At 60.2% G+C, this 57,519-nt stretch carries 53 protein-coding genes and 1 tRNA gene (1 of these 54 only partly in view); 29 read left to right on the plus strand and 25 right to left on the minus strand.

The annotated features are described in order from the left end of the window. A partial coding sequence (locus tag F6S08_RS29105) for a hypothetical protein (protein ID WP_315872672.1) occupies nt 1-395 on the plus strand: 395 nt, incomplete at its 5' end. Nucleotides 396-517: 122 nt separating this feature from the next. Here the strand turns inward: F6S08_RS29105 and tyrS are convergent. Continuing rightward, on the minus strand, nt 518-1,717 hold the full coding sequence (gene tyrS, locus F6S08_RS29110) for a tyrosine--tRNA ligase (protein ID WP_027605883.1): 1,200 nt from the start codon (nt 1,715-1,717) through the stop codon (nt 518-520). A 209-nt stretch (nt 1,718-1,926) separates the two neighbouring features. Between tyrS and F6S08_RS29115 the strand changes: the two genes are divergently transcribed. Continuing rightward, nucleotides 1,927-3,345, plus strand: a complete 1,419-nt coding sequence (locus F6S08_RS29115; protein WP_065925365.1) for a peptidoglycan DD-metalloendopeptidase family protein — start codon at nt 1,927-1,929, stop codon at nt 3,343-3,345. Between the two features lie 3 nt (nt 3,346-3,348). Continuing rightward, complete coding sequence (locus F6S08_RS29120; RefSeq protein ID WP_137212410.1) at nt 3,349-4,440, plus strand: anhydro-N-acetylmuramic acid kinase; 1,092 nt, start codon at nt 3,349-3,351, stop codon at nt 4,438-4,440. Nucleotides 4,441-4,519: 79 nt separating this feature from the next. Here the strand turns inward: F6S08_RS29120 and erpA are convergent, their stop codons facing one another. Both erpA and argC read right to left on the minus strand, forming a co-directional pair. Next, complete coding sequence (erpA, locus tag F6S08_RS29125; RefSeq protein WP_003176443.1) at nt 4,520-4,870, minus strand: iron-sulfur cluster insertion protein ErpA; 351 nt, start codon at nt 4,868-4,870, stop codon at nt 4,520-4,522. Between the two features lie 165 nt (nt 4,871-5,035). Next, nucleotides 5,036-6,070 carry an N-acetyl-gamma-glutamyl-phosphate reductase gene (argC, locus tag F6S08_RS29130; protein WP_027605886.1) on the minus strand — a complete coding sequence of 345 codons (1,035 nt, stop codon included), beginning with the start codon at nt 6,068-6,070 and terminating at the stop codon, nt 5,036-5,038. A gap of 135 nt (nt 6,071-6,205) precedes the next feature. On the opposite strand from argC, the gene hemJ reads away from it, so the two are divergent. The 6 genes from hemJ (at nt 6,206) to coq7 (ending at nt 10,654) form a co-directional block, all read left to right on the plus strand. Beyond that, a complete protein-coding gene (gene hemJ, locus F6S08_RS29135; RefSeq protein ID WP_027605887.1) occupies nt 6,206-6,634 on the plus strand; it encodes a protoporphyrinogen oxidase HemJ in 429 nt (142 codons plus the stop codon). A 24-nt stretch (nt 6,635-6,658) separates the two neighbouring features. After that, nucleotides 6,659-7,621 carry a nitronate monooxygenase family protein gene (locus F6S08_RS29140; protein WP_315872673.1) on the plus strand — a complete coding sequence of 321 codons (963 nt, stop codon included), beginning with the start codon at nt 6,659-6,661 and terminating at the stop codon, nt 7,619-7,621. Nucleotides 7,622-7,690: 69 nt separating this feature from the next. Then, nucleotides 7,691-8,653, plus strand: coding sequence for a DUF805 domain-containing protein (locus F6S08_RS29145; RefSeq protein ID WP_065925369.1), 963 nt, complete (start codon nt 7,691-7,693; stop codon nt 8,651-8,653). 62 nt (nt 8,654-8,715) lie between these two features. Then, nucleotides 8,716-9,504: an SDR family oxidoreductase gene (locus F6S08_RS29150; protein ID WP_315872674.1), complete on the plus strand. Its 789-nt coding sequence runs from the start codon at nt 8,716-8,718 to the stop codon at nt 9,502-9,504. Between the two features lie 46 nt (nt 9,505-9,550). Continuing rightward, nucleotides 9,551-9,889 (plus strand): histidine triad nucleotide-binding protein, encoded by a 339-nt coding sequence (locus F6S08_RS29155; RefSeq protein WP_003194682.1) that lies wholly within the window; start codon nt 9,551-9,553, stop codon nt 9,887-9,889. A gap of 117 nt (nt 9,890-10,006) precedes the next feature. Continuing rightward, nucleotides 10,007-10,654 carry a 2-polyprenyl-3-methyl-6-methoxy-1,4-benzoquinone monooxygenase gene (gene coq7, locus F6S08_RS29160; RefSeq protein ID WP_065925371.1) on the plus strand — a complete coding sequence of 216 codons (648 nt, stop codon included), beginning with the start codon at nt 10,007-10,009 and terminating at the stop codon, nt 10,652-10,654. 62 nt (nt 10,655-10,716) lie between these two features. Here the strand turns inward: coq7 and F6S08_RS29165 are convergent, their stop codons facing one another. After that, nucleotides 10,717-11,139, minus strand: a complete 423-nt coding sequence (locus F6S08_RS29165) for an OsmC family protein (RefSeq protein WP_005792019.1) — start codon at nt 11,137-11,139, stop codon at nt 10,717-10,719. Nucleotides 11,140-11,384: 245 nt separating this feature from the next. Here F6S08_RS29165 and crp point away from each other — a divergent pair, with 245 nt between their 5' ends. Further along, nucleotides 11,385-12,029 carry a cAMP-activated global transcriptional regulator CRP gene (crp, locus tag F6S08_RS29170; protein WP_065925372.1) on the plus strand — a complete coding sequence of 215 codons (645 nt, stop codon included), beginning with the start codon at nt 11,385-11,387 and terminating at the stop codon, nt 12,027-12,029. On the opposite strand, the gene F6S08_RS29175 is transcribed toward crp, so the two are convergent. From F6S08_RS29175 to F6S08_RS29240, 14 genes are all read right to left on the minus strand, one after another. Next, nucleotides 12,026-12,721 carry a biotin/lipoate A/B protein ligase family protein gene (locus F6S08_RS29175; RefSeq protein WP_065925373.1) on the minus strand — a complete coding sequence of 232 codons (696 nt, stop codon included), beginning with the start codon at nt 12,719-12,721 and terminating at the stop codon, nt 12,026-12,028. The two genes, crp and F6S08_RS29175, sit on opposite strands and share 4 nt — an antisense overlap. A 141-nt stretch (nt 12,722-12,862) precedes the next feature. Beyond that, the gene (gene trpC, locus F6S08_RS29180) at nt 12,863-13,699 is read right to left on the minus strand and encodes an indole-3-glycerol phosphate synthase TrpC (RefSeq protein ID WP_065925374.1); all 837 of its coding nucleotides are present in this window, start codon (nt 13,697-13,699) and stop codon (nt 12,863-12,865) included. Then, nucleotides 13,696-14,745: an anthranilate phosphoribosyltransferase gene (trpD, locus tag F6S08_RS29185; protein ID WP_065925375.1), complete on the minus strand. Its 1,050-nt coding sequence runs from the start codon at nt 14,743-14,745 to the stop codon at nt 13,696-13,698. The genes trpC and trpD overlap by 4 nt, the downstream gene beginning before the upstream one ends. A gap of 9 nt (nt 14,746-14,754) precedes the next feature. After that, on the minus strand, nt 14,755-15,348 hold the full coding sequence (locus F6S08_RS29190; RefSeq protein ID WP_065925376.1) for an aminodeoxychorismate/anthranilate synthase component II: 594 nt from the start codon (nt 15,346-15,348) through the stop codon (nt 14,755-14,757). Nucleotides 15,349-15,358: 10 nt separating this feature from the next. Then, entirely contained in the window at nt 15,359-16,840 is a 1,482-nt protein-coding gene (trpE, locus tag F6S08_RS29195; protein ID WP_027605896.1) for an anthranilate synthase component I, read from the minus strand. A gap of 70 nt (nt 16,841-16,910) precedes the next feature. Further along, complete coding sequence (locus tag F6S08_RS29200; RefSeq protein ID WP_315872675.1) at nt 16,911-17,729, minus strand: phosphoglycolate phosphatase; 819 nt, start codon at nt 17,727-17,729, stop codon at nt 16,911-16,913. After that, complete coding sequence (gene rpe, locus F6S08_RS29205) at nt 17,726-18,400, minus strand: ribulose-phosphate 3-epimerase (RefSeq protein WP_065925378.1); 675 nt, start codon at nt 18,398-18,400, stop codon at nt 17,726-17,728. Before rpe ends, F6S08_RS29200 begins: the two co-directional genes overlap by 4 nt. Nucleotides 18,401-18,484: 84 nt before the next feature. Continuing rightward, complete coding sequence (locus F6S08_RS29210) at nt 18,485-19,633, minus strand: iron-containing alcohol dehydrogenase (protein ID WP_065925379.1); 1,149 nt, start codon at nt 19,631-19,633, stop codon at nt 18,485-18,487. Nucleotides 19,634-19,750: 117 nt separating this feature from the next. After that, nucleotides 19,751-20,575: an ABC transporter permease gene (locus tag F6S08_RS29215; protein ID WP_017739612.1), complete on the minus strand. Its 825-nt coding sequence runs from the start codon at nt 20,573-20,575 to the stop codon at nt 19,751-19,753. 12 nt (nt 20,576-20,587) lie between these two features. After that, nucleotides 20,588-21,820, minus strand: coding sequence for an ABC transporter permease (locus F6S08_RS29220; RefSeq protein ID WP_065925380.1), 1,233 nt, complete (start codon nt 21,818-21,820; stop codon nt 20,588-20,590). A 139-nt stretch (nt 21,821-21,959) separates the two neighbouring features. Then, nucleotides 21,960-23,000, minus strand: coding sequence for an ABC transporter substrate-binding protein (locus tag F6S08_RS29225; protein WP_065925381.1), 1,041 nt, complete (start codon nt 22,998-23,000; stop codon nt 21,960-21,962). A 43-nt stretch (nt 23,001-23,043) separates the two neighbouring features. Then, the gene (locus tag F6S08_RS29230; RefSeq protein WP_065871779.1) at nt 23,044-24,156 is read right to left on the minus strand and encodes an ABC transporter ATP-binding protein; all 1,113 of its coding nucleotides are present in this window, start codon (nt 24,154-24,156) and stop codon (nt 23,044-23,046) included. A 225-nt stretch (nt 24,157-24,381) separates the two neighbouring features. Continuing rightward, nucleotides 24,382-25,011, minus strand: a complete 630-nt coding sequence (locus F6S08_RS29235; RefSeq protein WP_027605903.1) for a response regulator transcription factor — start codon at nt 25,009-25,011, stop codon at nt 24,382-24,384. An 18-nt stretch (nt 25,012-25,029) separates the two neighbouring features. Next, on the minus strand, nt 25,030-27,024 hold the full coding sequence (locus tag F6S08_RS29240) for a histidine kinase (protein WP_315872676.1): 1,995 nt from the start codon (nt 27,022-27,024) through the stop codon (nt 25,030-25,032). A 77-nt stretch (nt 27,025-27,101) separates the two neighbouring features. On the opposite strand from F6S08_RS29240, the gene F6S08_RS29245 reads away from it, so the two are divergent. Then, nucleotides 27,102-28,076, plus strand: coding sequence for an alpha/beta hydrolase family protein (locus F6S08_RS29245; RefSeq protein ID WP_315872677.1), 975 nt, complete (start codon nt 27,102-27,104; stop codon nt 28,074-28,076). A 44-nt stretch (nt 28,077-28,120) separates the two neighbouring features. Here the strand turns inward: F6S08_RS29245 and F6S08_RS29250 are convergent, their stop codons facing one another. From F6S08_RS29250 to F6S08_RS29260, 3 genes are read right to left on the minus strand one after another with little or no spacing between them, the layout of a single operon-like run. Beyond that, nucleotides 28,121-28,888 (minus strand): TerB family tellurite resistance protein, encoded by a 768-nt coding sequence (locus F6S08_RS29250; protein ID WP_065925384.1) that lies wholly within the window; start codon nt 28,886-28,888, stop codon nt 28,121-28,123. A 1-nt stretch (nt 28,889) separates the two neighbouring features. Then, the gene (gene murU, locus F6S08_RS29255) at nt 28,890-29,564 is read right to left on the minus strand and encodes an N-acetylmuramate alpha-1-phosphate uridylyltransferase MurU (protein WP_315872678.1); all 675 of its coding nucleotides are present in this window, start codon (nt 29,562-29,564) and stop codon (nt 28,890-28,892) included. Continuing rightward, complete coding sequence (locus tag F6S08_RS29260; protein ID WP_074847766.1) at nt 29,561-30,586, minus strand: aminoglycoside phosphotransferase family protein; 1,026 nt, start codon at nt 30,584-30,586, stop codon at nt 29,561-29,563. The genes murU and F6S08_RS29260 overlap by 4 nt, the downstream gene beginning before the upstream one ends. A 130-nt stretch (nt 30,587-30,716) precedes the next feature. Here F6S08_RS29260 and F6S08_RS29265 point away from each other — a divergent pair, with 130 nt between their 5' ends. The 11 genes from F6S08_RS29265 to F6S08_RS29315 all read left to right on the plus strand — a co-directional run bounded on the left by F6S08_RS29265 (nt 30,717) and on the right by F6S08_RS29315 (nt 44,785). Next, complete coding sequence (locus F6S08_RS29265) at nt 30,717-33,530, plus strand: LPS-assembly protein LptD (RefSeq protein ID WP_065925387.1); 2,814 nt, start codon at nt 30,717-30,719, stop codon at nt 33,528-33,530. Further along, nucleotides 33,505-34,845 (plus strand): peptidylprolyl isomerase, encoded by a 1,341-nt coding sequence (locus tag F6S08_RS29270; protein ID WP_315872679.1) that lies wholly within the window; start codon nt 33,505-33,507, stop codon nt 34,843-34,845. Before F6S08_RS29265 ends, F6S08_RS29270 begins: the two co-directional genes overlap by 26 nt. Nucleotides 34,846-34,862: 17 nt before the next feature. Continuing rightward, nucleotides 34,863-35,852: a 4-hydroxythreonine-4-phosphate dehydrogenase PdxA gene (gene pdxA / locus F6S08_RS29275; RefSeq protein ID WP_065947457.1), complete on the plus strand. Its 990-nt coding sequence runs from the start codon at nt 34,863-34,865 to the stop codon at nt 35,850-35,852. Continuing rightward, complete coding sequence (gene rsmA, locus F6S08_RS29280; protein WP_065925389.1) at nt 35,849-36,661, plus strand: 16S rRNA (adenine(1518)-N(6)/adenine(1519)-N(6))-dimethyltransferase RsmA; 813 nt, start codon at nt 35,849-35,851, stop codon at nt 36,659-36,661. Before pdxA ends, rsmA begins: the two co-directional genes overlap by 4 nt. Nucleotides 36,662-36,764: 103 nt before the next feature. Further along, nucleotides 36,765-37,145: a Co2+/Mg2+ efflux protein ApaG gene (gene apaG, locus F6S08_RS29285; protein ID WP_027605913.1), complete on the plus strand. Its 381-nt coding sequence runs from the start codon at nt 36,765-36,767 to the stop codon at nt 37,143-37,145. Then, nucleotides 37,145-37,996 carry a symmetrical bis(5'-nucleosyl)-tetraphosphatase gene (locus F6S08_RS29290; RefSeq protein WP_137212405.1) on the plus strand — a complete coding sequence of 284 codons (852 nt, stop codon included), beginning with the start codon at nt 37,145-37,147 and terminating at the stop codon, nt 37,994-37,996. Before apaG ends, F6S08_RS29290 begins: the two co-directional genes overlap by 1 nt. 9 nt (nt 37,997-38,005) lie before the next feature. Beyond that, a complete protein-coding gene (gene glpE, locus F6S08_RS29295; protein WP_065925391.1) occupies nt 38,006-38,335 on the plus strand; it encodes a thiosulfate sulfurtransferase GlpE in 330 nt (109 codons plus the stop codon). A 284-nt stretch (nt 38,336-38,619) separates the two neighbouring features. Then, the gene (locus F6S08_RS29300) at nt 38,620-40,542 is read left to right on the plus strand and encodes a PrkA family serine protein kinase (RefSeq protein ID WP_003194732.1); all 1,923 of its coding nucleotides are present in this window, start codon (nt 38,620-38,622) and stop codon (nt 40,540-40,542) included. A gap of 113 nt (nt 40,543-40,655) precedes the next feature. Continuing rightward, nucleotides 40,656-41,927 (plus strand): YeaH/YhbH family protein, encoded by a 1,272-nt coding sequence (locus F6S08_RS29305; protein ID WP_065925392.1) that lies wholly within the window; start codon nt 40,656-40,658, stop codon nt 41,925-41,927. Then, nucleotides 41,924-43,489, plus strand: coding sequence for a SpoVR family protein (locus F6S08_RS29310; RefSeq protein ID WP_065925393.1), 1,566 nt, complete (start codon nt 41,924-41,926; stop codon nt 43,487-43,489). Before F6S08_RS29305 ends, F6S08_RS29310 begins: the two co-directional genes overlap by 4 nt. A 63-nt stretch (nt 43,490-43,552) precedes the next feature. Beyond that, nucleotides 43,553-44,785 (plus strand): multifunctional CCA addition/repair protein, encoded by a 1,233-nt coding sequence (locus F6S08_RS29315; RefSeq protein ID WP_315872680.1) that lies wholly within the window; start codon nt 43,553-43,555, stop codon nt 44,783-44,785. Here F6S08_RS29315 and folK read toward each other — a convergent pair. Both folK and folB read right to left on the minus strand, forming a co-directional pair. Continuing rightward, entirely contained in the window at nt 44,768-45,298 is a 531-nt protein-coding gene (gene folK / locus F6S08_RS29320; RefSeq protein WP_137212403.1) for a 2-amino-4-hydroxy-6-hydroxymethyldihydropteridine diphosphokinase, read from the minus strand. The two genes, F6S08_RS29315 and folK, sit on opposite strands and share 18 nt — an antisense overlap. Further along, on the minus strand, nt 45,289-45,642 hold the full coding sequence (gene folB / locus F6S08_RS29325) for a dihydroneopterin aldolase (RefSeq protein WP_046069798.1): 354 nt from the start codon (nt 45,640-45,642) through the stop codon (nt 45,289-45,291). Before folB ends, folK begins: the two co-directional genes overlap by 10 nt. 72 nt (nt 45,643-45,714) lie before the next feature. Between folB and plsY the strand changes: the two genes are divergently transcribed. Beyond that, nucleotides 45,715-46,284, plus strand: coding sequence for a glycerol-3-phosphate 1-O-acyltransferase PlsY (plsY, locus tag F6S08_RS29330; protein ID WP_065925396.1), 570 nt, complete (start codon nt 45,715-45,717; stop codon nt 46,282-46,284). Between the two features lie 33 nt (nt 46,285-46,317). Here the strand turns inward: plsY and tsaD are convergent, their stop codons facing one another. After that, nucleotides 46,318-47,343, minus strand: a complete 1,026-nt coding sequence (gene tsaD / locus F6S08_RS29335; RefSeq protein ID WP_027605922.1) for a tRNA (adenosine(37)-N6)-threonylcarbamoyltransferase complex transferase subunit TsaD — start codon at nt 47,341-47,343, stop codon at nt 46,318-46,320. Between the two features lie 203 nt (nt 47,344-47,546). Here tsaD and rpsU point away from each other — a divergent pair, with 203 nt between their 5' ends. The 5 genes from rpsU to F6S08_RS29360 all read left to right on the plus strand — a co-directional run bounded on the left by rpsU (nt 47,547) and on the right by F6S08_RS29360 (nt 56,053). After that, entirely contained in the window at nt 47,547-47,762 is a 216-nt protein-coding gene (gene rpsU / locus F6S08_RS29340) for a 30S ribosomal protein S21 (protein ID WP_002551877.1), read from the plus strand. Between the two features lie 445 nt (nt 47,763-48,207). Beyond that, entirely contained in the window at nt 48,208-50,178 is a 1,971-nt protein-coding gene (gene dnaG / locus F6S08_RS29345; RefSeq protein ID WP_027605924.1) for a DNA primase, read from the plus strand. 67 nt (nt 50,179-50,245) lie between these two features. Further along, the gene (gene rpoD / locus F6S08_RS29350) at nt 50,246-52,096 is read left to right on the plus strand and encodes an RNA polymerase sigma factor RpoD (protein ID WP_065925398.1); all 1,851 of its coding nucleotides are present in this window, start codon (nt 50,246-50,248) and stop codon (nt 52,094-52,096) included. 121 nt (nt 52,097-52,217) lie between these two features. Then, a complete protein-coding gene (locus F6S08_RS29355) occupies nt 52,218-55,961 on the plus strand; it encodes a bifunctional diguanylate cyclase/phosphodiesterase (RefSeq protein WP_065925399.1) in 3,744 nt (1,247 codons plus the stop codon). Nucleotides 55,962-55,976: 15 nt separating this feature from the next. Continuing rightward, nucleotides 55,977-56,053 (plus strand) — tRNA-Ile (locus tag F6S08_RS29360). Nucleotides 56,054-56,126: 73 nt separating this feature from the next. On the opposite strand, the gene F6S08_RS29365 is transcribed toward F6S08_RS29360, so the two are convergent. Beyond that, a complete protein-coding gene (locus tag F6S08_RS29365; protein ID WP_315872681.1) occupies nt 56,127-56,552 on the minus strand; it encodes a VOC family protein in 426 nt (141 codons plus the stop codon). Nucleotides 56,553-56,663: 111 nt separating this feature from the next. Here F6S08_RS29365 and F6S08_RS29370 point away from each other — a divergent pair, with 111 nt between their 5' ends. Next, nucleotides 56,664-57,519, plus strand: partial view of a LysR family transcriptional regulator gene (locus F6S08_RS29370; protein WP_315872682.1) — the 5' portion only. 14 nt of this gene lie beyond the right edge of the window; the window shows 856 of its 870 coding nt (coding positions 1-856); the start codon lies at nt 56,664-56,666; its stop codon lies beyond the right edge, outside the window.

Below are 57,519 nucleotides of genomic sequence, written 5' to 3' on the forward strand. Positions count from 1 at the left end.
GCTCAGCAATCGTTGGTTATTCTTTGATTTCTCGCGGAGTAACTTGTGATGCTGATAATCTTGTTGACTATCAGTCTGACTCCACAAGCACCCACACGAATTGCTTGATTCAGTTGTTAAAGAGCGGTTGGTTAAGAGCTTTCGTCTCAACCGAGGCGCGCATTCTACAGCAGCCTCATTTGCTGTCAAGTGATTATTTTCAGAAGCTTTCGAAGATTTCTTCAACAACTTCAACCACTTGCGCCTCCGATCTCTCGTTAGCGGGAGGCGAATTCTACAGCGTTACACGCTGCTGTCAACACCTCTTTTTCTCCGCTTTCGACCGAGAAGATCGAATCGTTAATAGCGTCAAACAACACGACCCTACCAACTTCTTCTGGGCTTCGATGAACTGAAGCAATCCGCTGCCTTATTCTGCATAACTCTTTGTTTACCAAGGAGTTTTGCGTTTGGACTGCGCCGGAAGTGGGGCGAATTATAGACAGATACAATTCGCCGTCAACACTTAATTTCAGGTTTATTCGGATTTGAGCGTAATACGCGCAAATGCCTTCTTCCCCGCCTGACAAACGTGGGTAGCACCCAGTTCATATATAAAGGTGCGATCCACCACCTCACCATCTATACGCACACCGCCAGACCCCAGAAGGTCACGCGCGACCGCCGAGTTCTTCACCAAACCCGCCTTATTAAGGACTGCAGCAATCGGCATGGCCTCAGTAGCCGTCAATTCAATCTCAGGTAGATCATCCGGCAGCTCGCCGTCTCTCATGCGGTTACCCGCCGCACGGTGAGCACTGGCCGCAGCCTCTTCACCATGGAAACGCGCAACGATCTCTTCCGCCAGCTTGATCTTCACGTCACGCGGATTAGCGCCCGCCTCTACATCCGCACGCAGCGCATCGATCTCATCCATCGAGCGGAAGCTCAACAGTTCGAAGTAGCGCCACATCAAGGCATCCGGGATAGAGACCAGCTTGCCGTACATCACACCCGGAGCCTCCTGGATGCCTACATAGTTGCCCAGGGACTTGGACATTTTCTTGACGCCATCCAACCCTTCCAACAACGGCATGGTCAGGATGCACTGAGCCTCCTGACCATAAGCACGCTGCAACTCACGCCCCATCAGCAGGTTGAATTTCTGATCGGTACCACCCAATTCAACATCCGCGCGCAGCGCTACCGAGTCATAACCCTGAACCAGCGGATACAGGAACTCATGAATCGCGATCGGTTGATTGGTTGAATAGCGCTTGTCGAAGTCATCGCGCTCAAGCATGCGCGCCACGGTGTACTGGGAAGTGAGGCGAATGAAGTCCGCCGGCCCCATCTGATCCATCCAGGTGGAGTTAAACGCCACCTCGGTCTTGGCCGGATCAAGAATCTTGAACACCTGAGTCTTATAGGTCTCGGCATTATCGAGAACCTGCTCACGGGTCAGCGGCGGGCGTGTTGCACTCTTACCGCTCGGATCGCCGATCATCCCGGTGAAATCACCTATAAGGAAGATCACCTGATGCCCCAGCTCCTGGAACTGACGCAGCTTATTAATAAGCACGGTATGACCCAGGTGCAGGTCCGGCGCCGTCGGATCGAAGCCAGCCTTAATACGCAGGGGTTGGCCACGCTTGAGCTTTTCGATCAGCTCGGCCTCGACCAACAGTTCTTCCGCACCACGTTTTATCAGCGCTAGCTGTTCTTCAACCGACTTCATAACAGACCCGCAAGGCTCAGATTCAAAAGGGAACCAACCATACAAGATCAGGGACTAATTACAAGTTTTGCCCTGCGCACGGACACCGTTCAGCAAGCCCAGCGTTCGCGAGCTTGCGCCACAGATGATTTGGTTATATTTTATACAGTTATTTCATCTTCATCATGTCATTCATCTTTTCCATTTCATCTTCAAAGTCAAAATTACCTATGACCACTGAACCGTCTAAAGCGCCGCCGCTTTACCCGAAGACCCACCTGCTTGCAGCAAGTGGTATCGCCGCTCTTCTCAGCCTGGCACTCCTGGTATTCCCTTCCAGTGACGTAGAAGCCAAACGAACATCCCTGAGCCTTGACTTGGAGAGTCCGGTTGAACAACTGACACAAGATCAAGACGCTTCCGACGCCCAACAAGCCACAAATGCTCCCACTGAATCGCCGTTTGCCCAGATCGAAAACACGCCGGAAGATACCCAGCAAGCCGTTCAAGAACAGAAAAAAACCGTAGTAGACGCTGCTAAGAACCCTCAACACCGCGAAGTGATCGTGGCGAAAGGCGATACGCTTTCGACCCTGTTCGAGAAGGTAGGCCTTCCCGCAGCCACCGTTAACGATGTACTGGCCAGCGATAAGCAAGCCAAGCAATTCACCCAGCTCAAACACGGCCAGAAACTGGAATTCGAACTGACACCAGACGGTCAGTTGAACAACCTGCACACCAGCGTCAGTGACCTCGAGAGCATCTCCCTGACCAAGGGCGCCAAAGGCTTTGCCTTCAACCGTATTACCACCAAGCCAGTCATGCGCTCTGCCTACGTTCACGGCGTGATCAACAGCTCACTGTCGCAATCTGCCGCGCGCGCTGGCTTGTCCCATAGCATGACCATGGACATGGCCAGCGTGTTTGGCTACGACATCGACTTCGCCCAGGACATCCGCCAGGGTGATGAATTCGACGTGATCTACGAGCAGAAAGTCGCCAACGGCAAAGTGGTCGGCACCGGCAACATTCTCTCCGCACGCTTCACCAACCGTGGCAAGACCTACACCGCAGTGCGTTACACCAACAAGCAAGGCAACAGCAGCTACTACACCGCCGACGGCAACAGCATGCGCAAGGCCTTCATCCGAACTCCGGTGGATTTCGCTCGTATTAGCTCGCGTTTCTCCATGGGTCGCAAGCATCCAATTCTGAACAAAATCCGCGCCCACAAAGGCGTCGACTATGCCGCCCCACGCGGTACGCCTATCAAGGCGGCCGGCGATGGCAAGGTCCTGCTCGCAGGGCGCCGCGGTGGCTACGGCAACACGGTGATCATCCAGCACGGCAACACCTACCGCACCCTGTATGGCCATATGCAAGGTTTCGCCAAGGGCGTGAAAACCGGCGGCAATGTGAAGCAAGGCCAAGTAATCGGTTATATCGGCACCACCGGCCTGTCCACCGGCCCGCACTTGCACTATGAGTTCCAGGTCAATGGTGTGCACGTTGACCCATTGGGCCAGAAACTGCCGATGGCCGACCCGATTGCCAAGGCCGAGCGCGCACGCTTTATGCAACAGAGCCAGCCGCTGATGGCGCGCATGGACCAGGAGCGCTCCACCCTGCTTGCTTCGGCGAAGCGTTAGGGTATGCCGCTCTATATAGGTGTAATGTCCGGGACCAGCCTCGATGGCCTGGATATCGCCCTGATCGAACAAGATTCGGCGGTCAATCTGATCGCCACCCACTACACACCTATGCCGGACACCCTGCGCGCAGAGCTGTTAAGCCTGTGCGCCAGCGGCCCGGATGAGATTGCCCGCTCAGCGATAGCCCAGCAGCATTGGGTCACACTCGCCGCCCACGGCATTCACACGGTGCTCGACCAGCACAACCTCAAGCCTCAAGACATACGCGCGATCGGCAGCCATGGCCAGACCATCCGTCATGAACCCGCCCGAGGCTTTACCGTGCAGATCGGCAACCCGGCATTGCTTGCGGAGCTGACGGGCATCAGCGTAGTCAGCGACTTCCGCAGCCGCGACGTTGCCGCTGGCGGCCAGGGCGCGCCTCTGGTGCCCGCCTTTCATGAAGCGTTGTTTGGCGAAAGCACTGGCAGCCGTGCAGTATTGAATATTGGGGGCTTCAGCAATCTCAGCCTGATCGAAACCGGGAGGCCCGTAGCCGGCTTCGACTGCGGCCCAGGCAATGTGCTGCTGGACGCCTGGATTCAACAGCAGCGCGGCGAACATTTTGACCGTGATGGGCTGTGGGCGGGTAGTGGCAAGGTCGAACCTCAACTACTCACGGCCCTACTCAGCGATCCATTCTTCCTGACCAAAGGCCCGAAAAGCACCGGCCGTGAAGTGTTCAACCTCGAGTGGCTGCACCGGCATCTTGGCCGTCTGCCCGCCTTTGACCCCCAGGACGTACAGGCCAGCCTGCTGGAACTGAGCGTCCTGACCATCGTCGAGGCCCTGCAAACCGCGCAGCCCGAGACAGAAACGTTACTCGTCTGTGGCGGCGGCGCCCATAACACCACAATGATGAATCGTCTGGCCGCGTTGTTGCCATCCACTCAAGTCAGTAGCACCGCCACCTACGGCGTAGACCCGGACTGGGTCGAAGCCATGGCTTTCGCGTGGCTGGCTCACTGCTGCCTGGAAGGCATTGCCGCCAACCGGCCCAGTGTCACCGGCGCACGCGGGCTAAGGGTACTTGGCGCGATCTACCCCGCCTGACGAACACCTCGCCAGAACCGCAGACAGCAAAACGCCGCTTGGCCGATCAAAGCCAAGCGGCGTTTTTATTCGTTGTAGATCAGATCGAGAACGAAGAGCCGCAACCACAGGTGGTGGTCGCGTTAGGGTTCTTGATCACGAAACGCGAACCCTCCAAACCCTCCTGGTAATCCACCTCGGCGCCTGCCAAGTATTGAAAACTCATCGGGTCCACAACCAGGCTCACACCCTCGCGTTCAACAATGGTGTCATCGTCGGCCACATCTTCATCGAAGGTGAAACCGTACTGAAACCCTGAACAACCGCCGCCCGTAACGAATACGCGCAGCTTCAAGCGATCATTACCCTCTTCATCGACCAGGCTCTTCACCTTGTGCGCAGCACCGTGGGTGAATTGCAAAGCCGTGGGGGTGAAGGATTCAACGCTCATGCTGATAATCTCCCGGCGTAACGCCGCCATATGCGTAATGGCGGGCATTATCCGCTTCTCCTAGAAAAGCGGTCAACTATTGTTACGGTATATCAATCTGCATCGCCGCCATTAGAAACACAAAAGGCCCGATCAACGGGCCTTTTGCGCAGTCCATAAATCGTTTTAAGGCAGCATGCCGGCGTGGGACAGACCCAGCTTTTCATCCAGGCCAAACAGGATGTTCATGTTCTGCACCGCCTGGCCCGACGCGCCCTTGACGAGGTTATCGATCACCGACAACACCACCACCAGGTCACCATCCTGCGGACGATGCACTGCAATCCGGCACACATTAGCGCCTCGCACGCTGCGGGTTTCCGGATGGCTGCCAGCAGGCATTACATCGACGAACGGCTCGTTGGCATAACGCTTTTCAAACAGCGCCTGCAGGTCTACCGAACGATCGACCACGGTGGCGTACAACGTGGAATGAATGCCACGAATCATCGGCGTCAGGTGTGGCACGAAGGTCAGGCCCACGTCTTTGCCAGCGGCGCGACGCAGCCCCTGACGAATCTCTGGCAGATGGCGATGCCCTTTTACTGCGTAAGCCTTCATGCTTTCCGACGTCTCGGAGTACAGGGAACCTACCGCTGCTCCACGACCGGCGCCGCTGACACCCGACTTACAGTCTGCGATCAGGCGCGAAGCATCCGCCAGCCCGGCCTCGAGCAACGGCAGAAAGCCCAGTTGCGTCGCCGTCGGATAGCAACCCGGCACGGCGATCAGGCGCGCCTGCTTGATCTGCTCACGATTGACTTCCGGCAGGCCGTACACCGCCTCTTCCAACAGTTCCGGTGCACCGTGAGGCTGGCCGTACCACTTGGCCCATTCGTCGGCGTCTTGCAGGCGGAAGTCCGCCGACAGGTCGATGACCTTGGTGCCAGCGGCCAGCAGTTCGCCAGCCAACGCATGGGCAACGCCGTGAGGGGTGGCAAAGAACACCACATCGCAGGCGCCAAGGGTGTTGATGTCCGGAACGCTGAACGCCAGGCCGTCGTAGTGGCCTCGCAGGTTCGGGTACATATCGGCCACGGCCAGACCGGCCTCGGATCGAGAGGTAATGACCACCACCTCAGCTTGCGGATGCTGAGCCAACAGACGCAGCAATTCGACACCGGTGTAACCCGTGCCGCCGACGATACCGACCTTGACCATAAACCTGCCCTCAACGAACCCACTGGAAAGCCGTCGATAATAGGGGCCGTATCGTCCTGCGACAACCGTCAACGTGACGTATGGGCGCATGAGCCACTACTATCTGCGCTACCGTGAACCTGGGAATAACTAAAAATGCTTTATCTATGGGTCAAAGCCTTCCATATCGTCAGCATCGTCTGCTGGTTTGCCGGGCTGTTCTACCTGCCGCGCCTGTTCGTCTACCACGCTCAAAGCGAGGACACTGTCAGCAAGGAACGCTTCAGCGTCATGGAGCGCAAGCTCTACCGCGGCATCATGGGCCCGGCGATGCTGGCCAGCCTGGTGTTCGGTATCTGGCTGATAGCCCTTAACCCCGGCATCTTTCAATCGGGCGCCTGGATCCACGCCAAGTTGACCCTGGTAGTGTTCCTGATTGGCTACCACCATATGTGCGGCGCGCAGGTAAAACGTTTCGCCCGTGGCGAAAACACCCGCAGCCATGTCTTTTATCGCTGGTTCAATGAAGTCCCGGTTCTGATATTGCTGGCTATCGTAATTTTGGTCGTGGTCAAACCGTTCTAACTTCAATTACTCGGGGTACCTCCAATGTCGCTGCCCGCTCTGCTTGAACAACGTCTGCGCCTGCCAGTGGTGGCTGCGCCGATGTTTCTGATTTCCAACCCGCAATTGGTGCTGGCCTGCTGCCGCAATGGGGTAGTCGGCAGTTTCCCGGCGCTCAACCAGCGCGAGAGCAGTGGCTTCAAGGCCTGGCTGGAGGAAATCGAAGCGGGCCTGGCGCAGTTGGACAATCCTGCGCCCTACGCCGTCAATCTGATCGTGCATAACAGCAACCCTCGCCTTGAGGCTGACCTGGCGATCTGTGTTGAGCACAAGGTGCCGATCGTGATTACCAGCCTGGGCGCAGTGAAAGAACTGGTAGATGCCGTGCACAGCTACGGCGGCCTGGTGTTTCATGACGTCACTACCCGGCGCCATGCCGAAAAGGCCGCTGAAGCCGGTGTCGACGGCCTGATCGCCGTGGCCGCAGGCGCCGGTGGCCATGCCGGTACCTGGAGCCCGTTTTCGCTGATCGCAGAAATTCGCCAATTCTTCGACAAGACCCTGCTGCTGGCCGGCTGCCTGAACCACGGCCATGAGATACTCGCCGCCCAGTTACTGGGGGCAGACCTGGCGTATTTCGGCACACGTTTTATCGGTACCACCGAAAGCCACGCCCCGGATGCGTATAAAGAGATGCTGCTCACATCACGCGCCGCCGACATCGTGCACACTCCCGCGGTCTCCGGCGTGCCCGCAAGCTTTATGCGCCAGAGCCTGGAAAATGCCGGTTTCGACCTCGCTGCCCTGCAGGGCAAAGGCGAAGTAAACTTCGGCTCCAAGCTCAAGCCGCTGAGCGACGAAGCCAAGGCCTGGAAGACCGTATGGTCTGCAGGCCAAGGTGTCGGTGAGATTAATGATTTACCCGGCGTCGATGAACTCGTTGCCCGCCTGGATGCCGAATACCGCAAGGCGCGCGAACAGGCGACACAGTTGCGCTGGCCACGCTGACCCAACCGCAAGGCCTGCCGATCGAGCAGGCCTGCACTACTCCACTGATTCAGTGACAAGGATGCCCGCATGAGCGACAACCGTTTCAAGATTGTGTTTGATGGGGCCTTGCTCCCGGGTGTCGAAAGCACCACAGCCAAGCTGAACCTGGCTGAACTGTTCAAGAGCACGGTCGAGGACATCGAGAAACTCTTCACCGGCCGCGTTGTTGCACTGAAACGCGACCTGTCCCGCCCCGACGCCGAAACCTACCTCACCGCGCTGAAAAACGCCGGGGTGGACGCGCGTATCGAGGCCGAACAGCCCGTAGCCTTCAGCCTTGCCGAAACCCACGAAACAGATTCCGGCGCAGCGGACTTCTCCCGTCCTGCGGCTTCGCCGTACGCACCACCGCGTGCCGCCGTAGGTGAAAGCCTGCCGGAATACGCCACCCTCAAGGTCTTCACCATCAATGGCCGTATTGGTCGTCTGCGGTACCTGGCATGGACGCTGGTACTGACCGTCGCCATGCTCGTCGCAGCCGGCATCCTCAGTACTGTGGGCTTTGCCATCGCGACCGCGTCACCGACCATAGCCATTATCCTCGGCTCGCTGCTGGGCTTCGCGCTGTTCGTCGCGGTTGTGGTCGTCAGCGTGCAGATCGGCGTGCAGCGCCTGCACGATCTGGGCTGGTCCGGCTGGTTGTACCTGCTGAACCTGGTACCGCTGGTGAACAGTATTTTCCCGCTGCTGCTGTTGGTAATGCCAGGTAACACCGGCGCCAACCAGTACGGCGCACCGCCACCGCGCAACTCCACCGCGGTGAAGGTCCTGGCCTCACTGTGGCTGGCATTCATCCCGCTGATGCTCATCATCGTGGTGTCGCTGGGCATGAACGGCTACCTGGATCAACTCGAAACCAACGTGGACAGCAGCTACGAAAGCAGCTCCATCACCTCCGATGAAGACGCCGATCAAAGCGTGATCGTCGATGAAGAAGATGCGCAAAGTGCTGACGACGCAGCCGAACCTGTAGACTCTCCAGAACAGTAAAGAAACGCGCCGCGCCTGTGATGCCTCCATCCCAGGCGCGGCGCGTTGCGATGGAGAAAGGCATGACCCGTTACGCTCTGATCACCGGTGCCTCCAGCGGCATCGGCCTGGCTTTGGCCGAAGCCCTGGCCCGTCGCGGCCGCAGCTTGATTCTGGTGGCCCGCCAGCGTGATCAGTTGGAAAGCATTGCAATCGAATTGACCCAACGCTTCGGCGTCGAGGTGCTGTTTCGGGCATGCGACCTGGGCGAGCCATTGCGCTTGTCCGGGTTCCTGCTGGAGCTGGAAGAAGGCGAGCGGCAGATCGATTTGCTGGTGAACTGCGCCGGCATTGGCACCAGCGGGCCATTCCTGGCCCAGGACTGGATGACCGAACAAGACCTCATCGAAGTCAACATCCTTGCCCTCACACGCATGTGTCACGCCTTGGGCAATAGCATGGCGCTGCACGGTGGCGGGCAGATTCTCAACGTTGCCTCGGTCGCCGCGTTCCAACCCGGCCCGTGGATGAGCAGCTACTACGCCAGCAAGGCCTATGTGCTGCATTTCTCCGAAGGCTTGCGCGAAGAACTCAAGACCTGTGGCATTAAGGTCTCGGTGCTTTGCCCCGGTCCTACGCGCACCGCATTCTTCGGTACAGCGCAAATGGACACCGCCAGACTCGACCGCAGCGAGCAATTGATGAGCCCGGAAGAAGTGGCGCTCTATACCGTGCGCGCATTGGAAAAAAACAAAGCCATCATCATTCCTGGTCGACGTAATCGCTGGCTGGCCTTCAGCCCGCGTTTCAGCCCGCGCTGGCTGACCCGCAAGATCGCCGGCGCCATCAACAAGGCCTATTGCCCACGCTGATCGCCTGAGTACACTCACCTTGCACTTTCATAATGGAGAAACAGCTGTGGATACTCTGTTCACCAAGATCATCAACAGAGAAATACCCGCGAAGATTATCTACGAAGATGATCAAGTCCTCGCCTTCCACGATATTGCCCCACAGGCGCCGGTACATTTTCTGGTTATCCCGAAGAAGCCTATCCGCACATTGAATGACTTGACCGAGGACGATAAGGCCCTGGCCGGCCATATTCTGTTCACTGCCCAGCGTTTGGCGGTGGAACAAGGCTGTGAGAAAGGTTTCCGTGTGGTGATGAACTGCAATGAAGACGGCGGGCAGACTGTTTACCACATCCATATGCATGTACTGGGTCAGCGCCAGATGAATTGGCCACCGGGCTGAACCAGCCCGCAACAAGGGGCGCAGTCCGAGGCTGCGACCCCACGCCCTTGACTCAGGGCAAACGCGTTCCTCTCTCTTGCGGTAAACTGGCCGCCGAGATTCCTCCCGGAGGTCAGCATGACTACCCAACGTCACTACTCGCCGATAGACCGTCTGTTGCTGCAAGCCGACACGGCCATGCGCACGTTGCTGCCCTTCAGCGGCCAACCTTACCGCCCGTCGCCCGCCATCGTGCAGCCTGATGCGCAGATGAGCGAGACCGAAACCCGTCATGTGGCCGGCCTGATGCGCATCAACCATACCGGCGAGGTCTGCGCCCAGGCGCTGTACCAGGGCCAGGCCCTGACCGCCAAGCTGCCGCAGGTGCGCGCAGCCATGGAGCATGCGGCCGAGGAAGAAATCGATCACCTGGCCTGGTGCGAGCAACGTATTCGCCAGTTGGGGAGCCATCCCAGCGTGCTCAACCCGCTGTTTTACGGTTTGTCATTCGGCATCGGCGCGGCTGCCGGCCTGATCAGCGACAAGGTCAGCCTCGGTTTTGTCGCCGCGACTGAGCATCAAGTGTGCAAGCACCTGGATGAACACCTGGAACAATTGCCGGCCGACGACGAAAAGTCCCGCGCAATTCTTGAGCAGATGCGTATCGATGAAGCGCACCACGCCGAAAGTGCATTGGATGCCGGCGGTTTCCGCTTCCCGGCGCCAGTGCGATTCGGCATGAGCCTGCTGGCCAAGGTCATGACCAAAAGCACTTACCGCATCTGACGAAACCTGCGGCTGCAAAAAAGGGCGCTATCGAAGCGCCCTTTTCTTTTGCAGATTGGCGGTCAACCCAACTCGATGATCTCGTAATCATGGGTGATGGCCACACCGGCCGCGCCGAGCATGATCGACGCTGAGCAATACTTCTCGGCCGACAGCTCGATGGCGCGCTTGACCTGGGCTTCTTTCAACGCCCGGCCCTTCACCACGAAATGCATGTGGATCTTGGTAAACACCTTGGGATCTTCAGTGGCGCGCTCGGCTTCCAGGAAGGCTTCACAACTTTCCACGGCCTGGCGGGATTTTTTCAGGATGCTGACCACGTCGAAATTGCTGCAACCGCCCACGCCAAGCAGGAGCATTTCCATCGGGCGTACGCCCAGGTTACGGCCACCGGCTTCCGGCGGGCCATCCATGACCACAACATGGCCACTGCCCGACTCACCGAGGAACATGGCTTCGCCCGCCCATTGGATGCGTGCCTTCATCGCCCAGACTCCACTGCTAAAAAAGGGTCGCCAGCTTAGCACAGGGCCCGGGCGCAACCGCGCTTCCCATCAAAGCGATCAATAACGGAGCTGACTCGGAAAATTCGCTAATCGAGTCAGAATGTGTCTGTTAAGCTGGCGCCAAAGGAGTGGCGTATTGCCACCCTTTATACAACGTGTATCAATGCCGATACCGCTGAGTACAACAACTCCAACCACCTCGCGCTGCCTTTCGGGATACAACCATGGTTGCTCTTACGCCCATACCCAAGATCAAGAATCTCGACAAGTTGCTGATGCACTGCCAGCGCCGGCGCCACCCCGCCAAGCACAACATCATCTGCGCCGGTGAGCGCTCCGAAACCCTGTTTTTCATTATCAAGGGCTCAGTCACCATCCTGATCGAGGATGAAGACGGCCGCGAAATGATCATCGCCTACCTGAACACAGGGGATTTTTTCGGCGAGCTGGGGCTGTTTGAACAAGCAGGCAAGGAGCAGGAGCGCAGCGCCTGGGTGCGGACCAAGGTCGAGTGCGAAGTGGCCGAGATCAGTTACACAAAGTTTCGCGAACTCGCCCAGCAGGACCCCGATATTCTCTACGCCCTCAGTGGTCAGATCGCCCAGCGCCTGCGAGACACTACGCGTAAGGTTGGCGACCTGGCGTTCTTCGATGTCACCGGGCGTGTGGCCCGTTGCCTGCTGGAACTGTGCAAGCAGCCCGATGCAATGACTCACCCCGACGGCATGCAGATCAAGATCACCCGCCAGGAAATCGGGCGCATTGTCGGTTGTTCACGGGAGATGGTCGGCCGCGTGCTCAAGGATCTTGAAGAGCGCAACCTGGTGCACGTCAAAGGCAAGACGATGGTGGTGTTCGGTACCCGTTAAGCCGGCAGGAAACTGGCCAGCATTTGACGGTACAAGCTGTCCAGCCGGCTGATTGCGTCCGGCGCGGGGAAGGCTTCGTGCAGGGCAATATGGCTGTCGGCGCGAACCCGTTGCTCCAGGCCGCAGGCTTGGTTGAAGCGGTTGACCGCCGCGATGAGTTCTTCACGATCGTTATCCAGCAACAACGCACCGTGCACCAACCCCACCGGGCGGCCCCCGCCTTGCCGCCAGCGCTGGGCAGTGCCGACCATTTTGCGCCCGTTGAGGTTGACGTTGTAACGACCGTCGCAGAATGCACCATCGATTTCCCCGACGGAGGCATCGCCGCCCAACTCGATAAGTAAATCGCAGATCGGCTGGCATAGACGCTGGTAACCGGTTTCGATGCGACCTTGATCACCCTCACTGCGCGGCGGAGCGTAGACCAGGGCGATATTGACCGTGGCGCTGGACTGCGGCACCGGTTCGCCGCCGGTTTCGCGCAAGAGCACCGGCCAACCGGCATCCGCAGACACGCGGCTGGCGACATCGAAAGCAGGCAATCGGCTCAAGCGGCGTGGCATCACCAATGCCTGATCGCTGGGCTGCCAGAACAACAACCCAAACGCCTGCTCACCCGCGCAAACGGCGGCCAGCAAGGCTTGCTCGGCGGCAAGGCCTGCTTCAACACGCATCGACACTGGCTGGATCAATGGGCACCTACCTATCTGAATAAATACAAACCCAAATGTGGGAGGGGGCTTGCCCCGATAGCGGTATGTCAGTCAAGGATGCTCCAACTGAATCGCCGCCATCGGGGCAAGCCCCCTCCCACACGTTGATCGCATTTCAAATCAATCGAGAGTGGAACCACTGACCGCCACGCCACGCTCCGGGAAGAACAGACGCTGCAGTTCCGCCCCCGGGTTCTCGGCACGCATGAAGGTCTCACCCACCAGGAACGAATAAACGTCACTGATTTCCATCAGCTCCACATCGGCACGGTTGACGATGCCACTTTCGGTAATCACCAGGCGATCGCGCGGAATACGCGGCAGCAGGTCGAGGGTGTTTTCCAGGCTGACTTCGAAGGTGTGCAGGTTACGGTTGTTGACCCCCACCAGCGGTGTGTCGAGGGTTTTCAGCGCGCGCTCCAGCTCATCGCCGTCGTGCACTTCCACCAGCACATCCAGGCCAACGCTTTTGGCCACGGCCGCCAGCTCGGCCATCTTCACGTCATCCAATGCGGAGACGATCAACAACACACAGTCGGCGCCCAAGGCACGGGCTTCAACGATCTGGTACGGATCGACCATGAAATCCTTGCGGATCACCGGCAACTTGCAGGCCGCGCGGGCCTGCTGCAGGAACAGGTCGGAACCCTGGAAAAAATCGATGTCAGTGAGTACCGACAGGCAAGTCGCCCCACCCTTCTCGTAGCTGACGGCGATTTCCGCCGGTACAAAGTTTTCGCGAATCACGCCCTTGCTCGGCGAAGCTTTCTTGATCTCGGCGATCACGGCCGGCTGCTTGAGCTTGGCCTGGGCAATCAGTGCCTTGGCAAATCCACGTGGCGCATCAGCGGCTTTCGCTTGGGCCTCCAACTCGGCCAGGCTCACACGGGAACGGCGTTCGGCGACTTCTTCAGCCTTGCGGGCCAGGATTTTTTCCAGAACGGTCGGCACACTCATCCTTCATTCTCCATCTTGAATACAGCGGTGAATGCTCCCAGCTCTTCGAGCTTTTCACGAGCCAGACCGGTGTGCAGCGCATCGTGGGCCAATTCGACACCTTCCTTAAGACTATAGGCATGATCGGCTGCGTAAAGTGCCGCGCCAGCATTCAGAACAATCATTTCCGCAGCTTTTTGACCGTTCTCGGTCTTACGACGCCCCAGGGCATCGCGAATCAGCTCCAGGGACGCCGCCGGGCTTTCCACCGCCAGGCCGTGCAGGCTCTGGCTCTTCATGCCCAAGTCTTCCGGTTCGACCCAGTATTCGGTGATTTGGTCATCCTTCAGCTCCGCCACAAACGTTGGCGCGGCCAGGCTGAACTCGTCCAGGCCGTCTTTGGAGTGCACCACCAGCACATGCTTGCTGCCCATGCGTTGCAGCACTTCAGCCAATGGCCGGCACAGTGCCTGGCTGAACACGCCCACCACTTGGTGCTTCACACCGGCCGGATTCGTAAGCGGGCCGAGCATGTTGAACAGGGTACGCAGGCCCAGGTCTTTGCGCGGGCCGGCGGCGTGCTTCATTGCACCATGATGGGACTGGGCAAACATAAAGCCGATGCCGACGTTGTCGATGCAGCGCGCCACTTGTACCGGCGTGAGGTTCAGGTAGATGCCGGCCGCTTCCAGCAGGTCGGCACTGCCGCTCTTGCCGGACACCGCGCGGTTACCGTGCTTGGCCACGGTGCAACCCGCCGCCGCCACCACAAAGGAAGAGGCCGTCGAGACGTTGAAGATGTTCGCACCGTCACCGCCGGTGCCGACCACGTCGACCACGCCGTCAAGGGTCTTGAGCTCGACCTTGTCCGCCAGCTCACGCATCACCGATACAGCGCCGACGATCTCGTCGATGCTTTCGCTCTTCATGCGCATCGCCATCATGAAGGCGCCAATCTGCGCATCGGTGCATTGACCGGTCATGATTTCGCGCATCACATCGCTCATTTCAGCGGTGCTCAGGTCCAGATGGCCGACGATACGGCTCAGGGCAGTCTTGATATCCATGGAAAGTCCTTAGCGCGTGCCGCCGCTCTGCTTGAGAAAGTTGGCGAACAGCTCGTAGCCCTGCTCGGTCAGGATCGATTCAGGATGAAACTGCACCCCTTCGATATTCAGTGTCTTGTGACGCAGGCCCATGATCTCGTCGACGGAGCCGTCTTCCAGCTGGGTCCAGGCGGTCAGCTCCAGGCATTCCGGCAGGGTTTCGCGCTTGACCACCAGCGAGTGGTAGCGGGTCACGGTCACCGGGTTGTTGAGTGCCTGGAATACGCCCAGGTCTTTATGGAATACCGGGCTGGTCTTGCCGTGCATCACCTGGCGCGCGCGCACCACATCACCGCCAAAGGCCTGGCCGATGGATTGATGGCCCAGGCAAACGCCCAGGATCGGCAGCTTGCCGGCGAAGTACTTGATGGCCTCGAGGGAGACACCCGCCTCGGTCGGCGTGCAGGGGCCCGGAGAAACCACGATGCGCTCCGGGTTCAGGGCAGCGATTTCGGCCACGGTCAGTTCGTCATTGCGAACCACCTTGACCTCGGCGCCCAGCTCCCCCAGGTACTGCACAACGTTGTAGGTAAAGGAATCGTAGTTATCAATCATCAGCAACATGGGGGAAACCTCAAGAATTGGGGGTCTGTTCAGCCAGCGCTACAGCGCGGAACATCGCGCGGCGCTTGTTCAGGGTTTCTTCCCATTCGAGGGCCGGCACCGAGTCGGCGACAATCCCGCCACCGGCCTGCACGTGCAGCTCCCCGTCCTTGATCACCGCCGTGCGAATCGCAATGGCGGTGTCCATGTTGCCGTTCCAGGCGAAATACCCCACGGCGCCGCCATAGACACCGCGCTTGACCGGTTCCAGTTCGTCGATGATTTCCATCGCGCGGATCTTCGGCGCCCCCGACAAGGTGCCCGCCGGCAGAATCGCCCGCAACGCGTCCATCGCAGTCAGCCCGGCTTTTAACTCGCCGGTGACGTTGGACACGATGTGCATCACGTTGGAATAACGCTCAATGACCATCTTCTCGGTCAACTTCACCGAGCCGATTTCCGAGACACGCCCGGTGTCGTTACGACCCAGGTCGATCAGCATCAGGTGTTCGGCGATTTCCTTGTCGTCGCTGAGCAGGTCTTCTTCGAGCGCCAGATCCGCTTCTTCGGTCGCGCCACGCGGGCGTGTGCCGGCAATCGGGCGCACGGTGATCAGGTTGTCCTCGACACGCACCAGCACCTCCGGCGAGCTGCCCACTACGTGGAAGTCGCCAAAGTTGAAGAAGTACATGTACGGCGTCGGGTTGAAGCAGCGCAGCGCCCGGTACAGGTCGATGGGCGCCGCCTTGAAGTCGATGGACATGCGTTGCGACGGCACCACCTGCATGCAGTCACCGGCGAGGATGTATTCCTTGATGGTATCGACCGCGCGCTCATAGTCATCCTGGGTAAAGCTGGAGCGGAACACCGGATCAGCCGCCGGCGGACGGCTGAGGTCCAGGCCGCGACGCGGGGTGATCGGCTGGCGCAGCTTTTCCAGCAGCGCTTCGAGGCTGGCCTGGCCTTGCTCGAAGGCGTCGGCCTGGGACGGGTCGGCGAGCACGATCGCGTGCATCTTGCCGGCGAGGTTGTCGAACACCACCACCGCGTCGGAGACCATCAGCAGAATGTCCGGCACGCCCAGCGGGTCAGGGTTCGGGCATTTGCCCAGGCGTTTTTCCACATAGCGCACGCAGTCATAGCCGAAGTACCCCACCAGGCCGCCGTTGAAGCGCGGCAGGCCAGGGATGGTCGGCACGTTGTAGCGCGCCTTGAAGGCTTCGACGAAGGCCAGCGGGTCTTCGACCTCATGACTTTCGATCTCGACACCATCATGGGTGATGCTCACATGATGGTCGTGCACCCGCAGCACAGTGCGGCATGGCAGGCCGATGATCGAGTAACGGCCCCATTTCTCGCCGCCCTGTACCGACTCCAGCAGGTAGGAGTTGGGCTGGTCGGCCAGCTTCAGGTAGATCGACAGTGGCGTGTCGAAGTCGGCCAGGGTTTCGCAGGCCAGGGGGATACGGTTATAGCCGGCAGCGGCCAAACGCAGGAATTCTTCGCGGATCATGAGGTGCCTCGTGGCGTGAGGGTCTAACAGTCAGGTATGCAAACGTGCCGCATGGCGCGGCCAGGATCAGTCAGGCGCGCCAACGCCAGCGGGCCAGGGCCTTGATGACTTTCATCCAGAGTTTGCGAGTGACCACCACGATGGAATTTCCAGAAGGGGACGGATCGATGTCGGGCAACGTTATCTCAGCGCCAGCTCCCAAGCAACCGGGGATTAGCAGTCTCAGATCATCAATCACCAGCGACGGCGACTCTTCGGCGACCGGACGACCATGGTTGTAGCCGTAACTCAGGGCCACGCACTGCACGCCGGCCGCTTTCGCCGCCAGCACGTCACTGCGTGAATCGCCGACAAACAGCGACTGGGACGCCGGAATATTGGCCATTTTCATCACGAAAAACAGCGCCGCCGGGTCGGGTTTCTTCTGCGGCAAGGTATCGCCACCAATGATCCAGCGGAAATAACGGCCAATTTTCATCTGGTCCAACAGCGGCGCGACAAAGCGCTCCGGCTTGTTGGTGATCAGGGCCATTTCCACGCCCTGCTTGCTCAGCCATTTGAGGGTGTCGCGTACGCCGGGGTAGACCACGGTCAGTTCGTGGCTGCGTTCATAGGCTGCGTTGAACAGTTCCAGGGCGTGCTCGGCCTCAACCTCATCGACACCTTCGGCATCGATGTGATTGGCCAGGGCCCGGCGCACCAGCATCGGTGCGCCATTGCCGACCCACTCGCGTACCGACGCAAGCCCCGCCGGCTTGCGCCCCAGCTTGAGCAGCATTTCGTCCACAGCCGCCGCCAGGTCTGGCACCGAGTCGATCAAGGTACCGTCCAGATCGAACATCACCAGCCGTGGCAGTTTGCCGGGGAACAGCTGCTCAAAGCCGCTCATGAACGCGCCAGCGCCAGTTCGGCGCGCATCTTGGCGATGACTTCCTGATAGTCCGGGGCGTTGAAGATCGCCGAGCCGGCCACGAAGGTGTCGGCGCCGGCGGCCGCGATTTCACGGATATTGTTGACGTTGACCCCACCGTCGATTTCCAGGCGGATGTCGCGGCCCGACGCATCGATCAGCGCACGGGCTTCGCGCAGCTTGTCGAGGGTACCGGGGATGAACTTCTGCCCGCCGAAGCCCGGGTTGACGCTCATCAGCAGCACCATGTCGACCTTGTCCATCACGTACTTGAGCACGTCCAGCGGGGTGGCCGGGTTGAACACCAGGCCGGCTTTGCAACCGCCCTCGCGGATCAGTTGCAAGGTGCGGTCGACGTGCAGAGAGGCTTCCGGGTGGAAGGTGATATAGGTCGCGCCGGCGTCAACGAAGTCACCGATGATGCGATCCACCGGGCTGACCATCAGGTGCGCATCGATCGGCGCGGTGATGCCGTACTTGCGCAGCGCCGCACAGACCATCGGACCGATGGTCAGGTTGGGCACGTAGTGGTTGTCCATGACATCGAAGTGCACGAAGTCGGCACCGGCGGCCAACACCTTGTCCACTTCCTCACCCAGGCGGGCGAAATCGGCGGAGAGAATCGATGGAGCAATAACGAAGGGCTGCATGACGCACCTTTTTTGAGCTAAATCACGATGGCGCGCATTGTATACCTCATGCTTTGCCCTGCGCACCGTGACCTAACTCAACGGCTAGTACGCCGCCCGATAGATTTTCTCGATATCGGCCGCGCTGAGCTTGCGCGGGTTGTTACGCATCAGGCGCTCGATACCCGCCGCTTCCGTGGCCATGGCCGGGATGGCGTCCTCGGGAACCCCGAAACTGCGCAGGCCGGAAGGAATCTCCACGGCGGCACACAATCTTGTCATCGCTTCGACGGCCTGGTCGGCGGCATCGTTGACGCTCAGGCCGCTGACATTCACGCCCATGGCCTGGGCAATGTCCTGCATGCGCTCGACACAGGCCAGTTTGTTCCAGTGCATCACATAGGGCAGCAACAGCGCATTGCTGACGCCATGGGCGATATTGAACCGCCCGCCCAGCGGGTAGGCCAACGCATGCACTGCGCCCACCCCGGCATTACCGAAGGCCATGCCGGCCATCAGGCTGGCGGTGGCCATATCGTCGCGGGCCTGCAGGTTGGCCGGGTTGGCGTAGGCCTTGGGCAGCGCCTTGGCGATCAGCTTGATCGCACCGATGGCCAAGGCATCCGTGATCGGCGAGGCATTCAGGGAAAGGTAGGACTCAATGGCATGCACCAGCGCATCCACGCCACTGGCGGCGGTGACACTGCGCGGGCAGGTCAGGGTCATTTGCGGGCTGATCAGCGCGACGTCCGGCAGCAGGTAGTCGCTGACGATGCCCTTCTTCAACTGCGCGACCTTGTCGGAGAGGATCGCCACATTGGTCACTTCCGAGCCGGTGCCGGCGGTGGTCGGGATGGCGATCAGCGGCGGGCCCTTGCGCGGCACCTGGTCGACGCCAAATAAGTCCGCCAGGGCGCCGTGGTAACCGGCATAGGCGGCAACGCTCTTGGCAATATCGATGGCACTGCCGCCGCCCAGGCCGATCAGGCCGTCGTGGCCACCGTCGCGGTACGCCTGCATGCAGTCTTCGACGATGGAGATTTCCGGGTCAGGCAGCACGCGGTCGAAAATCTCGTAAGGGCGCTCACCCAGGTGTTCGAGTGCCAGCGCCACCGTGCCTGACTTGACCAGCGCCGCGTCGGTAACAATCAGCGGGTTATCCACATCCAGGCGCGTCAGCTCGGCGGCGAGTTGCTCAATGGCGCCAGCGCCAGTCAGCAGTTTGTGGGCGATCTTGAATGAGGAAGTACTCATGTGCGCGGCCTCTTATCGGTGATGGGCTGGCACAAGAGTAGCTGACTGGATCGGGTTGTCTTCCATTCAGGCGCTGAATGGTCACAGCCCCCCCTGTGGGAGGCGGCTGTGTGGGCTTTAGACCTGGGCCGTGCGCAGTTTCTCGCTACGCCCACGCAGCCACTCCAGGGTCAGCAACAGCAACACCGAGAAGGCAATCAGCAAGGTCGCCGCCGCCGCAATCGTCGGGCTGAGGTTTTCGCGGATGCCGCTGAACATCTGGCGCGGCAGGGTCGCTTGCTCGGGGCCGGCGAGAAACAGGGTCACCACCACCTCATCGAACGAGGTCGCGAAGGCAAACAGCGCGCCGGAGATCACCCCCGGTGCAATCAACGGCAAGGTTACCCGGCGAAACGCCGTCAAGGGCGAGGCACCCAGGCTGGCCGCGGCCCGTACCAGGTTATGGTTGAAACCCTGCAAGGTCGCCGACACGGTGATGATCACAAACGGCACGCCGAGCACCGCATGCACCACGATCAGCGAGAAGAAACTGTTGCCCAGGCCCAGTGGCGCAAAAAACAGGTAGCTGGCCACACCGATAATCACCACCGGCACCACCATCGGCGAAATCACCAGGGCCATCACCAACGCCTTGCCGGGGAAATTCCCACGGGTCAGGCCGATTGCCGCCAGGGTGCCGAACACCATGGCCAATACCGTGGCGGCCGGGGCGACGATGATGCTGTTCTTCAACGCACGCATCCATTCCGCCGAGGCGAAGAAATCCTGGTACCAGTGCAGCGAGAAGCCTTGCAACGGATACACCAGGAAACTGCCGCTGTTGAACGACAGCGGGATGATCACCAGCACAGGCAAGATCAGGAACAACAGGATCAGGCCGCAGAGGATCCGCAAGCTGTAGAACCACACCCGCTCCACCGGTGACATATAAGGGCTCAGCATCGCAAGGTCTCCTCAGCTCAGGCGCAGGCGGCTGGCGCCCACCAGCCGGTTGTAGATCAGGTACAGCACCACGGTCGCCAGCAGCAGCAAGCCGCCCAACGCCGTCGCCATGCCCCAGTTGATGCTGGTGTTGGTGTAGAAGGCCACGAAGTAGCTGACCATCTGGTCGTTCGGGCTGCCCAGCAGTGCCGGGGTGATGTAGTAACCAATCGCCAGGATGAACACCAGCAGGCAGCCGGCGCCGACACCGGCATACGTCTGTGGGAAGTACACGCGCCAGAAGCTGGCGAACGGATGACAGCCCAGGGAGATCGCCGCACGCATGTAGGTGGGCGAGATGCCTTTCATCACGCTGTAGATCGGCAAAATCATGAACGGCAGCAGGATATGCACCATGGAGATGTAGACCCCGGTGCGGTTGAACACCAGCTCCAGGGGTTTGTCGATCAGGCCCATGCCCATCAGCGCACTGTTGATCAGCCCGCCGGATTGCAGCAACACGATCCATGCCGCCACCCGCACCAGGATCGAGGTCCAGAACGGCAGCAACACCAGAATCATCAGCAGGTTGCTTTTGCGCGCCGGCAGGTTGGCCAGCAAATACGCCAGCGGATAAGCCAGCAGCAGGCAGATGGCGGTGATCACCAGGCCCATCCAGAAGGTGCGGGCGAAGATGTCCAGGTAGATCGCCTGGTCCGGGGTGGCCGGGGCCACTTCGCCAAGGTCGTCGATGCGATGATCGACGGCCGCCAGCAGGTAAAACGGTGTCAGGCTGCTGGTATTACGCCGGATCGCCTGCCAGTACGCCGGGTCGCCCCAGCGTTCGTCGAGGTTTTCCAGCGCTTCTTTATAAGAGCCAGGCGCCTCGGTAAACGGCAGCGCCCGCGCGGTTTTGGTCAGCAGGCTGCGATAGCCGGCCAGTTCCATGTTCAAGCGTTTGGACAGGTCGCCCAGGGTCTGGTTTTTGCGTGCCTCGCCCAAGTCCTCACTGAGGGCCTGGTACACCGGCTCACCCGGCAGACCACGACCGTCCCAGGCCGTCACCGCCACTACGGTACGCGGCAGACCGCCCACCACTTCCGGGTTGCCGACGCTTTTAAACAGCAGCGCAACAATCGGCACCAGGAACACCAGCAGCAAAAACAGCACCAGCGGCGCAATCAAGGCCTGGGCCTTCCAGCGATTGAGCCGCTCGGCACGCGCCAGGCGCTGCTTGAGGGTGGGGCCAGGAATGGCGATATCCATGGCAAACTCCGATTCAGAAAATGAATGCAATAACCTGTGGGAGGGGGCTTGCTCCCGATGACGGTGGGTCAGTCAGCACATGTGTCGCCTGACACACCGTCATCGGGAGCAAGCCCCCTCCCACAAGGGTTAGGCGGTGTTATTTAGCAGCCCAGGAGTTGAAACGCTGCTCGAGCTGTTCACCGTTATCCGCCCAGAAGCTCACGTCGATCTGCACCTGGTTGGCGATGTTTTCCGGCGTAGTCGGCATATCCTTGAGGATGTCCTTGGCCAGCAACGGTACGGCTTGGGTGTTGGCCGGGCCGTAGGCGATGTTTTCCGAGTAGGTCTTCTGCTGCTGCGGCTGCACCGAGAAGGCGATGAATTTCTTCGCCGCTTCGGCACGCTCCTTGGACAGGCCTTTAGGGATGGCCCAAGCATCGAAGTCGTAGATGCCGCCGTTCCACACCACTTTCAGGTTGCTTTCTTTTTGCACCGCGGCGATGCGGCCGTTGTAGGCCGAACTCATCACCACGTCACCCGAGGCCAGGTATTGCGGCGGTTGTGCGCCGGCTTCCCACCACTGGATCGACGGCTTGAGTTCGTCGAGTTTCTTGAATGCACGGTCCTGGCCATCTTTGCCGGCCAGCACTTTGTACACGTCCTTCGGTGCAACACCGTCGGCCATCAAGGCGAATTCCAGGGTGTACTTGGCGCCCTTGCGCAGGCCGCGCTTGCCCGGGAATTTCTTGGTGTCCCAGAAATCAGCCCAACTGGTTGGCGCAGAAGCCAGTTTGTCCGCGTTGTAGGCCAGAACGGTCGACCATACGAAGAAGCCCACGCCGCACGGCTGGATCGCGCCCTTCACGTAGTCAGCGCTGTTGCCAAACAGTTTCGGGTCCAGCGGCTCGAACATGTCTTCGTCACAGCCACGGGACAACTCCGGCGACTCCACCTCCACCAGGTCCCAGGACACGCTCTTGGTGTCGACCATGGCTTTCACCTTGGCCATCTCACCGTTGTACTCGCCGGCGACGATCTTGCCGTTGCCCGCGCTTTCCCAAGGCGCATAGAAAGCCTTGACCTGTGCAGCCTTGTTCGCACCGCCAAAGGACACGACGGTCAGGTCCGGGCCAGCCATGGCCTGTGTCGCGCCCATCAAGCTCAGGGCCAGGACGGAATATTTCAGGGATCTCAACATTGTTGTTCTCTCCACGTGCAGGGTTGGTGAAGCCATGGGGCGATCAATTCGCCTCTAGAAGTGGGTCGAGTGCGCGAACGTGCTCGACTTGCCAGCCAATCGGTACCACGTCGCCGACCGCCAACGCCGGGTCCAGCTCGGCGATCGGTTGTTTCACAAAAAAATCGGCCTTGCCGCAGACTTCCAGGCGCACGCGCACGTGGTCGCCCAGGTAGATGAATTCCGCCACCCGCCCGGAGAAACGGTTGACGCAGCTTTCGCTGGAGCCATTGAGGCTGACACGCTCAGGGCGCACCGACAGGGTCACCGGACCGCCGATCTGGCCGACGTTCACCGCCAGCGCCTCGACCTTCTCGCCGCGCGCCAGCTCCACCACGCAACGCTCGCCGGTATGGCTGTGCAGGCGACCATTGAGGCGGTTGTTTTCACCGATGAAGTTGGCGACGAAGGTGTTCTTCGGCTCTTCATACAAGGTGCGTGGCGCAGCGATCTGCTGGATCTCGCCCTGGTGGAACACCGCCACGCGGTCGGACATGGTCAAGGCTTCGCCCTGGTCGTGGGTCACGTACACCACGGTCACGCCGAGGCGCTGGTGCAGGTGCTTGATCTCCATCTGCATGTGTTCGCGCAGTTGCTTGTCGAGGGCACCGAGGGGTTCGTCCATCAACACCAGTTGCGGTTCAAACACCAACGCCCGGGCCAAGGCCACACGCTGTTGCTGGCCGCCGGACAGTTGCGCCGGGTAACGCTGGGCAAAGGCATCGAGCTGGACCATGCTCAGCACGCGTTTGACCCGCTCGCTGATATCGGTCTTGCTCAAGCCCCGCACCGACAGCGGGAACGCGAGGTTCTCCGCAACGGTCATGTGCGGGAACAGCGCGTAGTTCTGGAACACCATGCCAATGTCGCGCTTGTGCGGCGGCACGTTGTTGATCGAGCGCCCGGCCAGCTGGATTTCGCCGGCGGTCGGCGTTTCGAAGCCGGCCAGCATCATCAGGCTGGTGGTCTTGCCCGAACCGGAAGGCCCGAGCAGGGTGAGGAACTCGCCCTTGCGAATCTCCAGGTTGAGGTCTTTGACGATCAGGTTCTCGCCGTCGTAGCTCTTCTGCACGCCACGAAAGCTGACCAGCACATCATTTGAATCCACCTCGCTCATACCCGCACCTTTGTGTTTTGGACTGCTGTGGCACAAGCGTAGTCCAGGCGCGAGACCCCGGAAATCGGGGGCCAGGAGAGAATGGCATCAGCCGGATGGAAGGTTTGGGGTAGGGATCGCCCTACACGGATGGCGGGGATGGGACAGGGCAGCGGCAAGAGGCGAGCTGCAAGCGGCAAGAATGGGTTCGGCGGTGTTTTGGGGTTGTCGTTATTGGATATGTGGTTAGAGGAGCTTGTGCTCCATGGCGTACTTCACCAGCTCGGCCAGGGAGGTGATATTCAGCTTTTGCATCAGCCGCGCCTTGTGAGTGCTGATGGTCTTGCTGCTCAACGCCAGTTGCTGGGCGATGTCATTGACATTGGCGCCCTGGGCCAGGCGCTCGAATACTGAGAATTCACGCTCGGACAGCAGCGAATGCAAGGGCCTCGAGTCAGTCAGGCCGACCTCGAAGACCATGCGGTCCGCCAGGTCCGGGTCGATGTAGCGCCCGCCGGCCGCGACCTTGCGAATCGCCATCAGCAGCAGCGCGGGGTCGCTGTCCTTGGTGGCGTAACCCGCAGCCCCCACCTTGAGGGCGCGAGCGGCCATTTGCGCCTCATCGTGCATCGACAGCACCAGGATCGCCGGCGGATTGCTCAGCGCACGAATGCGCGCAATCGCTTCCAGGCCATTCACGCCTGGCATCGAGATGTCCAGCAACACCACCTCGCAAGGCACATGGCGCAAGGTCTCGAGCAACTGCTCGCCATTACTCGCCTCCCCCACCACCAGCAGGTCCTTGGCCAGGCCGATCAATTGCTTGATGCCTTCACGAACGATGGTGTGGTCTTCGGCTACCAGTACACGGATCACAAGGGCTTCCTCTTATCGTTATGCATCCAAAGGCACCGTGACACTCAGGGTGGTGCCCTCGCCCAATTGACTGTCCAGGCTCAGTTGCCCGCCCATGATCAGCACCCGCTCGCGCATCCCCACCAGGCCAAACGACACCGGGCGCCCCTGGGCCTGGACGAAACCGACGCCATCGTCGCTGATGGTCAGCCGCAGGTCGGTGCCTTCCACCGCCAGGGTCAGTTCGACAGTATGCGCCTGGGCATGGCGCATCACATTGGTCAGCGCCTCTTGCAGGATACGGAACAGGCCGATGGCCTTGGCATCGCTCAAGGCCGGCAGGTTATCCGGCACTTGCACCAGGCAGGGAATCTGCGTGCGCGCTTCGAAACGCCGCGCCTGCCATTCGATGGCCGAGGCAATCCCGGCATCGAGAATCGGCGGGCGCAGCGCCGTCGCCACGTCCCGCACCAACTGGAACAGTTGGGCGATCAGGCGCTTCATGCTGTTCAAGCGCTCATGCAGGCCAGGATCCAGTTGCGCGTAGGACAGCTCGCACATGGAGGTTTCCAGCTTGAGCACCGTGAGCATTTGCCCAAGTTCGTCGTGCACTTCCCGGGCGATGCGGGCCTTTTCTTCTTCGCGCACGGTTTCCAGGTGGGCGGATAACTCGCGCAGTTGCGCTTCACTCTGCATCAAGGCGGCCAGGGTGCGGCGCAGTTCGGTGACATCATTCAGGTAGACAACCAGGTATTCGGCCTCGGCAAATCGCAGAAAGCTCAAGGACACGTTGGCCGGCAGGATGCTGCCATCGGCGCGCAAACAATCGGTGGCGAAGTTCTGCGGCCCCTCTTCGCTGGTCCGTGCGCGCTTCCACAGGTTGAGCCAGCGGTCCATATCCAGGGTCGGGTCGAGGTCGACCAGCGGCCGTTCGATCAGTGCACCGGGCTCGTAACCCAGCATGCTCTCGGCCGCACGATTGGCGTAGCGCACGTGGCTGTCCCAGTTGACCCAGAGGATGCCGACGGTGCTCTGGTCGATGGAAAACTGCGTCAAGCGCAACGCTTCGGCACCGGCGGCACGGGCGGCGCTTTCTTCGCGGGCGGCCAGCAGGTCGTGCTCCAGCACGCGTTGCTGGCGGCGCTGCCAGAACACCACGGCCAGGCTGGCGAGCAGCAACAGGCCGAGCAGCAGGCTGAGGTTCTGCCAAAGGCCTTTGGATTCGGATAAACGTGGGTATTTGGGTTGCAGCCAGCGACTGTGCAGTTGATCCAGGTCGCGGGCCGGGATCGCGCTCAGGGCACTTTCCATGATGCCGGCCAGTTCCGGCCAGTCCCGCCGCGTGGCGACCCGCAGCAATTGCGGCAGGCCGATGTCCCCGACCACCGCCAGCCCGCTGAACTCCGCCTCTGCAGACAAGCGGCTTAATTGCGCTTCATCCACCACGGCATAACGCGCCTGCTGGCTGACCAACAACTGCAAGGCCTGGCGCTCCATGGGCACGCCTTGCAGGTTGAGGCCGGGATAGGTACTACGCAGGTAATCGGCCACAGCACTGGGCATGCGCACGGCAACACGGGATTGATCGTCGAGCTTCTCCAACTCCACGGCACCACCACCCTCGCGGATGCCGACAATGTGTTGAGGCACACGCATATACGGGTCGGTGAACTGCCACAGGCGCAAACCGGCCGGGGTTTGCTGCAGGCCAGGGGCAATGTCCACCTCGTCGTCGCGTACGGCCGCCTCCAACTGCTCCTGATCAGGGAAGTTGCGCCAGGTCAGCTCGATATTCAGTGCCTTGGCCAGCCACTGCATCAACTCGACATTCGCCCCGGACAAGCGCTGCAGGCGTCGGTCGTATTGCGCGTAAGGCGCCTGCAAGACCACGCCCACCCGCAGCTCAGGGTGCCGGGCCAGCCATTCGCGCTGCGGCGCATTCAGCTGCGCCTGCGGTGTGGCGGGCGCGGGGGAAGCGTTGGCCATCAAGGCAAGGCACAAACAGCCGATAACCAGCAGACAGCGAAAACCCATGATCCACGTCTCACATCACTGACAAATACTGACCAACCCATTAGGCTGCTGGAATCACTTCTGGCCGGAAATCAACGATGTCCTATCGAAACCGTTCGGCACTGCCAGCATTGTGCCTGTCACTGCTGTTTACCAGTGCCTTTTCTGTGCAGGCTGAAGACGCACCGGCACCGGCTGCCGAAAAACCCGTCGAACGCCAATCCCTGCCCGAGCGTAGCCAGGAAGAGGCCAGCGCCCTGGAACGCAAAATCCCGCAGCAGGAACAGCAACAGTTGCAGGCCGGCAGTGATTCATTCCTTGCCCTGTGGAAACCGGCCAACAGCGCCGAACCCGAAGGCGTGGTGATTATCGTACCGGGCGCCGGCGAAAATGCTGACTGGCCGCAAGCAATCGGCCCGTTGCGACGTAAATTGCCGGATGCCAATTGGGGCAGCCTCAGCCTGTCGTTACCGGACGTGAGCATGGACACCCTGCCACCGCGCGTCATGGAAGCACCCAACGCCACCGTCGACACCAGCAGTAAAGACGCGAGCACCGCCGACAAGCCGATCGAGCAAGCCGCCAGCGCCGAGGCGGAAGGCACCGACCCGGCGGTGGTCCCGGGTGCAGACGAACAGGACAAGACCGACGCCTCGCGCATCTTTGCGCGCATCGATGCCGCCGTGGCTTTTGCCCAGACCCAGAGCGCACGCACGGTGGTGCTGGTGGGCCATGGCACTGGCGCCTGGTGGGCGGCGCGTTACCTGACTGAAAAACAACCCTCCCAGGTGCAGAAGCTCGTGATGGTTGCCGCCCAGACGCCTGCCGGGCGTCATCCCGACGTGCAGCAACTGGCGCCGGCGCTGAAGCTGCCGACGGCCGACGTCTTCTATCAAGACAACGCTCAAGCACGCAAAAACGCCCTGGCGCGCGCCCAGGCCGCGAAGCGCTTGAAGAATGACGGCTATAAGCAGGTGTCATTGAAGACCCTGCCCGGCAACAGCGCCGCCGAGCAGGAACAGTTGTATCGCCGGGTTCGCGGCTGGTTGAGCCCGCAGGCCAGCGCCGACTGAGGATCAGCACAGAACCAATGTGGTTATCCGTGAAATAGTGGCCTCTAACGAAAATCCCGGCGCTCGCGAATCAACGAATAGGCATTGTGCAATTCACGGGTGCGCTCGGTCGCTTCACGCACTTGCGCGGGGGTGGCGCCACTGCCGGCCACCTTGTCCGGGTGGTGACGGCTCAGCAGGCGGCGATAGGCACGCTTGATGACCGACGGCTCGGTGGTAGCTGTCACGCCGAGCAAGCGCAACGCTTCCTGGTAGGTCGTGCCACGATTGACCAGCGGCTTGCGCTCAGGTGTGTAGTCGGCCGCCAGCGCCTGGAGCTGTTGCGGTGTCCAGCCCAACCACTTCCCCCACAGGTCGATCAAGTCGCGCTCGGCGGCATCCGCCTTGCCGTCCGCCCAGACCATCCGCCAGCACGCCCGCAACACCCCTTCCGCCGCATGGGGCTGGGCCTTGAGCACACGCAGGTAGCGGCGTACCCGGTCGGAACCGGATTTGCCGCGGTTGAACGCCGCAATCGCGCGGCGCTGGGCCGATTCGGTCATGTCCAGTGAGCGCATTTCCTGCCGCGCCTGCTGGATATGCCCGTCCACCACACGCCCGTTGCTTTTGGCCAGGCGCCCGAGCAACACAAACAATAACTCGTCATTGCGTAACGCCGGACGCCCGCCCAAGCGCTCGCGCAACTGTGCCCAACTGTGCAGTTGCAGGCGGCGATCCAGCGCCTGCCCCAACAGCGCACCCAACAAGGCCCCCGGAATACTGGCAATGGCAAAGCCAGCCCCGGCGCCGATCAGCGTCCCTGGCCACAACATGCTACTGCCCCGCTGTCAGCAGGGTTTCGACGTGCGCCAGGCGCTCCAGCGTGCCGACATCAATCCAGCGTCCCGCCATGTGTTCCCCCGTTACCAAACCTTTCGCCATGGCCGCACGCAGCAGCGGCGCCAGCTTGAAGGCACCGGCGTTGCAACCCTCGAACAGCCGGGGGTCGAGCACTGAAATGCCACTGAAGGTCAGGTTATCGGCACCGGGCGCCGCATCATGAAGCAAGCCCTGATCAAGGTAGAAATCACCGCCCGAGGGGTGATGTGCCGGGTTGTCGACCATCACCAGATGAGCCAGGCACTTAAGCGGCTGCTTGAGTCGGGTGAAGTCGTAGTCGGTCCAGATATCGCCGTTGACCACCAGGAATGGCTCATCCCCCAGCAACGGCAGCGCCTGGAAAATCCCGCCGCCGGTTTCCAGCGGTTCGCCCTCCGGGGAGTAGCGGATACGCAAGCCGAACTGCGCGCCATCCCCCAGGTAGCGCTCGATCTGCTGGCCGAGCCAGGCATGGTTGATCACCACATCGGTAAAGCCGGCCTTGGCCAGCGCCTCCAGATGGTACTCGATCAGGCGCTTGCCGCCGGCCTGCACCAGCGGCTTGGGGGTGTGCAAGGTGAGCGGACGCATCCGCTCGCCTTTGCCGGCGGCCAGGATCATGGCCTTCATACGCCGGCCTCTGCGGGCTGGCGCAGGCTGGTCAGTAACTCAGCCAGTTCGCTCAACTCCGGGCGATCGTCCAGCACCGCCTCTATATAAGCAAAGAAGCGCGGTACGTCGGCCAGGTAGCGTGGCTTGCCGTCGCGATGGCAGATGCGCGCAAAGATACCGATAACCTTGAGGTGGCGCTGCACGCCCATCAGGTCGCTGGCGCGCAGGAAGTCTTCGAAATCCGGTTGTACCGGAATGCCGGCCTGGCCCGCACGCTCCCAGTAGTCGCGCTGCCATTCCCGCACACGGGCCTGGGGCCAGCTGAGAAAGGCGTCCTTGAACAGGCAGGTAATGTCGTAGGTGACCGGACCATACACCGCGTCCTGGAAATCCAGCACGCCAGGGTTAGGCTCGCTGATCATCAGGTTGCGTGGCATATAGTCTCGGTGCACCAGCACTTTGGGTTGCGCCAGGGCGCTGTCGATCAAGTGATCGCTGACACGCTGCCAAAGTGCATGCTGCCGGGTATCCAGCTCGAGACCCAAGTGTCGGCGCACGTACCATTCGGGAAACAATTCGAGTTCACGGCGCAGCAAGGCGACGTCATAGCTGGGCAGTGGTGCGTCCATCGGCAACTGCTGATAAGCCAGCAAGGCGTCAATGGCATCGGCAAACAATTGATCGGCGTTTTCGTCGTTTATCACGTCCAGGTAGGTTTTTCTGCCCAGGTCATTGAGCAAAAGAAAGCCTCGCGGCAAGTCTTGTGCATAAATTTTTGGAACATTTATTCCCGACGTCGACAACAAATAAGCGATATCGACGAAAGGCTTGCAGTTTTCCTGAGGGGGCGGCGCGTCCATTACCACGAAAGTCCGACCGCCGCCTTCCCAACGGAAATAGCGCCTGAAACTCGCGTCGCTGCTGGCCGCGGTCAATGTGGCCGGGGGTACGGCACCCCAGCCTTGAGCGTTGAAAAGGATCGGCAACTGCTCATCCAGCCAGACTTCCAGCTGCTGTAAACGTAGATCTTGCTCGGGCATTACAAGGGTCTCCGACGGCGCTAGCCGTCAAGCGGGTCATGCTTTATTATCACGCATCTTTTTCAGACCATCGAGAGGCGTGCGGCCCAAACCGCGGGCAGATGGCACGCAGGAAGCCCGGACTAATAAGATGGCATTGAAATCCCCCGCGTTTCGTAGAAAATTTCCGTTGCTGGTAACCGGCAGTCTGCTGGTCATGCAACCCTTCGCCACCTCATTCGTGGTCGCCGCGGAACAGTATGACTGCTCAGTCTCTGCTTCGGGTGCCTGGGACTGCGCGCCGAAGACCGCCGCAGCCCCATTGCCACCGCGCCCGGTGCATGACGGCGCAGCCGTCAGCTCGGCCAACAGCACGGCGCAGGCCGACGCTGGCGGCAGTGCCGAAGCCGAGCCGAAGACCGCACTGGTCACCGAGTCCAAGGGCCGTGGCCTGCGTTCGCGCAGCGCCGACTACAGCCACTTGGACTGGGTGCCTCGCGAAAAGTTGACCGCAGCCCAGCTGGCGGAAACCGGTCCTTACTGCGGCGGCGCGTACATCGAGCCAACTCGTCCTGGCATGAACGACAAGACGAACAAGAGCGATGCGCCCACCTTCATCGGTGCCAAGGCCTCTCGTTACGAGCAGGAACAACAAGTCGCAACCCTGGCCGGTGACGTCGTCATGCGCCAGGGCAGCATGCAGCTGGAGTCGGAAGAAGCCAGCCTGTACCAGGCCGAGAACCGTGGCGAGCTGAACGGTAACGTGCGACTGCGCGACAACGGTGCATTGATCGTCGGCGACCACGCCCAGGTTCAACTGGATACCGGCGCTGCGCAGATCGACAACGCCGAATACGTGCTGCACAAGTCGCGTATCCGCGGTAACGCGCTGTATGCCAAGCGCGCCGAAAACGCGATCATCCGCCTCAAGGACGGTACGTACACCACCTGCGAGCCGGACAGCAATGCCTGGCAGCTCAGGGGCAACAACATCACGTTGAACCCGGCCACCGGTTTCGGTACGGCCACCAACGCGACGCTGCGGATCAAGAACATTCCGATCCTGTACACCCCTTACATCTACTTCCCGATCGACGACCGTCGTCAGTCCGGCTTCCTGCCACCGAGCTTCAGCACCGGCGGCGAAACCGGCTTTACCCTGGTCACGCCGTACTACTTCAACCTGGCGCCAAACTACGACGCCACGTTGTACCCGCAATACATGACCAAGCGCGGCATGATGATGGAAGGCGAATTCCGCTACCTCACCAAGTCCAGCGAAGGCCAGTTCGGCGGCGCGTACCTGAACGACGACAACGACGAACGCAAGAAGCAGACCGACTACGAAAAAACCCGCTACATGCTCAATTGGCAGCACAAGGGCGGGCTGGATTCGCGTGTACTGACCCAGGTCGACTACACCACGATCAGTGACCCTTACTACTTCCAGGACCTCAAGTCCTACCAGGAAGGTGTCGAGAGCCGCGACTACGTCAACCAGCAGGGCTCCGTGGCTTATCGCGGTGACACCTTCCAGGCACGCCTGAACCTGCAGGCTTACCAGTTGGCAACGATCTCCCAGGTCACGCCGTATAACCGCCTGCCGCAGATCACCTTCAACGGTACCCTGCCTTATCATCCGGGTGGCTTGAACTTCAGTTATGAGACCGAAGCCGTACGCTTTGATCGCGACCTGGAAAACGGCAATTTCAGCAATGAGAACGGGGACATCGAGCGCCGCCTCGACACTTATGTCCGCGGTCTTACCCGTGCCAATGGCACGCGCCTGAACGTAGCGCCGGCTGTCGAGTACCCGATGAACTGGACCTACGGCTTTGTAACGCCGAAGCTCAAGTACGTGTACACCAAGTACGACCTGGACCTGGATAACATCGGCAAGAACCAGATCCTTGTTGATCAGGCTGCAGCAGTCGCAGCCGGTACCCAGTACGCGGGCGGCACCTTCAAGAGCTCCCAGGACCGTGCGGTTCCGGTGGCCAGCGTCGACAGCGGCCTGTATTTCGATCGCAACACCAACTGGTTTGGCAAGGATTATCGCCAGACCCTCGAGCCGCGCGCGTTCTACCTGTACGTGCCGAACAAGGACCAGGCCGATATCCCGGTCTTCGACACCAGCGAATACTCGTTCAGCTACGCGTCCCTGTTCCGCGACAACCGCTTCAGCGGCTCCGACCGTATCGGCGACGAGAACAAGCTGTCCCTGGGCTTGACCAGCCGGTGGATCGAAGAAAACGGTTTCGAGCGTCAACGCGTATCCGTGGGACAGGCTTTGTACTTCAAGGATCGTGAAGTACAACTGCCTGGTATCCTGGCGGCCGACCGTGCCGATGCACAGTCCGACGTATCGCCCGTTGCCCTGGACTACGAGTTCCGCTTCAACCGCGACTGGCGCGCCACTGCCGACTACAACTGGGACACCGAGGAGCACAGCCCTCGTTCCGGTAGCGCGATGCTTCACTACCAGCCGGAAGACAACCCGAACAAGATCATCAACGTCGGTTATCGCTATCGTAACGACCAGGTCGTCTACAACCAGTTGACCGGCAAATGGCAGTTCGGTGGCGACTACGGTCAACCAGGCGATCCGAACTACGTGAAGGATTACTACAAAATCCAACAACACGACTTCTCGATGATGTGGCCGATCATTCCCCAGTGGAACCTGATCACCCGCTGGCAGTATGACTACGCTCGCAACCGTACCCTGGAAGCCTTCGGTGGTTTCGAGTACGACAACTGCTGCTGGAAACTGCGCGTCATCAACCGTTACTGGGTTTCCAACGACGAATACAGCCAGATCGCCCCGCTTAACGAAAAGGGTGACCACGGGCTCTTCCTGCAGATCGTCCTCAAAGGACTCGGCGGCCTGACCGGCGCCAAGGTAGAGAGCTTCCTCGACAAAGGCATTGAAGGTTATCGTGAACGTGAAGACCAAGCTTTCTGATTGTCTGCGCCCGCTAGTGCTGGGCGCGCTGTTCCTGGGCACCGTATCGGCTCACGCTGCGGTTCAGCCACTGGATAAAGTAGTGGCCATCGTCGATAACGACGTGATCATGCAAAGCCAACTGGACCAGCGCGTCAAGGAAGTGCAGCAAACCATCGCCAAGCGTGGCGGTGGCGTGCCACCGACCAGCGTGCTGGACCAGCAGGTACTGGAACGCCTGATCGTCGAAAACCTGCAACTGCAGATCGGCGAGCGTTCCGGCATCCGCATTTCGGACGAAGAACTGAACCAGGCGGTCGGCACCATCGCTCAGCGCAACAACATGAGCATTGATCAATTCCGCGCGGCCCTGGCCCACGATGGTCTTTCGTATGAAGACGCCCGTGACCAGATCCGCCGCGAAATGATCATCAGCCGTGTGCGCCAGCGTCGCGTTGCCGAGCGGGTCCAGGTATCCGAGCAGGAAGTGAAGAACTTCCTGGCCTCGGACCTGGGCAAGATGCAGCTTTCCGAAGAACTGCACCTGGCCAATATCCTGATTCCGACGCCGGACAGTGCCAACTCCGAGCAACTGAATGCGGCGGCGGCGAAAACCCAGGCTATCTATGATCGCCTGAAAGCCGGCGCTGACTTTGCCCAGATGGCCATTGCCCAGTCCGGCAGCGACAACGCCCTTGAAGGTGGTGATATGGGCTGGCGTAAAGCTGCTCAACTGCCACCTCCGTTCGACCGTGAACTGAGTGCCATGGAAGTGGGTGGCATCACCCAGCCAGCCCGCACCCCAGGCGGCTTCATCATCCTGAAGTTGCTGGAACGTCGCGGTGGCGAGACCTCGCTGAAAGACGAAGTGCATGTTCGTCATATCCTGGTCAAACCAAGCGAAATCCGCACCGAGGCCCAAACCAAGGAACTGGCCCAGAAGATCTATGACCGCATCGAAAGCGGTGAAGACTTCGCCACCCTGGCCAAGAGCTTCTCGGAAGACCCAGGTTCCGCCCTCAACGGCGGCGACCTGAACTGGATCGACCCGAAAGCCCTGGTGCCTGAGTTCCAGCAGGTAATGGCCGATACTCCGCAAGGCGTACTGTCCAAGCCGTTCAAGACCCAATATGGCTGGCATGTACTGGAAGTCCTTGGTCGTCGCGCCACCGACAACACCAGCCAGGCCCGCGAGCAGCAGGCGTTGAACGTACTGCGTAACCGCAAATACGACGAAGAGCTGCAAACCTGGCTGCGTCAGATCCGTGACGAAGCCTACGTGGAAAACAAGCTGCCAGGCGCCGAGCAAACAGGCACCGACCAGGCAGCTCCGTGAAACCCCAGCGTTTCGCCGTGAAACCCCAGCGTTTCGCCGTGACACCCGGCGAGCCGGCCGGCATTGGTCCAGACCTGTGCCTGCTGCTCGCCTCGCACCCCCAGCCGCACCCCCTGATTGCCATTACCAGCCGCGACCTGCTCCTTGAGCGGGCCGCGCAGCTGGGTGTGGTCGTCAGTCTGCTGGACGTGGCACCGGGCAACTGGCCCGACCTGCCGGCGCCCGCCGGCAGCTTGTATGTGTGGAACACCCCGCTGCAAGCCAAGGTCGTTGCCGGTCAACTCGACAAGGCCAATGCGGCGTTCGTCCTGGAAACCCTGACCCGCGCGGGGCAAGGCTGCATCGACGGCGACTTCGCCGGCATGATCACCGCGCCGGTCCACAAGGGCGTGATCAACGAATCGGGCATTGCGTTTTCCGGCCACACCGAGTTCCTGGCCGAGCTGACCAACACCGCTCAAGTCGTCATGATGCTGGCCACACGCGGCCTGCGGGTCGCCCTGGTGACCACGCACCTGCCATTGCGCGACATTGCCGACGCCATCACCGCCGAGCGTGTGGAGCGCGTTACGCGCATCCTGCATGCCGACCTGCAACAAAAATTCGGCATCGCCCAACCGCGCATCCTGGTCTGCGGGCTCAACCCCCACGCCGGCGAAGGCGGACACTTGGGCCATGAAGAAATCGACATCATTGAACCAACCCTGGAGCGTCTGCGCCTGGAAGGCATGGACCTGCGTGGCCCACTGCCAGCAGACACTCTGTTTACCCCCAAATATCTGGAGCACTGCGACGCAGTGCTGGCGATGTACCATGACCAGGGGCTGCCCGTGCTGAAGTACAAAGGCTTCGGCGCCGCAGTCAACGTGACACTGGGCCTGCCGATCATCCGCACCTCCGTCGACCATGGCACCGCCCTGGACCTGGCAGGCAGCGGCAAGATCGATACCGGCAGCCTGCACGTGGCCCTGGAAACCGCCTATCAGATGGCCGAGACCCGTATATGACCGAGCATTACCAACACCGGGCGCGCAAGCGCTTCGGGCAAAACTTCCTGCACGACGCAGGCGTGATCGACCGTATCCTGCGCTCCATCCATGCCAAGCCAGAAGACCGCCTGCTGGAAATCGGTCCGGGCCAGGGCGCGCTGACCCAAGGCTTGCTCGCCAGTGGCGGCCAACTGGACGTGGTGGAACTGGACAAGGACCTGATCCCGATCCTCAACCAGCAGTTCGCCGGCAAGCCCAACTTCAACCTGCATCAGGGCGATGCACTGAAGTTCGACTTCAATACCCTCAACGCCGCGCCTAATAGCCTGCGTGTGGTGGGTAACCTGCCGTACAACATCTCCACACCGCTGATTTTCCACCTGCTGAACAACGCCGGGATCATCCGCGACATGCACTTCATGCTGCAAAAAGAAGTGGTGGAACGCCTGGCTGCCGGCCCTGGTGGTGGTGATTGGGGCCGATTGTCGATCATGGTTCAGTACCACTGCCGCGTCGAACACCTGTTCAATGTCGGCCCGGGCGCATTCAACCCGCCGCCGAAGGTCGATTCGGCCATCGTGCGCCTGGTGCCTCACGCCGTGCTGCCACACCCGGCCAAGGATCACAAATTGCTGGAACGCGTGGTGCGTGAGGCGTTCAACCAGCGCCGCAAGACCCTGCGCAACACACTCAAGGCCCTGCTGAGCAACGCCGAGATCGAAGCAGCCGGCGTCGACGGCAGCCTGCGTCCCGAGCAACTGGACCTCGCCGCGTTCGTGCGCCTGGCCGACCAACTTGCCATCCAGCCTGCGCCAGTCGCCGACTGAAACCCCCAGGCATGGCCAGACACATGTCTGGCCTAGTGCCCACCTCTTGGCCTAGACTGATCCGCATCTGCTGTCCTCCGCTTTTGCTTTTAAGGCCTCTTGCATGTCCGATCCTCGCTACCAGATCGACGTCAGCGTCGTCACCCGCTTCCTCGCGGACCAATCGCAACCTGAACAGAACCGCTTCGCCTTTGCCTACACCATCACGGTGAAAAACAACGGGCAGGTGCCGGCCAAGCTGCTGTCACGCCACTGGGTGATCACCGACGGTGACGGTCAGGTCGAGGAAGTTCGCGGCGCAGGCGTTGTCGGCCAGCAACCGTTGATCGACATTGGCGCCAGCCACACTTACAGCAGCGGCACGGTAATGACCTCCAAGGTCGGCACCATGCAAGGCTCGTATCAGATGAAAGCCACTGATGGCAAACTGTTCGACGCCATCATCAAGCCTTTCCGCCTCGCCGTACCAGGCGCCCTGCACTGATGGCAACGTACGCGGTCGGCGACCTGCAAGGCTGTCTGGAGCCTCTCAAGTGCCTGCTTGAACGGGTGGCCTTCGACCCGGCCAACGATCGCCTGTGGCTGGTCGGCGACCTGGTCAATCGCGGCCCCGAGTCCCTGGAAACGCTACGTTACCTGTATAGCCTGCGGGATTCCCTGGTGTGCGTACTGGGCAACCATGACCTGCACCTGCTGGCGGCCGGCAATAACATCGAGCGCCTGAAAAAGGGCGATACCCTGCGCGAAATCCTCGAAGCGCCAGATCGCGCACAACTGCTTGACTGGCTGCGTCGGCAAAAGATCATGCATTACGACGAAAGCCGCAATATGGCCTTGGTCCATGCCGGTATCCCGCCGCAGTGGACGCTGAAAAAAGCCCTCAAGTGCGCCGCCGAAGTCGAAAACGCCCTGGCCGATGACAGCCTGTACACCGCCTACCTCGACGGCATGTATGGCAACGAGCCAGTGAAGTGGGACAACGACCTTACCGGCGTCGCCCGCCTGCGGGTGATTACCAACTATTTCACACGCATGCGCTTCTGCACCGCCGAGGGCAAGCTGGACCTCAAGAGCAAGGAAGGCGCCGACACGGCACTGCCCGGCTACAAACCATGGTTTGCCCACAAGGAACGCAAGACCCGCGACACCAGGATCATCTTTGGTCACTGGGCCGCCCTTGAAGGCAAGTGCGACGAACCTGGCGTGTTTGCCCTCGACACCGGCTGCGTGTGGGGCGGCGCCATGACGCTGATGAACATCGACACCGGCGAGCGCCACGGCTGCCAGTGCCAACCCACTCTTCCCGTTACCCTGCCGGCTGCAGCCAGGCCATAGGAGCCCGCCATGAGCGAATTCAAACGTATCCCTCCCGAACAAGCCCAGGCCCTGCGCGAGCAAGGTGCAGTGGTGGTCGATATCCGCGACCAGCCTACTTACGCCGCCGCCCATATCGCTGGCGCCCAGCATCTGGACAACGTCAACATCGCTGATTTCATCCGTGCCGCCGACCTTGATGCACCGCTGATCGTGGCCTGCTACCACGGCAATTCCAGCCAGAGCGCAGCCGCCTACCTGGTCAGCCAGGGCTTCTCCGACGTCTACAGCCTGGACGGCGGCTTTGAGCTGTGGCGTACGACGTATCCTGCAGAAATTGCCTCCGGCGATTCGCAATAATTTTTTTCACACCCCGCTACCCCGCGTGACGCTTGGGCTCGCGCCGTTTCTGACGAACGGCGCAGCCAAACTAATTGCTCATCATCCCTTGCCCTCTCCGATTCCGACTATCCTTAAGCGCAGGCCATCCGAATCAGGGGAGAGCCGGTACACCGGCGTACGGGTCATCGGTAGCGTTTCAGGGTGTTCTGGGGGGAAAACAGCCATTGGCGTTCGCCAATGACTGCCAGCATCGACTGATAGATCCGGCGTCGGCTCCACGTATCGAGCGAGGTGACGACGTCATGAGTATTTTCAGCCACTTCCAACAACGCTTCGCGTCCACACAGCAGGAAGAACTCACGCTGCAAGAGTATCTCGAGCTGTGCAAGCAGGACCGCAGCACCTACGCATCTGCCGCCGAACGCCTGTTATTGGCGATCGGCGAGCCGGAGCTGGTGGAAACCGCCAATAATTCGCGCCTGTCGCGAATATTTTCCAACAAGGTGATCCGCCGCTATCCGGCCTTTGAAGACTTCCATGGGATGGAAGAATGCATCGACCAGATCGTCTCCTATTTCCGCCACGCCGCCCAAGGCCTGGAAGAGAAGAAACAGATCCTCTACCTGCTCGGCCCCGTTGGCGGTGGTAAATCGTCCCTGGCCGAAAAACTCAAGCAACTGATCGAGAAGGTGCCCTTCTACGCCATCAAGGGCTCGCCGGTCTTCGAATCGCCCCTGGGCCTGTTCAACGCCACGGAAGATGGCGCGATCCTCGAAGAAGACTTCGGTATCCCACGACGCTACCTCAACACCATCATGTCGCCCTGGGCCACCAAGCGCCTGGCCGAGTTCGGCGGCGACATCAGCCAGTTCCGCGTGGTGAAACTCTACCCGTCGATCCTCAACCAGATCGGCGTGGCCAAGACCGAACCGGGCGATGAGAACAACCAGGACATCTCGGCGCTGGTGGGCAAGGTCGATATCCGCAAGCTGGAGGAATTCCCGCAGAACGACGCCGACGCCTACAGCTACTCGGGCGCGTTGTGCCGGGCCAACCAGGGCCTGATGGAATTCGTGGAAATGTTCAAGGCGCCGATCAAGGTGCTGCACCCACTGCTCACTGCCACCCAGGAAGGCAACTACAACAGTACCGAAGGCCTGGGCGCGATTCCGTTCACCGGGATCCTGCTGGCCCACTCCAACGAATCGGAATGGCACACCTTCCGCAACAACAAGAACAATGAAGCCTTCATCGACCGGATCTACATCGTCAAGGTGCCGTACTGCCTGCGGGTCAGCGATGAAATCAAGATCTACGACAAGCTGCTGTTCAACAGCTCCCTGGCCAAGGCCCACTGCGCACCCGACACACTGAAGATGCTCGCCCAGTTCACCGTGCTGTCGCGTCTCAAGGAGCCGGAAAACTCGAATATCTATTCGAAGATGCGCGTGTACGACGGCGAGAACCTCAAGGACACCGATCCCAAGGCCAAGTCGATCCAGGAATATCGCGACACAGCGGGCGTGGATGAAGGCATGAACGGCCTGTCGACGCGCTTTGCGTTCAAGATCCTGTCCAAGGTCTTCAATTTCGACCCCCATGAGATCGCCGCCAACCCGGTGCACCTGCTGTATGTGCTGGAGCAGCAGATCGAACAGGAACAATTCCAGGCCGAAACCCGCGAACGCTACCTGCGCTTCCTCAAGGAATACCTCGCGCCGCGCTACATCGAGTTTATCGGCAAGGAAATTCAGACCGCGTACCTGGAGTCCTACAGCGAGTACGGCCAGAACATCTTCGACCGCTACGTGCTGTATGCGGACTTCTGGATCCAGGACCAGGAATACCGCGACCCGGAAACCGGCGAAATCCTCAACCGCGTAGCCCTCAACGAAGAATTGGAGAAGATCGAGAAACCCGCCGGCATCAGCAATCCGAAGGATTTCCGCAACGAAATCGTCAACTTCGTACTGCGTGCCCGCGCCAACAACAACGGCAAGAACCCTACCTGGCTCAGCTACGAGAAGCTGCGGGTGGTCATCGAGAAGAAAATGTTCTCCAACACCGAGGATCTGCTGCCGGTCATCAGCTTCAATGCCAAGGCCAGCAAGGAGGACCAGCAAAAACACAACGACTTCGTCACACGAATGGTCGAGCGCGGCTACACCGACAAACAGGTACGACTGCTCTCCGAGTGGTACCTGCGGGTACGCAAATCGCAGTAAGGCAGCGATGGGCGTCAACTGCCAGGTCATGGGCCTGGCAGTTGACCGCTTGTCTCTAAGCTTCCAGCTCGCCGCTTGAAGCTTGTAACGTGAAGCTGCCCGGAGGGCTCCTCATGAGCTATGTGATCGACCGACGCCTTAATGGCAAGAACAAGAGCACGGTAAACCGCCAGCGTTTCCTGCGGCGTTACCGTGACCACATCAAAAAGGCCGTTGAAGAGGCCGTCAGCCGCCGCTCCATTACAGACATGGAGCATGGCGAACAAATCAGCATTCCCGGACGCGACATCGACGAACCGGTGCTGCACCACGGCCGGGGCGGCAAGCAGACCGTCGTACACCCCGGCAATAAAGAGTTCACCACCGGCGAGCATATCCAGCGCCCGCAGGGCGGTGGCGGTGGCAAAGGCCCGGGCAAGGCCGGTAACTCCGGCGAAGGCATGGACGAGTTCGTGTTCCAGATCACCCAGGAAGAATTCCTCGAGTTCATGTTCGAAGACCTGGAACTGCCCAACCTGGTGAAGCGTAACCTGACCGGCACCGATACCTTCAAGACCGTACGCGCCGGGATCAGCAACGAAGGCAACCCCTCTCGAATCAACATCATCCGCACGCTGCGCTCGGCCCATGCACGGCGTATCGCCCTGTCGGGCAGCAGCCGCGCCAAATTGAGGACGGCAAAGGAAGAGTTGGCGCGTTTAAAGCGCGAAGAGCCAGACAACTTCGGCGATATCCAGGAAATCGAGGCGGAAATAGAGAAACTCAGCGCGCGTATCCACCGCGTGCCGTTCCTCGATACCTTTGACCTCAAGTACAACCTGCTGGTCAAGCAGCCCAACCCCAGCTCAAAAGCCGTGATGTTCTGCCTGATGGACGTGTCAGGCTCAATGACCCAGGCGACCAAGGACATCGCCAAGCGTTTCTTTATCCTGCTGTACCTGTTCCTGAAGCGGAACTACGACAAGATCGACGTGGTGTTCATCCGCCATCACACCAGCGCACGGGAAGTGGATGAGGAGGAGTTCTTCTACTCGAGGGAAACCGGCGGCACCATCGTGTCCAGCGCCTTGAAGCTGATGCAGGAGATCATGGCCGAGCGCTACCCGGCCAACGAGTGGAATATCTACGCGGCCCAGGCCTCCGACGGCGACAACTGGAACGACGATTCGCCGATCTGTCGCGACATCCTGATCAACCACATCATGCCGTTTGTGCAGTACTACACTTACGTCGAAATCACCCCCCGTGAGCACCAGGCCCTGTGGTTTGAATACGAGCGCATCGGCGAAGCCTTTGCCGACACGTTCGCCCAGCAGCAACTGGTCTCGGCCGGCGATATCTATCCGGTCTTCCGTGAACTCTTCCAGCGCAGGTTAGTGACATGACCGCCAAAAAAGAGACTAAGCGCCAACCCATTTCCACCGGCTCCGAGTGGACCTTTGAACTGATCCAGGCCTATGACCGGGAAATCAGCCGCATCGCGGCGGGTTATGCCCTGGACACCTACCCCAACCAGATCGAAGTGATCACGGCCGAACAGATGATGGATGCCTATGCTTCCGTCGGCATGCCCCTGGGTTACCACCACTGGTCGTACGGCAAACACTTCCTCAGTACCGAAAAGTCGTACACCCGGGGGCAGATGGGGCTGGCCTACGAGATCGTGATCAACTCCGACCCGTGCATCGCCTACCTGATGGAAGAAAACACCATCTGCATGCAGGCGCTGGTGGTGGCCCATGCCTGCTATGGGCACAACAGCTTCTTCAAGGGCAACTACCTGTTCCGCACCTGGACCGACGCCAGCTCGATCATCGATTACCTGGTGTTTGCCAAGCAGTACATCATGCAGTGCGAGGAGCGCCACGGTATCGACGCCGTGGAGGACTTGCTCGACTCCTGCCATGCCCTGATGAACTATGGCGTCGACCGCTACAAGCGCCCGTACCCTATTTCTGCCGAGGAAGAGCGCCTGCGCCAGAAGGAGCGCGAAGAGCACCTGCAGAAGCAGATCAACGACCTGTGGCGCACCATTCCCAAACGCGCCGGCAAGAACAGCGACAAGGACAACGCGCGATTCCCCTCCGAACCACAGGAAAACATCCTGTACTTCCTGGAAAAGCACGCACCGCTGCTGGAGCCGTGGCAACGGGAAATCGTGCGTATCGTACGCAAGATCGCCCAGTACTTTTACCCACAGCGCCAGACCCAGGTGATGAACGAAGGTTGGGCGACGTTCTGGCACTACACGCTGATGAACGACCTGTACGACGAAGGCCTGGTCACCGACGGCTTCATGATGGAGTTCCTGACGTCCCACACCAGCGTGGTGTTCCAACCCGGCTTCGACAGCCCGTATTACAGCGGGATCAACCCTTACGCGCTGGGTTTTGCCATGTACCGCGATATTCGGCGCATGTGCGAACACCCCACCGATGAGGACCGCCGCTGGTTCCCGGAAATCGCCGGCAGTGACTGGCTGTCGACGATCAAGTTCGCCATGAGCAGCTTCAAGGATGAGAGCTTTATCCTGCAGTACCTCTCACCCCAGGTGATCCGCGACCTCAAACTGTTCAGCATCCTGGATGATGACCTCAAGGATGACCTGGTGGTGCCGGCCATCCACGATGAACCCGGCTACCGCACCATCCGTGAAACCCTGGCGGCGCAATACAACCTGGGCAACCGTGAGCCCAACGTGCAGATCTACAGCATCGATGTGCGCGGCGACCGCTCGCTGACCCTGCGCCACCAGCAGCACGACCGCAAACCCCTGGGCGAATCCACCGAAGAAGTGCTCAAGCACCTGCATCGGCTCTGGGGCTTCGACATCCACCTGGAAACCCTGCAGGGCGACCAAGTGATGAAGACCCACCATGTACCACCGCGCAACGATCACAACGACAACGACTACGGCCGCCTGGACCTGGCCGTCGTTCATCTCTGAAACAGCAAAGCCTCCATTGGCCAGGCACAGGCGGTATCCTGTGCCGCTAATGGAGGCTTTTTCATGAAAATCTACAAAGTCGGCGGCGCCGTGCGTGACCGCCTGCTGGGCATCAAGGTCACCGATGTCGACCGCGTGGTCGTCGGCGCGAGCACCGAAGAGATGCTCGCCAAGGGCTTCAAGCCAGTGGGTTCGGACTTCCCGGTGTTCCTGGACCCGAAAAACGGCGATGAGTACGCCCTGGCCCGCACCGAGCGCAAGAGTGGTCGGGGTTACGGTGGTTTTGTGTTTCACGCCAGCCCCGAGGTGACGCTGGAAGAAGACCTGATCCGTCGCGACCTGACCATCAACGCCATGGCCGAAGACGACGACGGTAACTTGACTGATCCGTATCACGGCCAGCGCGACCTTGAGTCCCGCATACTTCGTCACGTTTCCCCCGCATTCGCCGAAGATCCACTCAGAGTTCTGCGTGTCGCCCGTTTTGCCGCGCGCTACGCACACCTGGGTTTTACGGTAGCACCGGAGACACTGGAGCTGATGCGTCAACTCAGCGAGTCCGGTGAATTGGAAGCCCTGACCCCGGAGCGCAGCTGGAAAGAAATCTCCAGGGCGTTGATGGAAGATCAGCCCCAGGTGTTTATCCAGGTACTTCGGGACTGTAATGCGCTGAAGATCTTGATGCCGGAAGTGGACGCACTCTTTGGCGTGCCACAACCCGAGGCCCATCACCCCGAGATCGACACGGGTGTGCACACCTTGAGCGTGCTGGAACAAGCTGCCGAGCACAAACAGCCCCTGACCGTACGCTGGGCCTGCCTGCTGCATGACCTGGGCAAGGGCCTGACGCCTGTGGATAAGTTACCGCAGCACATCGCTCATGAGCATCGAGGCTTGAAGCTGATCAAGGCCGCCAATGAGCGCTTCAAAGTGCCAAGGGATTGCCAGGAATTGGCGCTGTTGGTGGGCCAGTATCACACCCACGGTCATCGCGCGCTGGAGCTGAAAGCCTCGACGTTGCTGGAGTTGCTGCAAAGTTTTGACGTATACCGCAGGCCACAGCGCTTTGAGGAGTTTGTGGTCGCCTGCGAAATGGATGCCCGGGGCCGCAAGGGGCTGGAGCGAAGAAGTTATCCACAGGCGGATTACTTACGCGGCGCGGCGAAAGCAGCGCGCGAGGTTGCAGTTGCGCCACTGCTTGAGCGGGGATTCAAGGGGCCGGAGTTGGGCGAGGCGCTCAAGCGTGAACGACTCAGGGCACTCAAAGCCTACAAGGAACTACACAAACCCTTGTAGGAGCGAGTCCGGGGTGAGTTGCTGGCCCTGCCATTCAAACCCGACAGGCGCCAGCACCTGATCAATCTGAGCATCACGCCACAACGCAGCCATCGTCTTGCCCGCTTCAGGGTGCACCCGGTCCGGCGCCATCATCGACAGCGGCCACAGCACAAAGGCATTTTTCAGGATCTCCGCCCGCGGCAGGATCAAACCATCGAAGTCACCCACCAACTCGCCGTACAGCAGCACGTCGATATCCAGCGGCAGGCCTTTGCGATCCGGCGCATAGCGGCCATTGTCAGCCTCGATGGATTTCAACCGACGATCCAACTCCATCAATGACAGGTCGGTATAGGCCGACACCACCAGATTGAAGAATGGCCCGCTTTTGATGCCCACCGGCTGGCTCTCGAACACCGCCGAGCAGCACATATCCGTAAGGAAACTCGCCAACGCGTCGAGACCGGCGCGCAGGTGGGGCTCGCGCTCGATATTACTACCGAGGCCAAGGTAAACCTGAGTCAGCGACATCCGCGCTCAATCTCCACGCCTACACCCTTGGCAGCCGGCACTGCGCCGGGCTTGGTCAGCTTGAGGTGCAGCCAGGGAATCTGGAACTCGCTCATCAGCACTTCGGCCAGGCGTTCGGCAAAGGTCTCGACCAGCTGGTACTGGGACTGCTCGGCAAAGGCCTGGATCCGCGCGGACACACTGGCGTAATCCAGTGCCAGGGCCAGGTCGTCGCCAGCCGCAGCCGGGCGGTTATCCCAAGCGAAGCTCAGGTCCAGGCGCAGGCATTGGCGGATCCCGCGCTCCCAGTCGTAGGCCCCGATCACGGTGTCGACTTCCAGGCCTTCGATAAACACTCTGTCCAAGCTCTTCTCCGCAGCACGACAAGGGCGCGATGCCCCGTTAGAATCAGGGCATCCTCGCCCGGAATAGTTAGCATGTTTTGGTCACTGGCGATTCTCGCCTACCTGCTCGGCTCGCTGTCCTTCGCCATTTTGCTCAGCCGCCTGACGGGAAATCCCGACCCGCGAATGAGTGGTTCAGGCAATGCCGGCGCCACCAATATGTTGCGCCTGGCCGGCAAGAAGCTCGCCGTACTGACGCTGCTGGGCGACGTATGCAAGGGCCTGTTGCCCGTACTGATCGCCAGCCTCGCCGGCCTGACCCTGCAGCAGCAGGCCTGGGTGGGCGTGTGCGCCGTCCTCGGCCATCTGTTTCCCCTGTACTTCCGTTTTCGCGGTGGTAAAGGTGTCGCCACGGCAGCCGGCATGCTGCTGGGGATCTACCCGCCGGCGGCGTTGCTGGCCGTGCTCGCCTGGCTGCTGACGTTCTACCTGACCCGCACCAGCTCGCTGGCAGCTCTGATCGCCACACCGCTCACCCTGCCGTTGCTGGCCTGGCAGGAACCGGCGGCGCTGCTGCCGATGAGCGTGCTGACACTGCTGATCGTCTGGCGACACCGGGGCAATCTACGCGACCTGTTTGCCGGGCGCGAACGGCATTTTTAAATACCGCCAATGAGCCCGACTCACGTTGCACTCTTACAAGGGCGGCAGCTGCTCCATCGGCCAGCGCGCCTGCACGCTGATCGCCAGGCTTTCGTGCTGCCCCGCCTGCAGGCGCTGACAACCGGCATAGGCGATCATCGCGCCGTTGTCGGTGCAGAACTCAGGGCGGGCGTAGAACACATCACCCTTCATATCACCAAGCATCTTTTCCAATGAACTGCGCAACGCCTTGTTGGCGCTGACGCCACCGGCGATCACCAGGCGCTTCATGCCGGCCTGTTTCAGGGCACGCTTGCACTTGATGGTCAAAGTCTCCACCACGGCCTGCTGGAACGCCAGCGCGATGTCGCAACGGGCTTGCTCACTGTCGTCCCCGGCGCTGACACTGTGCTGCCAGGTATTCAACGCGGAGGTTTTCAAGCCGCTGAAGCTGAACATCAGACCAGGGCGATCGCACATCGGGCGCGGGAAGGTGTAGCGACCGACAACGCCTTTTTCGGCCAGGCGGGCGATTTCCGGCCCACCCGGGTAATTGAGGCCCATCATCTTCGCGGTCTTGTCGAAAGCTTCGCCGGCGGCGTCGTCCAAGGACTCGCCCAACAGCGTGTATTGACCGATTCCGTCGACCTGGACCAGCTGCGTATGCCCGCCCGAAACCAACAAAGCGACGAACGGGAACTGCGGCGGGTTTTCTTCCAGCATCGGCGCCAGTAAATGGCCTTCCATATGGTGCACGCCGAGGGCCGGAATGCCCCATGCAAAAGCCAGCGCCTGGGCACAAGAGGCGCCAACCAGAAGGGCTCCGACCAATCCAGGGCCCGCCGTATAGGCAATCGCATCGATCTCGGTCGGCACGCAACCGGCCTCGTCCAACACCTGGCGAATCAACGGCAGCATACGTTTGACGTGATCACGACTGGCCAGCTCCGGCACAACGCCGCCATAGGCCCGATGCAAGTCGATCTGACTGAACAGTGCATCGGCCAAGAGCCCGCGTTCACTGTCGTAAAGTGCGACACCGGTTTCGTCGCAGGAGGTTTCAAGTCCCAGTACTAGCATGGGTTTGCGCCTTGTAGAGGCTGAATTCGAAGGCGCGCATAATAGTCGCCACTCCCCCTCCCGACTAGCGGTTTTCGATCAGAGGCTTTGCATTCCTGCCAATGAGGGGTTAACATCCGCAACCCTTAAAAACCGACGACCTCAGCCGCGAATTTTTTGCGACGAGAACGTTGATTCCCGGTAATGAAAGAAGGTAGCTCTGGATGCCAGCCGTCAAAGTAAAAGAGAACGAACCCTTCGACGTAGCTCTGCGTCGTTTCAAGCGCTCCTGCGAAAAAGCCGGTGTTCTGGCTGAAGTTCGTAGCCGCGAATTTTATGAGAAGCCAACTTCTGAGCGTAAGCGTAAAGCAGCAGCCGCTGTTAAGCGTCACGCCAAGAAAGTTCAGCGCGAACAGCGCCGCGCCGTTCGTCTGTACTAATACACAGACGTTCGTAGCAAGCTTCTGCCAAGCCCGGCCCTCAGCCGGGCTGTTGGCATTTGCGGATATCGCTTGATGCTTCATCGTTGACGCCGCACACGCGACTGATACACCTGCTTCAAACGTCAGGACTGGCTCTTTTGCCAGCGGTGCACGTCTCTTCTGACGAGCCTAACAAGGCTATTGACGAGCACACTCATTTTATAAGCAGGCGATCAACTGTATCGGCTGTGCCCAGCGACGAGCATCCGAGGCCACGATTGGCCGGCGCCGGACTCGAGGGCAACATTTCCAGGCCGACACACTGATTGAAACTAACGTCAGTGAATGTTCGGCAGATACACTTCCTGACAGCCCAAGCAGACGATTGATGGTCAAGCCATTCGATACGTGCGCTTGAGCACTTCACGGGCACTCATTTACACGCAGTGATGACGAGAACGCCATGGCCGGGCTGATTCCCCAGAGCTTTATTGACGACCTTCTGAACCGCACCGACATTGTCGATGTTGTCAGCTCGCGCCTGCAATTGAAGAAGGCCGGCAAAAACTACACGGCCTGCTGCCCGTTCCACAAGGAAAAAACCCCGTCATTCAGCGTCAGCCCCGACAAGCAGTTCTACTACTGCTTCGGCTGCGGCGCAGGCGGCAACGCCCTCGGCTTTCTGATGGACCACGACAACCTGGACTTCCCCCAGGCGATCGAGGACCTGGCGAAAGCCGCCGGCATGGAAGTCCCCCGCGAAGAAAGTGGCCGCCCGCATAAACCACGGCAACCCACCGACTCGCCGCTGTACCCGCTGCTGACTGCCGCTGCCGACTTCTACCGTCAGGCCCTTAAAAGCCATCCACAGCGCAAGGCCGCCGTCGACTACCTGAAGGGACGCGGCCTGACCGGCGAAATCGCCCGCGACTTCGGCCTCGGCTTTGCTCCACCGGGCTGGGACAACCTGTACAAACACCTGAGCAGCGATACCCTGCAGCAAAAAGCCATGATCGACGCCGGCCTCCTGGTTGAGAACGCCGAGACCGGCAAGCGCTACGACCGCTTCCGCGACCGCGTAATGTTCCCGATCCGCGACAGCCGTGGCCGCATCATCGCCTTCGGCGGCCGAGTGCTGGGGGATGACAAGCCCAAGTACCTGAACTCCCCGGAAACCCCGGTATTCCACAAGGGCCAGGAACTCTACGGCCTGTTCGAAGCGCGCAAGAACAATCGAAACCTCGATGAAATCATCGTGGTCGAAGGCTATATGGACGTGATCGCCCTGGCCCAGCAAGGTTTGCGCAACGCCGTGGCCACCCTCGGCACCGCCACCAGCGAAGAACACTTGAAGCGCCTGTTTCGCGTCGTGCCAAGCGTGCTGTTCTGCTTCGACGGCGACCAGGCCGGCCGCAACGCCGCCTGGCGCGCGCTCGAAGCCACCCTGTCGAGCCTGCAGGATGGGCGCCGCGCGCGCTTCCTGTTCCTGCCCGAAGGGGAAGACCCGGATACCCTGGTGCGCTCCGAAGGCACCGACGCATTCCGCGCCCGCATCAATCAACATGCGCAGCCGTTGGCGGATTATTTCTTCCAGCAACTGACCGAAGAAGCCGACCCACGCTCCCTCGAAGGCAAGGCCCATATGGCCACCCTCGCGGCACCCTTGATCGACAAGGTTCCAGGGGCGAACCTGCGCACCCTGATGCGCCAACGCCTGCTGGAAATTACAGGACTGAGTGGCGAGGCCGTCAGCCAGCTGGTGCACAGCGCGCCGCAGGACGCGCCGCCTGCCTACGACCCAGGCATGGATTATGACGCCATGCCGGACTATGCCGACTTCCATCAACCCCAGGAGGCGTATGCCCCCCAGCAGGAATGGACGCCGAAGAAGCCCGGTGCCGGCGGCAAGAAATGGGACAAGAAACCCTGGAGCAAAAACGGCAAGCGCGGTGATCGCGATGAAGCCTACGCACCTCGCACGCCGGTCGCCGTAGAAGCGCCCACATTGATTGCCCTGCGCACGCTTATCCACCACCCGCAATTAGCGAGCAAGGTTGAAAGCGCCGACCATTTTGCCAACGCGAGCAATACCTACGCTCAGGTGCTGATCGCACTGATCGAGGCCGTGCAGAAAAATCCTAAGCTAAACTCCATTCAGCTGATGGCTCGCTGGCATGGCACGGAACAGGGTCGTTTGTTGAAGGCACTCGCGGAAAAGGAGTGGCTAATTGACGGCGATAACCTTGAACAACAGTTTTTAGACACCATTACTAGGTTATCCGCGGGCCAGCACACGCAGACCCTCGATGAACTGATCAAGAGAGCAAGACAGCCGGGATTATCGGCTGAAGAGCAAATTCAGATAGCAAAACAGATGCGCGACCTCTTAAAACAGAATGTTTCCGCATCAAACCCGACCTCAGCTGGCGTGTGAGGTCATAGCTCGGGTATAATCCTCGGCTTGTTTTTTGCCCGCCAAGACCTTCAGTGGATAGGGTGTTATGTCCGGAAAAGCGCAACAGCAGTCTCGTATCAAAGAGTTGATCACCCTTGGTCGTGAGCAGAAGTATCTGACTTACGCAGAGGTCAACGATCACCTGCCTGAGGATATTTCAGATCCAGAGCAGGTGGAAGACATCATCCGCATGATTAATGACATGGGGATCCCCGTACACGAGAGTGCTCCGGATGCGGACGCCCTTATGTTGGCCGACGCCGATACCGACGAGGCAGCCGCTGAAGAAGCCGCTGCCGCGTTGGCCGCGGTGGAGACCGACATCGGTCGCACGACTGACCCTGTGCGCATGTATATGCGTGAAATGGGTACCGTCGAGTTGCTGACGCGCGAAGGCGAGATCGAAATCGCCAAGCGTATCGAAGAGGGTATCCGTGAAGTGATGGGCGCAATCGCGCACTTCCCTGGCACGGTTGACCACATTCTCTCCGAGTACACTCGCGTCACCACCGAAGGTGGCCGCCTGTCCGACGTCCTGAGCGGTTATATCGACCCGGACGACGGCATCGCGCCGCCTGCTGCCGAAGTACCGCCGCCTGTCGATGCCAAAGCCGCGAAAGCGGACGATGACACCGAAGACGACGAGGCTGAAGCCAGCACCGACGACGAAGACGAAGTCGAAAGCGGCCCAGACCCGATCATTGCTGCCCAGCGTTTCGGCGCGGTTTCCGATCAAATGGAAATCACCCGCAAGGCCCTGAAAAAGCACGGTCGCTCCAACAAGCTGGCAATTGCCGAGCTGCTGGCGCTGGCTGAGCTGTTCATGCCGATCAAGCTGGTCCCGAAGCAATTCGAAGGCCTGGTTGAACGCGTTCGTAGCGCCCTTGAGCGTCTGCGTGCACAAGAGCGCGCGATCATGCAGCTCTGTGTCCGTGATGCGCGCATGCCGCGTACCGACTTCCTGCGCCAGTTCCCGGGCCACGAAGTTGACGAAAGCTGGAGCGACGCCCTGGCCAAAGGTAAGGCGAAGTACGCTGAAGCCATTGGTCGCCTGCAGCCGGACATCATCCGTTGCCAGCAGAAGCTGACCGCGCTTGAGACCGAAACCGGTCTGACGATTGCCGAGATCAAGGACATCAACCGTCGCATGTCGATCGGTGAGGCCAAGGCCCGCCGCGCGAAGAAAGAGATGGTTGAAGCGAACTTGCGTCTGGTGATCTCCATCGCCAAGAAGTACACCAACCGTGGCCTGCAATTCCTCGATCTGATCCAGGAAGGCAACATCGGCTTGATGAAGGCTGTGGACAAGTTCGAATACCGTCGCGGCTACAAGTTCTCGACTTATGCCACCTGGTGGATCCGTCAGGCGATCACTCGCTCGATCGCCGACCAGGCCCGCACCATCCGTATTCCGGTGCACATGATCGAGACGATCAACAAGCTCAACCGTATTTCCCGGCAGATGTTGCAGGAAATGGGTCGCGAACCGACCCCGGAAGAGCTGGGCGAACGCATGGAAATGCCTGAGGATAAAATCCGCAAGGTATTGAAGATCGCTAAAGAGCCGATCTCCATGGAAACCCCGATCGGTGATGACGAAGACTCCCACCTGGGTGACTTCATCGAAGACTCGACCATGCAGTCGCCAATCGATGTCGCCACTGTTGAGAGCCTTAAAGAAGCGACCCGCGACGTACTGTCCGGCCTCACTGCCCGTGAAGCCAAGGTACTGCGCATGCGTTTCGGCATCGACATGAATACCGACCACACCCTTGAGGAAGTCGGTAAGCAGTTTGACGTGACCCGCGAGCGGATCCGCCAGATCGAAGCCAAGGCGTTGCGCAAGTTGCGCCACCCGACGCGGAGCGAGCATCTGCGCTCCTTCCTCGACGAGTGACACCAGAACCCCCGGCCCAGGCCGGGGGTTTTGCTTTGTACAGATAAAATCCCGCGCAAATCCCCTCCCCCGCAATGCCCGTCTACACTCGAAACATTCCCCGTGCCATAACGAGACCGTTATGCCCAGATTGCCGACTGTGTTACTGCTGTCGCTGCTGACCTGGACCGCAACGGCTGGCGCGTTGACTCTTAGCGATGATGAGCGTGGCTGGCTGGCGGACCATCAGGAGTTGCGCGTGGGGGTGGACGCCTCCTGGCCACCTTTCGAATACCGTGATGAAGAGGGCCGCTACCAAGGCCTGGCGGCGGACTACGTACGCCTGATCCAGGAACGCCTGGGGGTCAGGATCAAACTGATTGAGCCGGTCAATTGGAGTGCCTTGCTGGAGCGGGCACGCCACAACCAACTCGACCTGCTGCCGGGCATCATGTCTACCCCCGAGCGCCAGGACTTCATGGCATTCACACGCCCTTACCTGGACTTTCCCATTGTCATCCTTGCCCATGAAGGCGGCGCCCGACCACGCAACCTCAATGACCTTTATGGGCTGAAGATTGCCGTGGTGGAAAATTATGCCCCCCATGAACTGCTACGCACCCACCATCCAGACCTCAACCTGGTGGCCCTGCCCAATGTCAGTTCGACGCTGCAGGCGTTGGCCACCGACGAAGTCGACGCCGTGGTGGGCGACCTCGCGTCAAGCGTCTGGAGTCTGCGCCAGCTCAAGCTCGATGGCCTGTACGTAAGTGGTGAAACGCCGTACCGCTATCAATTGGCGATGGGTGTACCACGGGACAACAAAATACTGGTGGGTATCCTGGACAAGGTTCTCGCTGACCTCAGCCCGGCCGAAACCGAAGCCATCCAGCAACACTGGGTGGGCAGCCTCACCGACCACCGTACGTTCTGGACCGACCTGCTGATGTACGGCCTGCCCGCCGTGCTGTTGTTGAGCACCGTATTGGCTATCGTCATTCGGATCAATCGCCGGCTGAGTTCGGAAATTTCCCGCCGCGTCGCCCTCGAACAGGAACTGCGCAGCAGCGAATACCACTATCGCGGCCTGGTGGAGAGCCTGTCTGCCATCGCCTGGGAAGCCAGCGTTAGCGATTTCACCTACAGCTATGTGTCACCCCACGCCGAGGATCTGCTCGGTTACCCGCGCGCCCATTGGCTGATTCCGGGCTTCTGGCGCAATATCATTCACCCCGCCGACCTCATCCGCGCCGAAGCCTATTGCTACCGGGAAACCCGCGCCAACCGCGACCACAGCATCGACTATCGGGTGATCACGGCGGACGGCCGCTGCCTTTGGGTGCGTGACATTGTGAGCCTGATCGAACACGGCCATGAGCCAGTGTTGCGGGGCTTGATGATCGACATCAGCGAAGCCAAACGTACTGAAGAGGCGCTGCAGCTTTCCGAGCAAAAGTTTGCTTCCGTGTTTCAGCAATGCCCGGACATCCTGGTGATCGCGCGACTGTCCGATGGCTGCCTGCTTGAGGTCAACAAAGCATTTGAGGACCAAGTGGGCCTGAAAGCCGCGCAGGTGATCGGAAAAACCGCGACCGCCCTGAATATCTGGGGCATCCCCGGTATCGGCCCCGATCTGTTGAAACGCGTGCAAACCACCAGCATTCGCAACCTGGAAATGCCCTTTCTGCGCAGCAATGGCCAGGCCTTTATCGGGCTGATTTCCGCCGAGCCGTTTCAACTCGACACCACTGAAGCCATTGTGGTGGTGGTCCGCGACATCACCCAGCTCAAGGAAACCCAGCAACAACTGCAAATCTCCGAAGAGAAATTCGCCAAGGCCTTCCACGCCTCTCCCGATGGCTTGCTGCTGAGCCGCCAGCGGGATGGCCTGCTGATTGAAGTGAACGATGGTTTCAGTCGCATCACCGGCTTCAACAGCACGACATCCCTCGACCAATCGACCCTTGACCTGGGCATCTGGGTCGATCTTAACGAACGCAAGCACATGCTGGAGTTGATGCATCAAGATGGATACGTGCGTGACTTCATCTGCCATATACGCCGCAGCGACGGGCAGATCCGGCTGTGCGAAGTCTCCAGCCGACCACTGCCAATTGCCGGTGAAGACTGCATGCTCACCATCGCCCGGGACATCACCGAGCGCCAGCTGATGCAGGAAAAACTGCAACAGGCCGCCACGGTATTCGAGAGTACCGCCGAGGGCGTATTGATCACCGACACGCGCCAGAACATCAGCGCCGTCAACCGCGCCTTCAGCGAGATCACCGGCTACAGCGAAGCCGAAGCCCTTGGCCAGACACCGCGCCTGCTCGCCTCCGGCCTGCATGACAGCGCCTTCTACGCCGCCATGTGGCACCAGTTGACGGCCCAAGGTCATTGGCAGGGCGAAATCTCCAACCGCCGCAAGAACGGCGAGTTGTACCCCAGCTGGCTGACCATCAGCGCCGTGCGCAACCGCGACCAGTTGATCACGCATTTTGTAGCAGTGTTTGCCGACATCTCCAGCCTCAAGCTGGCCCAGGCGCGCCTCGACTATCAGGCGCACCACGACCCGCTGACCGGCCTGCCGAACCGCACACTGTTTGAAAGTCGGCTGCAGGCGGCCCTCAACGGCCATCAGGAAACCGGCAAACAAGGCGCGGTGCTGTTTCTCGACCTGGATCGTTTCAAACACATCAATGACAGCCTCGGCCACCCGATCGGCGACCTGCTGCTCAAAGACATCGCCGTACGCCTCAAGGAGCAACTGCGTGACATCGACACCGTCGCGCGCCTGGGCGGCGATGAATTCATCATCCTGCTGCCCGGCCTGCAACACGCCAGCGACGCCGAGCAACTGGCCAATAAGCTGCTGGCCTGCTTCACCCCACCGTTCCAGGCCGGCGAACACGAGTTCTTCATCAGCGCCAGCATCGGCACCAGCCTGTACCCCCAGGACGGCACCGACGTGGCCACCCTGGTCAAGAACGCCGACGCCGCGATGTACCGCTCCAAGGCCAAGGGGCGTAACCGGGTCGAAAGTTACACCCGCGACCTGACAGCCCAGGCCAACGAGCGCGTGGCACTGGAGCACGAACTGCGGCGAGCCATCGAACGTGATGAGTTGGTCCTGTATTACCAGCCAAAACTGAGCCTGCTGACACAAGAATTGATCGGCGCCGAAGCCTTGATCCGCTGGCACCACCCCACCTTTGGCGACGTCTCGCCCGAACACTTCATTGCCCTGGCCGAAGAGAACGGCATGATCCTGCAGATTGGCGACTGGGTGCTGGAGCACGCCTGCCTGCAAATGCACACCTGGCAAAGCACTTTCGATGGTTTTGGCCCGCTATCGGTCAACCTCGCCGGCGCGCAACTGCGCCACCCTGGTTTACTGGCTCGTATCGAACAGCTACTGCGCGACTACAGCCTCGAACCGGGCTGCCTGCAACTGGAGATCACTGAAAACTTCATCATGAGCCAGGCCGAAGAAGCGCTGGCAGTCCTGCACCAACTCAAGCGCCTGGGCGTACAGCTGGCGATCGACGATTTCGGCACCGGCTATTCGTCCCTCAGCTATCTCAAGCGCCTGCCCCTGGATTTCCTGAAGATCGACCAGTCCTTCGTCCGCGGCCTGCCTGACGACCCCCACGACGTCGCCATCGTGCGCGCCATCATCGCCCTGGGCCACAGCATGCAATTCACCATCATCGCAGAAGGCGTGGAGAACCCCGCGCAGCAAGCCTTCCTGGCCGCTGAAGGCTGCGAACAGATGCAGGGCTACATTGTCAGCCTGCCGCTACCGCCCGAGCTTTTTGCGGCTACCTTCCTTCGCAGGAGCATTGAGGATTTTTCGGATAGCACAGTGGAGAAACCATCGTTATAATCCGCGACCTACTGAGGGCCTATAGCTCAGTTGGTCAGAGCAGAGGACTCATAATCCTTTGGTCCACGGTTCAAGTCCGTGTGGGCCCACCAATTCGAAAGCCGCGCATTGCGCGGCTTTTGTGTGTCTGGCACAGACGTTTTGCGTGGGGGGCTGCGTACAACCTTACTTCGCAAACAACTGCCCAATATCCCTGAATGCCTTGAACTCCAACGCATTGCCGCACGGGTCAAACAGGAACAAGGTCGCCTGCTCACCCACCTGTCCCTTGAACCGAATATGCGGTTCCAACACAAACGTCGTCTGCCGCGCCTGTAAACGGTCTGCCAGGGCGTGCCAATCTTCCCAGCCCAGCACCACGCCAAAATGCGGCACGGGCACGCCGTGGCCGTCGACGGCGTTGGTGTGGGCGGCTTCCTGGGAGGCGGTTTTCGGGTGTTCGTGGATCACCAGTTGATGGCCGAAGAAGTTGAAGTCGACCCAGTGTTCGCTGGAGCGGCCCTCCTCCAACCCAAAGACGTCGCCGTAGAAGTGCCGTGCAGCGGCGAGATCGAATACCGGAATTGCCAGGTGAAAGGGCGCGAGTGTCATCAGTTCAAACCTCTATGAGCGTTAGTAACCCGAGTTTAGCCTTGCTCCCAACGATGAAAAGACGATAGTTTTTGCGTCGAGCTCAAAAATTTTTGATGAATCGAGACATCGATGCTGCGTGAATTGAAGACCTTTATTGCGGTAACGCGCCACGGGACGTTTGCGTCAGCGGGCATGCATATCGGGCTGACGCAGTCAGCGGTGAGTGCCCAGATTCGTCAGTTGGAGCAAGCGCTGGGCGTGCAGCTGTTCGACCGCACCGGCCGCCAGGCCACCCTGAATGCCGCCGGTTTGCGCGCATTACCCTTGGCCAAGGAGATTCTGGAAACCTTCAACCGCATGGCGGTGCCGGTGAATACCAATGAATACTGGGGTGAGTTGAAAGTCGGTGCTATCACTACGGCTCAAACCGGTTTGCTGCCCCAGGCGCTGGTGCGCTTGCGCCAGGCCGCGCCAACGGTTGAGTGCAAGTTGGTGCCTGGTGTCTCCCTGGAGCTGTTGAACCAGGTCGACGCTGGAGAGTTGGATTCGGCAATCATCATTCGACCGCCCTTCGACCTGCCCAAGGAGTTGTATGTGCAGGTGCTGCGCAAGGAGCCGTTCGTGTTGGTCGTGCCGAACACATTGGTGGGCGACGACCCTTTGCACCTACTCAACACCCAGCCCCATGTGCGCTATGACCGTGCTTCGTTTGGCGGCCGACTCGTCAGCCGGTTTCTGCGCGAGCAGAAGCTTGAGGTGCAAGTGGCGCTGGAGCTGGATGAACTCGAAGCCATCGTCAGGATGGTGGAGTGTGGCCTGGGCGTATCGTTGATTCCAAAGGCAGGCTTGTGGCTGGAGCGCTCGCCCCAAGTAAGAATAATCCCGCTGGGCAAGCTGACTTTTTTCCGCGAGATCATCCTGCTGGGCCGCTACAGCCAACGTCACCTGCCGGTACCACAACTGTTTGCCCGCTGCCTGCTGGCCG

Origin of the sequence: Pseudomonas sp. JV449 (assembly GCF_032424295.1) — a bacterium.
Taxonomy (GTDB): Bacteria; Pseudomonadota; Gammaproteobacteria; order Pseudomonadales; family Pseudomonadaceae; genus Aquipseudomonas; species Aquipseudomonas marginalis.

Coding starts and splice junctions, on each gene's coding strand:
- tyrS (WP_027605883.1), bottom strand. CDS start 1,717: ATGAAGTCGGTTGAAGAACAGCTAGCGCTGATAAAACGTGGTGCGGAA.
- F6S08_RS29115 (WP_065925365.1), top strand. CDS start 1,927: ATGACCACTGAACCGTCTAAAGCGCCGCCGCTTTACCCGAAGACCCAC.
- F6S08_RS29120 (WP_137212410.1), top strand. CDS start 3,349: ATGCCGCTCTATATAGGTGTAATGTCCGGGACCAGCCTCGATGGCCTG.
- erpA (WP_003176443.1), bottom strand. CDS start 4,870: ATGAGCGTTGAATCCTTCACCCCCACGGCTTTGCAATTCACCCACGGT.
- argC (WP_027605886.1), bottom strand. CDS start 6,070: ATGGTCAAGGTCGGTATCGTCGGCGGCACGGGTTACACCGGTGTCGAA.
- hemJ (WP_027605887.1), top strand. CDS start 6,206: ATGCTTTATCTATGGGTCAAAGCCTTCCATATCGTCAGCATCGTCTGC.
- F6S08_RS29140 (WP_315872673.1), top strand. CDS start 6,659: ATGTCGCTGCCCGCTCTGCTTGAACAACGTCTGCGCCTGCCAGTGGTG.
- F6S08_RS29145 (WP_065925369.1), top strand. CDS start 7,691: ATGAGCGACAACCGTTTCAAGATTGTGTTTGATGGGGCCTTGCTCCCG.
- F6S08_RS29150 (WP_315872674.1), top strand. CDS start 8,716: ATGACCCGTTACGCTCTGATCACCGGTGCCTCCAGCGGCATCGGCCTG.
- coq7 (WP_065925371.1), top strand. CDS start 10,007: ATGACTACCCAACGTCACTACTCGCCGATAGACCGTCTGTTGCTGCAA.
- F6S08_RS29165 (WP_005792019.1), bottom strand. CDS start 11,139: ATGAAGGCACGCATCCAATGGGCGGGCGAAGCCATGTTCCTCGGTGAG.
- crp (WP_065925372.1), top strand. CDS start 11,385: ATGGTTGCTCTTACGCCCATACCCAAGATCAAGAATCTCGACAAGTTG.
- trpC (WP_065925374.1), bottom strand. CDS start 13,699: ATGAGTGTGCCGACCGTTCTGGAAAAAATCCTGGCCCGCAAGGCTGAA.
- trpD (WP_065925375.1), bottom strand. CDS start 14,745: ATGGATATCAAGACTGCCCTGAGCCGTATCGTCGGCCATCTGGACCTG.
- F6S08_RS29190 (WP_065925376.1), bottom strand. CDS start 15,348: ATGTTGCTGATGATTGATAACTACGATTCCTTTACCTACAACGTTGTG.
- trpE (WP_027605896.1), bottom strand. CDS start 16,840: ATGATCCGCGAAGAATTCCTGCGTTTGGCCGCTGCCGGCTATAACCGT.
- F6S08_RS29200 (WP_315872675.1), bottom strand. CDS start 17,729: ATGAGCGGCTTTGAGCAGCTGTTCCCCGGCAAACTGCCACGGCTGGTG.
- rpe (WP_065925378.1), bottom strand. CDS start 18,400: ATGCAGCCCTTCGTTATTGCTCCATCGATTCTCTCCGCCGATTTCGCC.
- F6S08_RS29210 (WP_065925379.1), bottom strand. CDS start 19,633: ATGAGTACTTCCTCATTCAAGATCGCCCACAAACTGCTGACTGGCGCT.
- F6S08_RS29215 (WP_017739612.1), bottom strand. CDS start 20,575: ATGCTGAGCCCTTATATGTCACCGGTGGAGCGGGTGTGGTTCTACAGC.
- F6S08_RS29220 (WP_065925380.1), bottom strand. CDS start 21,820: ATGGATATCGCCATTCCTGGCCCCACCCTCAAGCAGCGCCTGGCGCGT.
- F6S08_RS29225 (WP_065925381.1), bottom strand. CDS start 23,000: ATGTTGAGATCCCTGAAATATTCCGTCCTGGCCCTGAGCTTGATGGGC.
- F6S08_RS29230 (WP_065871779.1), bottom strand. CDS start 24,156: ATGAGCGAGGTGGATTCAAATGATGTGCTGGTCAGCTTTCGTGGCGTG.
- F6S08_RS29240 (WP_315872676.1), bottom strand. CDS start 27,024: ATGGGTTTTCGCTGTCTGCTGGTTATCGGCTGTTTGTGCCTTGCCTTG.
- F6S08_RS29245 (WP_315872677.1), top strand. CDS start 27,102: ATGTCCTATCGAAACCGTTCGGCACTGCCAGCATTGTGCCTGTCACTG.
- F6S08_RS29250 (WP_065925384.1), bottom strand. CDS start 28,888: ATGTTGTGGCCAGGGACGCTGATCGGCGCCGGGGCTGGCTTTGCCATT.
- murU (WP_315872678.1), bottom strand. CDS start 29,564: ATGAAGGCCATGATCCTGGCCGCCGGCAAAGGCGAGCGGATGCGTCCG.
- F6S08_RS29260 (WP_074847766.1), bottom strand. CDS start 30,586: ATGCCCGAGCAAGATCTACGTTTACAGCAGCTGGAAGTCTGGCTGGAT.
- F6S08_RS29265 (WP_065925387.1), top strand. CDS start 30,717: ATGGCATTGAAATCCCCCGCGTTTCGTAGAAAATTTCCGTTGCTGGTA.
- rsmA (WP_065925389.1), top strand. CDS start 35,849: ATGACCGAGCATTACCAACACCGGGCGCGCAAGCGCTTCGGGCAAAAC.
- apaG (WP_027605913.1), top strand. CDS start 36,765: ATGTCCGATCCTCGCTACCAGATCGACGTCAGCGTCGTCACCCGCTTC.
- F6S08_RS29290 (WP_137212405.1), top strand. CDS start 37,145: ATGGCAACGTACGCGGTCGGCGACCTGCAAGGCTGTCTGGAGCCTCTC.
- glpE (WP_065925391.1), top strand. CDS start 38,006: ATGAGCGAATTCAAACGTATCCCTCCCGAACAAGCCCAGGCCCTGCGC.
- F6S08_RS29300 (WP_003194732.1), top strand. CDS start 38,620: ATGAGTATTTTCAGCCACTTCCAACAACGCTTCGCGTCCACACAGCAG.
- F6S08_RS29305 (WP_065925392.1), top strand. CDS start 40,656: ATGAGCTATGTGATCGACCGACGCCTTAATGGCAAGAACAAGAGCACG.
- F6S08_RS29310 (WP_065925393.1), top strand. CDS start 41,924: ATGACCGCCAAAAAAGAGACTAAGCGCCAACCCATTTCCACCGGCTCC.
- F6S08_RS29315 (WP_315872680.1), top strand. CDS start 43,553: ATGAAAATCTACAAAGTCGGCGGCGCCGTGCGTGACCGCCTGCTGGGC.
- folK (WP_137212403.1), bottom strand. CDS start 45,298: ATGTCGCTGACTCAGGTTTACCTTGGCCTCGGTAGTAATATCGAGCGC.
- plsY (WP_065925396.1), top strand. CDS start 45,715: ATGTTTTGGTCACTGGCGATTCTCGCCTACCTGCTCGGCTCGCTGTCC.
- tsaD (WP_027605922.1), bottom strand. CDS start 47,343: ATGCTAGTACTGGGACTTGAAACCTCCTGCGACGAAACCGGTGTCGCA.
- rpsU (WP_002551877.1), top strand. CDS start 47,547: ATGCCAGCCGTCAAAGTAAAAGAGAACGAACCCTTCGACGTAGCTCTG.
- dnaG (WP_027605924.1), top strand. CDS start 48,208: ATGGCCGGGCTGATTCCCCAGAGCTTTATTGACGACCTTCTGAACCGC.
- rpoD (WP_065925398.1), top strand. CDS start 50,246: ATGTCCGGAAAAGCGCAACAGCAGTCTCGTATCAAAGAGTTGATCACC.
- F6S08_RS29355 (WP_065925399.1), top strand. CDS start 52,218: ATGCCCAGATTGCCGACTGTGTTACTGCTGTCGCTGCTGACCTGGACC.
- F6S08_RS29365 (WP_315872681.1), bottom strand. CDS start 56,552: ATGACACTCGCGCCCTTTCACCTGGCAATTCCGGTATTCGATCTCGCC.